This is a genomic window from Filifactor villosus, assembly GCF_042652965.1.
Classification (GTDB): domain Bacteria; phylum Bacillota; class Clostridia; order Peptostreptococcales; family Filifactoraceae; genus Filifactor; species Filifactor villosus.
Window position 1 is genome coordinate 1 of the sequence record NZ_JBHSHL010000002.1, and the last position, 57,671, is coordinate 57,671.

At 44.4% G+C, this 57,671-nt stretch carries 51 protein-coding genes (1 of these 51 running past the window's edge); 25 read left to right on the forward strand and 26 right to left on the reverse strand.

Features of this window, described 5'->3' with window-relative positions:
* Positions 1-586 precede the first annotated feature (586 nt).
* On the reverse strand, positions 587-1,084 hold the full coding sequence (locus ACFO4R_RS00030; protein ID WP_379786891.1) for a ferritin-like domain-containing protein: 498 nt from the start codon (positions 1,082-1,084) through the stop codon (positions 587-589).
* 554 nt (positions 1,085-1,638) lie between these two features.
* On the opposite strand from ACFO4R_RS00030, the gene ACFO4R_RS00035 reads away from it, so the two are divergent.
* From ACFO4R_RS00035 to ACFO4R_RS00045, 3 genes are all read left to right on the forward strand, one after another.
* On the forward strand, positions 1,639-3,369 hold the full coding sequence (locus tag ACFO4R_RS00035) for an ABC transporter ATP-binding protein (protein ID WP_379786892.1): 1,731 nt from the start codon (positions 1,639-1,641) through the stop codon (positions 3,367-3,369).
* The gene (locus ACFO4R_RS00040; protein ID WP_379786893.1) at positions 3,369-5,150 is read left to right on the forward strand and encodes an ABC transporter ATP-binding protein; all 1,782 of its coding nucleotides are present in this window, start codon (positions 3,369-3,371) and stop codon (positions 5,148-5,150) included. Before ACFO4R_RS00035 ends, ACFO4R_RS00040 begins: the two co-directional genes overlap by 1 nt.
* Positions 5,151-5,967: 817 nt before the next feature.
* Positions 5,968-6,939, forward strand: a complete 972-nt coding sequence (locus tag ACFO4R_RS00045; protein WP_379786894.1) for a VanW family protein — start codon at positions 5,968-5,970, stop codon at positions 6,937-6,939.
* Positions 6,940-7,828: 889 nt separating this feature from the next.
* Here the strand turns inward: ACFO4R_RS00045 and ACFO4R_RS00050 are convergent.
* The 13 genes from ACFO4R_RS00050 to ACFO4R_RS00110 form a co-directional block, all read right to left on the reverse strand.
* Positions 7,829-8,539: a GTP pyrophosphokinase gene (locus ACFO4R_RS00050; RefSeq protein ID WP_379786895.1), complete on the reverse strand. Its 711-nt coding sequence runs from the start codon at positions 8,537-8,539 to the stop codon at positions 7,829-7,831.
* A 954-nt stretch (positions 8,540-9,493) separates the two neighbouring features.
* Positions 9,494-9,946: a hypothetical protein gene (locus tag ACFO4R_RS00055; RefSeq protein WP_379786896.1), complete on the reverse strand. Its 453-nt coding sequence runs from the start codon at positions 9,944-9,946 to the stop codon at positions 9,494-9,496.
* Positions 9,930-11,459 carry a Na+/H+ antiporter NhaC gene (nhaC, locus tag ACFO4R_RS00060; protein ID WP_379786898.1) on the reverse strand — a complete coding sequence of 510 codons (1,530 nt, stop codon included), beginning with the start codon at positions 11,457-11,459 and terminating at the stop codon, positions 9,930-9,932. The genes ACFO4R_RS00055 and nhaC overlap by 17 nt, the downstream gene beginning before the upstream one ends.
* Before the next feature lie 367 nt (positions 11,460-11,826).
* On the reverse strand, positions 11,827-12,984 hold the full coding sequence (locus ACFO4R_RS00065; protein ID WP_379786899.1) for a saccharopine dehydrogenase family protein: 1,158 nt from the start codon (positions 12,982-12,984) through the stop codon (positions 11,827-11,829).
* A 238-nt stretch (positions 12,985-13,222) separates the two neighbouring features.
* Positions 13,223-14,659: a sigma-54 interaction domain-containing protein gene (locus tag ACFO4R_RS00070; protein ID WP_379786900.1), complete on the reverse strand. Its 1,437-nt coding sequence runs from the start codon at positions 14,657-14,659 to the stop codon at positions 13,223-13,225.
* A 576-nt stretch (positions 14,660-15,235) separates the two neighbouring features.
* Entirely contained in the window at positions 15,236-15,826 is a 591-nt protein-coding gene (locus ACFO4R_RS00075; protein ID WP_379786901.1) for a LysO family transporter, read from the reverse strand.
* An 8-nt stretch (positions 15,827-15,834) separates the two neighbouring features.
* Entirely contained in the window at positions 15,835-16,128 is a 294-nt protein-coding gene (locus tag ACFO4R_RS00080) for a LysO family transporter (protein ID WP_379786902.1), read from the reverse strand.
* Between the two features lie 411 nt (positions 16,129-16,539).
* Positions 16,540-18,162: a chaperonin GroEL gene (gene groL / locus ACFO4R_RS00085; protein WP_379786903.1), complete on the reverse strand. Its 1,623-nt coding sequence runs from the start codon at positions 18,160-18,162 to the stop codon at positions 16,540-16,542.
* A gap of 15 nt (positions 18,163-18,177) precedes the next feature.
* Entirely contained in the window at positions 18,178-18,462 is a 285-nt protein-coding gene (locus ACFO4R_RS00090; protein WP_379786904.1) for a co-chaperone GroES, read from the reverse strand.
* 478 nt (positions 18,463-18,940) lie between these two features.
* Positions 18,941-20,050 carry an ATP-NAD kinase family protein gene (locus ACFO4R_RS00095; RefSeq protein WP_379786905.1) on the reverse strand — a complete coding sequence of 370 codons (1,110 nt, stop codon included), beginning with the start codon at positions 20,048-20,050 and terminating at the stop codon, positions 18,941-18,943.
* A 257-nt stretch (positions 20,051-20,307) separates the two neighbouring features.
* Entirely contained in the window at positions 20,308-21,870 is a 1,563-nt protein-coding gene (gcvPB, locus tag ACFO4R_RS00100) for an aminomethyl-transferring glycine dehydrogenase subunit GcvPB (protein WP_379786906.1), read from the reverse strand.
* 24 nt (positions 21,871-21,894) lie between these two features.
* Positions 21,895-23,286 carry an aminomethyl-transferring glycine dehydrogenase subunit GcvPA gene (gcvPA, locus tag ACFO4R_RS00105; protein ID WP_379786907.1) on the reverse strand — a complete coding sequence of 464 codons (1,392 nt, stop codon included), beginning with the start codon at positions 23,284-23,286 and terminating at the stop codon, positions 21,895-21,897.
* 31 nt (positions 23,287-23,317) lie between these two features.
* On the reverse strand, positions 23,318-24,115 hold the full coding sequence (locus tag ACFO4R_RS00110) for an SDR family NAD(P)-dependent oxidoreductase (RefSeq protein WP_379786908.1): 798 nt from the start codon (positions 24,113-24,115) through the stop codon (positions 23,318-23,320).
* A 549-nt stretch (positions 24,116-24,664) separates the two neighbouring features.
* On the opposite strand from ACFO4R_RS00110, the gene ACFO4R_RS00115 reads away from it, so the two are divergent.
* Together ACFO4R_RS00115 and ACFO4R_RS00120 are read left to right on the forward strand one after the other, a co-directional pair.
* Entirely contained in the window at positions 24,665-26,374 is a 1,710-nt protein-coding gene (locus ACFO4R_RS00115; protein ID WP_379786909.1) for a sigma-54 interaction domain-containing protein, read from the forward strand.
* 483 nt (positions 26,375-26,857) lie between these two features.
* Positions 26,858-28,441, forward strand: a complete 1,584-nt coding sequence (locus ACFO4R_RS00120) for a Na+/H+ antiporter NhaC family protein (protein ID WP_379786910.1) — start codon at positions 26,858-26,860, stop codon at positions 28,439-28,441.
* 110 nt (positions 28,442-28,551) lie between these two features.
* Here the strand turns inward: ACFO4R_RS00120 and ACFO4R_RS00125 are convergent, their stop codons facing one another.
* A complete protein-coding gene (locus tag ACFO4R_RS00125) occupies positions 28,552-29,439 on the reverse strand; it encodes a helix-turn-helix transcriptional regulator (RefSeq protein WP_379786911.1) in 888 nt (295 codons plus the stop codon).
* A gap of 15 nt (positions 29,440-29,454) precedes the next feature.
* Complete coding sequence (locus ACFO4R_RS00130; RefSeq protein ID WP_379786912.1) at positions 29,455-29,820, reverse strand: ArsR/SmtB family transcription factor; 366 nt, start codon at positions 29,818-29,820, stop codon at positions 29,455-29,457.
* A 315-nt stretch (positions 29,821-30,135) separates the two neighbouring features.
* Between ACFO4R_RS00130 and ACFO4R_RS00135 the strand changes: the two genes are divergently transcribed.
* Positions 30,136-30,354, forward strand: a complete 219-nt coding sequence (locus ACFO4R_RS00135) for a cation transporter (protein WP_379786913.1) — start codon at positions 30,136-30,138, stop codon at positions 30,352-30,354.
* Positions 30,355-30,719: 365 nt separating this feature from the next.
* On the forward strand, positions 30,720-32,603 hold the full coding sequence (locus ACFO4R_RS00140; protein ID WP_379786914.1) for a heavy metal translocating P-type ATPase: 1,884 nt from the start codon (positions 30,720-30,722) through the stop codon (positions 32,601-32,603).
* A gap of 522 nt (positions 32,604-33,125) precedes the next feature.
* Here the strand turns inward: ACFO4R_RS00140 and sufU are convergent.
* From sufU to sufC, 5 genes are all read right to left on the reverse strand, one after another.
* Entirely contained in the window at positions 33,126-33,578 is a 453-nt protein-coding gene (sufU, locus tag ACFO4R_RS00145) for a Fe-S cluster assembly sulfur transfer protein SufU (protein WP_379786915.1), read from the reverse strand.
* Positions 33,568-34,803 carry an aminotransferase class V-fold PLP-dependent enzyme gene (locus ACFO4R_RS00150; protein ID WP_379786916.1) on the reverse strand — a complete coding sequence of 412 codons (1,236 nt, stop codon included), beginning with the start codon at positions 34,801-34,803 and terminating at the stop codon, positions 33,568-33,570. The genes sufU and ACFO4R_RS00150 overlap by 11 nt, the downstream gene beginning before the upstream one ends.
* 659 nt (positions 34,804-35,462) lie before the next feature.
* Entirely contained in the window at positions 35,463-36,449 is a 987-nt protein-coding gene (locus ACFO4R_RS00155; RefSeq protein ID WP_379786917.1) for a SufD family Fe-S cluster assembly protein, read from the reverse strand.
* Positions 36,450-36,465: 16 nt separating this feature from the next.
* Positions 36,466-37,893: a Fe-S cluster assembly protein SufB gene (sufB, locus tag ACFO4R_RS00160; RefSeq protein ID WP_379786918.1), complete on the reverse strand. Its 1,428-nt coding sequence runs from the start codon at positions 37,891-37,893 to the stop codon at positions 36,466-36,468.
* Between the two features lie 3 nt (positions 37,894-37,896).
* Positions 37,897-38,643, reverse strand: coding sequence for a Fe-S cluster assembly ATPase SufC (gene sufC / locus ACFO4R_RS00165; protein WP_379786919.1), 747 nt, complete (start codon positions 38,641-38,643; stop codon positions 37,897-37,899).
* Between the two features lie 853 nt (positions 38,644-39,496).
* Here sufC and ACFO4R_RS00170 point away from each other — a divergent pair.
* The 17 genes from ACFO4R_RS00170 (at position 39,497) to ACFO4R_RS00250 (ending at position 50,894) form a co-directional block, all read left to right on the forward strand.
* Positions 39,497-40,501: an ABC transporter ATP-binding protein gene (locus ACFO4R_RS00170; protein WP_379786920.1), complete on the forward strand. Its 1,005-nt coding sequence runs from the start codon at positions 39,497-39,499 to the stop codon at positions 40,499-40,501.
* A 1-nt stretch (position 40,502) separates the two neighbouring features.
* A complete protein-coding gene (locus ACFO4R_RS00175) occupies positions 40,503-41,312 on the forward strand; it encodes an ABC transporter permease (protein WP_379786921.1) in 810 nt (269 codons plus the stop codon).
* A gap of 3 nt (positions 41,313-41,315) precedes the next feature.
* Positions 41,316-42,107 (forward strand): ABC transporter permease, encoded by a 792-nt coding sequence (locus ACFO4R_RS00180; protein WP_379786922.1) that lies wholly within the window; start codon positions 41,316-41,318, stop codon positions 42,105-42,107.
* Between the two features lie 233 nt (positions 42,108-42,340).
* A complete protein-coding gene (locus ACFO4R_RS00185; RefSeq protein WP_379786923.1) occupies positions 42,341-42,514 on the forward strand; it encodes a hypothetical protein in 174 nt (57 codons plus the stop codon).
* Positions 42,481-43,449 (forward strand): hypothetical protein, encoded by a 969-nt coding sequence (locus ACFO4R_RS00190; protein ID WP_379786924.1) that lies wholly within the window; start codon positions 42,481-42,483, stop codon positions 43,447-43,449. Before ACFO4R_RS00185 ends, ACFO4R_RS00190 begins: the two co-directional genes overlap by 34 nt.
* 209 nt (positions 43,450-43,658) lie before the next feature.
* Positions 43,659-44,234 (forward strand): DNA-3-methyladenine glycosylase I, encoded by a 576-nt coding sequence (locus ACFO4R_RS00195; RefSeq protein ID WP_379786925.1) that lies wholly within the window; start codon positions 43,659-43,661, stop codon positions 44,232-44,234.
* Positions 44,235-44,253: 19 nt separating this feature from the next.
* Positions 44,254-44,685, forward strand: a complete 432-nt coding sequence (locus ACFO4R_RS00200; RefSeq protein WP_379786986.1) for a DUF6194 family protein — start codon at positions 44,254-44,256, stop codon at positions 44,683-44,685.
* Between the two features lie 47 nt (positions 44,686-44,732).
* The gene (locus ACFO4R_RS00205; protein WP_379786926.1) at positions 44,733-45,119 is read left to right on the forward strand and encodes a nuclear transport factor 2 family protein; all 387 of its coding nucleotides are present in this window, start codon (positions 44,733-44,735) and stop codon (positions 45,117-45,119) included.
* A gap of 22 nt (positions 45,120-45,141) precedes the next feature.
* Positions 45,142-45,648, forward strand: a complete 507-nt coding sequence (locus ACFO4R_RS00210) for a GNAT family N-acetyltransferase (protein ID WP_379786927.1) — start codon at positions 45,142-45,144, stop codon at positions 45,646-45,648.
* A 67-nt stretch (positions 45,649-45,715) separates the two neighbouring features.
* Positions 45,716-46,183 carry a GNAT family N-acetyltransferase gene (locus tag ACFO4R_RS00215; protein ID WP_379786928.1) on the forward strand — a complete coding sequence of 156 codons (468 nt, stop codon included), beginning with the start codon at positions 45,716-45,718 and terminating at the stop codon, positions 46,181-46,183.
* A 26-nt stretch (positions 46,184-46,209) separates the two neighbouring features.
* Complete coding sequence (locus ACFO4R_RS00220; protein WP_379786929.1) at positions 46,210-46,662, forward strand: GNAT family N-acetyltransferase; 453 nt, start codon at positions 46,210-46,212, stop codon at positions 46,660-46,662.
* 239 nt (positions 46,663-46,901) lie between these two features.
* Positions 46,902-47,258 carry a PcfB family protein gene (locus ACFO4R_RS00225; RefSeq protein WP_379786988.1) on the forward strand — a complete coding sequence of 119 codons (357 nt, stop codon included), beginning with the start codon at positions 46,902-46,904 and terminating at the stop codon, positions 47,256-47,258.
* A 42-nt stretch (positions 47,259-47,300) separates the two neighbouring features.
* The gene (locus tag ACFO4R_RS00230; protein WP_379786930.1) at positions 47,301-47,690 is read left to right on the forward strand and encodes a hypothetical protein; all 390 of its coding nucleotides are present in this window, start codon (positions 47,301-47,303) and stop codon (positions 47,688-47,690) included.
* Positions 47,691-48,270: 580 nt separating this feature from the next.
* Positions 48,271-48,912, forward strand: coding sequence for a DUF998 domain-containing protein (locus ACFO4R_RS00235; RefSeq protein WP_276959844.1), 642 nt, complete (start codon positions 48,271-48,273; stop codon positions 48,910-48,912).
* A 55-nt stretch (positions 48,913-48,967) separates the two neighbouring features.
* Positions 48,968-49,570: an alpha/beta hydrolase gene (locus ACFO4R_RS00240; RefSeq protein WP_379786931.1), complete on the forward strand. Its 603-nt coding sequence runs from the start codon at positions 48,968-48,970 to the stop codon at positions 49,568-49,570.
* Positions 49,571-49,690: 120 nt separating this feature from the next.
* Positions 49,691-49,876 (forward strand): transposon-encoded TnpW family protein, encoded by a 186-nt coding sequence (locus ACFO4R_RS00245; RefSeq protein WP_379786932.1) that lies wholly within the window; start codon positions 49,691-49,693, stop codon positions 49,874-49,876.
* 679 nt (positions 49,877-50,555) lie between these two features.
* Positions 50,556-50,894, forward strand: coding sequence for a hypothetical protein (locus tag ACFO4R_RS00250; protein WP_379786933.1), 339 nt, complete (start codon positions 50,556-50,558; stop codon positions 50,892-50,894).
* Between the two features lie 832 nt (positions 50,895-51,726).
* Here the strand turns inward: ACFO4R_RS00250 and ACFO4R_RS00255 are convergent.
* Positions 51,727-52,971, reverse strand: coding sequence for an L-cysteine desulfidase family protein (locus ACFO4R_RS00255; RefSeq protein ID WP_379786934.1), 1,245 nt, complete (start codon positions 52,969-52,971; stop codon positions 51,727-51,729).
* 189 nt (positions 52,972-53,160) lie between these two features.
* Entirely contained in the window at positions 53,161-54,009 is an 849-nt protein-coding gene (gene ypfJ, locus ACFO4R_RS00260; RefSeq protein WP_379786935.1) for a KPN_02809 family neutral zinc metallopeptidase, read from the reverse strand.
* Between the two features lie 230 nt (positions 54,010-54,239).
* Between ypfJ and ACFO4R_RS00265 the strand changes: the two genes are divergently transcribed.
* Positions 54,240-54,524, forward strand: coding sequence for a hypothetical protein (locus tag ACFO4R_RS00265; RefSeq protein ID WP_379786936.1), 285 nt, complete (start codon positions 54,240-54,242; stop codon positions 54,522-54,524).
* A gap of 133 nt (positions 54,525-54,657) precedes the next feature.
* Here ACFO4R_RS00265 and ACFO4R_RS00270 read toward each other — a convergent pair whose 3' ends face one another.
* The 3 genes from ACFO4R_RS00270 to ACFO4R_RS00280 all read right to left on the reverse strand — a co-directional run.
* On the reverse strand, positions 54,658-54,957 hold the full coding sequence (locus ACFO4R_RS00270) for a hypothetical protein (RefSeq protein ID WP_379786937.1): 300 nt from the start codon (positions 54,955-54,957) through the stop codon (positions 54,658-54,660).
* Positions 54,958-55,310: 353 nt separating this feature from the next.
* Positions 55,311-56,741 (reverse strand): AMP-binding protein, encoded by a 1,431-nt coding sequence (locus ACFO4R_RS00275; RefSeq protein WP_379786938.1) that lies wholly within the window; start codon positions 56,739-56,741, stop codon positions 55,311-55,313.
* 355 nt (positions 56,742-57,096) lie between these two features.
* On the reverse strand, positions 57,097-57,671 hold the 3' end of the coding sequence (locus ACFO4R_RS00280) for an AMP-binding protein (protein WP_379786939.1). The gene runs 1,033 nt beyond the window's last position; 575 of the gene's 1,608 nt are visible here — the last part of the coding sequence; its start codon lies beyond the right edge, outside the window — the gene reads right to left on this strand; it ends in the stop codon at positions 57,097-57,099.

Here is a 57,671-nt window from a genome sequence, read left to right on the forward strand (position 1 = left end):
CTCCTCTGTTTTATACGAGTATCTCATATTTTTTACGTTTTGTAAAGTATTGCGTAGACACGCTCTAGGAGGACTTGGATTTACTTTGAAAAATCAGGTGCTGCAGTTAAATTATAGAAGTAAAAAACGGATCAGAACTTTCAAAAAATATATCTCCAACACTTGTTTGAGAATGATGTAATTTCATAGGTGATCAAAACATTGTCCTCAATTGACAGTCTGGCGGAACAGTTTGAGAATGATGTAATTTCATAGGTGATCAAAACTATATTACTCCCGATATCAGCTTGTATATGGTTTTAGAATGATGTGATTTCATAGATGATCAAGATGACAACCGTTTAAACAGAAAGACTCTATATATTCAACGAACTTCACACATAAAAAAGGACCCTGCGTTAAAGCTTCGAGTCCTTTTTTCTTGATCTGTTTTATACTATTATCTATTAGAATTGACAGGTTCGATGCTTTGAAAGCATAAGATTTTCAGCAATTGTATATTCTGTATACCCGGCATTTCAAACGGAGAATAGTACCATATATCATTTTTATGTCTTTCCTTTGCTTTGCTATCCATCCACCCTTTTTAGAATGGGGAGAAGCTGTTGTCGAACCAAATGTTCATCTGTGCGTTTTTGACTTGCTCGGCAAACGAGTCTCTGTGTTTAATCTCCCAATTGGACAGAGCCTTTAACAATTTTTTCGCTTTTTCGTCTTCCGTCTTCTCGGCCGCCGCCTTGTAGTATTTTGCAAAATCGTCCTCCATGCTGTAGGCCATTCTCAAAATAGGAAGGTCCGCCATATCATACTCGAGGGATACGCCTTCCAGAGCCTTACTTCCGGTTTTGATAATGCTGTTACCCTCTTCCGCCTCCAAGTCAATCTCCGCAAGATCTCCTGTCTGCTCCAAGGATTCCACCTGTTTTTTAAGCATTTCGTAATGTCCGATCTCCATCTCGGACAACTCTTCAAACAAGGCCTTGATCGTAGGATTGCTTACCTTGTCGCGATACAGAGAGTAAAACTCCTGTGCTCTTTTTTCCATATTCATCGCATACTTCAAAATTTCAATATTCGTGTTCATTACGTCCCCCTTTTTTGCAACTGCACATCCAAATAAAACGTTACTGTATTTATTATACCATATTCTGTCTTTCAAATACAGAAGAAGACTTTCTAAAATTTTAAGCAGATGCCTCATACTTCGAAAAATCAGCATAAAACCGATTTTACACGAAGGATGAAACTTTTGAAAATATTGATATGACAGGTCTTCGTGTTTTATGAAACCGCAGAAAAATCATAAACCTGCCTTTGTTCGGTATCTTCATAAGATAATCAATGTCGTTTCTTTTTTTGAGGGTTTTATAATATTTGGGGTATATAAATTTAGATATCCTTTTGGATAAGATTAGATAAGAAATCAAAGTTCTTCCCCTGAAACACACTCGATCCATGGAAGTGTACGTACTTCAAAAAACGACACATACTTGGTTTTGATCGACGAAAAACTTTTGGAATCATTGCTGTGAACGATTTTTGTGTGTTTTGAATTCACAGTGAGATCAGGAGTGCAGTGTTGTCCTGATCCCAAAACCGTAATAATATGGTTCGTTCATATACCACAAGGAGATTTTTATGAGAGAGATGTTAAAAGAGTTTTTGAGCTTCAAACGTTATATCGCCCTGGTATTTCTATCGGCAGTCGGTTCCGTGCTTTCGACCCTGGCACTCCCGATGTACCTGTCACGCATCATCAACACGGCTATTCCGAACGGAGATATGGGTTCGGTCCTCTCTATCGGCGCTCTTATGCTGGCCTTTGTTCCCGCAGGGATCTTATGCTCCGTTCTGATGGGATACTTCGCGGCCAAGGTCTCCGTAGGAATAGGAAGAAACCTCAGAAACAGGGTCTTCAAAAAGGTTCAGGAGTTTTCAGAAATGGAGTTCGATAAGATTTCGACCTCTTCTCTGATTACACGCACGACCAATGATGTGATGCAGGTACAGACCTTCCTCAACATCCTGCTGCGCATTTCCTTGATGGCGCCCTTTATGGCAGTAGGAGGGATCGTGATGTCTCTTGCAAAGAGTGTGAAGTTGTCGATGGTCCTTCTGGTTTCCATGCCCCTTCTTCTCGCCTTTGTCTTTGTTATGGGAAGCAGGATCATGCCCCTTTCCACATCAATGCAGGAGTATCTCGATGAGATCAATCTCGTGATCCGCGAGAAACTCACAGGTATCCGCGTAGCCAGAACCTTCGGCACCGAGGTCTACGAAGAAGAACGCTTCAAGAAGGTCAACGAAACCTTTATGCATAAATCCGTCCGCCTTCACACCCTAATGTCGGTACTCATGCCCGGGCTCAACCTGATCCTGTACGGAACGACCTTGGTCCTGCTTGCATTTGGGGGATTGCAGATCCTCGGCGGAACCTCTCTTCCCGTGGGAGATATCATCGCCATCGTCCAATATGTGATGCAGATCATGATGTCGGTACTGATGATGTCCATGGTGTTTTTGGTCTATCCGAGGGCGGCAGTCTCTTCCAAAAGGATCAATGAGGTTCTCACCATCAACCCGTTCATCTCCAACGTCCAAAATCCTGTCACACAGACAAGTTTAAAGGGCCATGTCTCGTTTCGCAACGTCAGTTTTACCTTCCCCGATGCAAAGTCCCCCGTGCTCAAAGACATCTCCTTTGATTCACGTCCGGGAGAGGTTACGGCTATCATCGGTTCGACGGGTTCGGGCAAGTCTACCCTTATCAACCTCATCCCCCGCTTCTATGACGTTCAGTGCGGAGAAGTCCTCGTTGACGGGATCAACGTCAAAGAGATGGATCTTTACACACTCAGAAACAAGATCGGCCTTGTTCCTCAAAAAACCTTTTTGTTCAAGGGGAGCATCGCCCAAAACGTCACCTGCGGAAACAAGACCTGCACGAAAGAAGACATCGAACAGGCTCTTCGAGTCGCTCAGGCCTATGACTTTGTTATGGACAAAGAAGAAGGATTGGAGACCCTGATCACCCAAGGGGCGACAAACATCTCCGGAGGGCAAAAACAGCGACTTTCCATCGCTCGAGCCTTGACAAAAAAACCCTCCATCTATATTTTCGATGACAGTTTTTCCGCCCTGGACTTCAAGACTGATGCTGCCCTGCGTAAGGCCTTACTGAAAGAGGCTCGAAATGCAAGTGTAATCCTCGTAGCTCAGAGAGTCAGTACCATCAAGGATGCCGATCAGATCCTCGTCCTGGAGAACGGGCACTGCGTGGGAAGAGGCAGGCACGAAGATCTGATCAAGCATTGCAAAGTCTATCAAGAGATCGTATACTCGCAGTTGAGCAAAGAGGAGGTGCAATAATGCAGAAACCATCCATACGCTTTACACCGGTTTTCGGACGTCTGTTTCAGTTTATGAGACCTTACCGGAACCCTCTCCTTCTTTCGATTGTCTTGGCAGTCCTTGCAGCTTTCTTCAGCAGTCTGGGTCCCTTTATCCTAGGACGTGCCACGGATGCCCTGCTCGATCTAAAGGTTGCGGGAGAAGTATCCAAGGACGCAGTCTCCCACTTTGTTACAATGCTGTGTCTCTTTGGGGGAGTCTACCTCCTCTACGCCTCACTGAAATTCCTGAGCTCGAAGATCCTAGTCCGAGTCTCCCAAAAGACGATCTTTGATCTACGCTCCCAAGTGGATGCCAAGTTGAAAAAGCTTCCTCTAAACTACTTTGACACTAATACCTATGGGGATGTTTTGAGCAGGATCACCAATGATGTCGATATCGTTTCCAATAGCCTTCAACAGAGTTTGGAACAGTTTATCACGTCCATCGTCACTGTGATCTGTATCCTAACTATGATGTTGTGGATCAATCCGATCCTGACCCTGATCGGTGTGCTTACCATCCCTCTTTCAATGGTCGTATCTATGACGATTGTAAAATCCTCCCGGAAACACTTCTCCGAGCAGCAGGAGAAACTCGGTACTTTGAACGGTTATGTCGAAGAAATTTATACAGGCCACAGCATCGTAAGTGCCTTTAACGCGCAACAGGAGGTCATCTCTGCCTTCGAGAAACAAAATGACGACCTGTACCGAAGCGCTTGGAAGGCACAGTTTCTATCCAGTACTCTGATGCCGATCACTCAGGGGATGAGTAACCTCGGTTATGTAGCTGTTGTCGTCGTAAGCGGTTGGCTGGTCATCAACGGTAGGATGAGCATAGGGATGATCCAATCCTTCATCCAATATCTGAGACAGTTTTCTCAACCGATCATCCAGACGGTTCAGATCGCAAACATTCTTCAATCCGCTGCAGCTGCAGCATCTCGAGTTTTTGACTTCTTGGATGAAGAAGAGGAACTGCCCGATCACTATCCGGCAAGATTTCCCGACAAAAAAAATGCCTTTATTGAGTTTGAGCATGTACGTTTCGGCTATTCAAGCGAAAACACTCTTATGCACGATGTCAACCTCAAGGTAGATGTCGGTCGCAAGGTCGCCATTGTAGGTCCTACCGGTGCAGGCAAGACCACTCTGGTCAATCTTCTTCTGCGCTTCTACGATGTGGAGGAGGGATCGATCAAGATCGGAGGAATCGATATCTGGGAAATGAAACGCACCGACCTTCGTTCTATCTTCGGAATGGTCCTCCAAGACACTTGGCTGTTTACAGGGAGCATTATGGACAACCTTCGTTACGGTCGCCTCGATGCCACGGATGAGGAAGTCTTTGCAGCTGCAAAGACGGCACGTGCCGACTCCTTTATCAATACCCTCCCCGGAGGATATGACTTCCAACTGCAGGAGAACGGAGCAAACCTCGCCCAAGGTGAACGTCAGCTTTTGACCATAGCACGTGCCATCCTCTCCGACAGCCCCGTTATGATCTTGGATGAGGCGACCAGCTCTGTCGATACGAGGACGGAGGTGCTGATCCAACACGCAATGGCCAGCCTGATGAGGGGAAGGACAAGCTTCATCATCGCTCATCGTCTTTCCACTATTAAGGATGCGGACATCATCGTCTATATGGAGGATGGAGATATCAAAGAGACGGGAAGCCACGACGAGTTGATACGAAAAAGAGGTCTATATGCCAACCTCTATAACAGCCAGTTCGATAGCGAAAATCAGGCCTAGCGAACTCACACCCTGAAACTCGGATTGATTACAATCGTATCGTTAAGTTAGGAAGATACCGCATAATTCGAAAAAGTGGTGAAAAACCAGTTTTTCTTAAACAAATCCATTTCCAAAAGCCTGTATTTGGAATAGTTTCTACCCTTCGAGGAACAAAGGGCAAATTGTTTTGTATCTTTGTGCGGTATTTCCTTAATATCCTACAATTCAAAAGATCTGTATACAATCAATCTTCCAACAACCTCAGTAAAAGAAGCCTGAAAAAGGAGTCAAAATCAAACGGAAAGTAAACGGACAATTCACGAACATGCATAGAGCCAAAGACTATGCGAGGATTCGAAGTTACATTGAAACCTGTCGAAGAAACGGGATCAATGAGATGCAGGCTCTTAATACTACTATTCTTTTGAATCGTGGATATAAACAATCTGTGACCCATAGAAGACAACATAGTTTTTCGTCATCGAAAAATAGATATATCCATACTTCTATTGAAAAATAGTATAAAAGGTTGCTGGAGAATCGCATGTATACACTAAGAGAAATCATGGAACACGACACCTAACCTGTCCCGTTTCTTTTCACGCTTATGTTTAGATAGCCAAAGGGCTATCTTTTTTTGAGACTGTCAATAGTAACCTTTGTGACAATCTCAATACAAATATCGCCCTATGTTTCTATTTTTTTGAAATCGTGCTATAATAGAATAGAGAAGATATCGACACTTTCTCCCATGGCAGTCTTATCACCCTGTGTTTGAACATCGGAACTCTGTTCCATTTATTAATAGTAGTTTATGTAATAGGAGGTATTTTTATTGAAACGCTTTAGATTCACCGCACTTATCTTATCAACTCTACTGTTTGTATCCTCGACAGGTTTGAGCGCATTTGCGACAAATAAGCCAAGCGAAAACAAATCTTCCAACCAACCGGCGACATCCCAAGATTCTTCCAAAGACAACCTTCCTTCTCCGGAATCATTTGGAAACGATCCGGAAGCCATCGGGAAGGAAGTATCGGATTCCGCAGTCGTCGACCAGGTTACGGGCGAGCTTAAGGAAGGCGATACCACAACACCTGATTCTTCAAACAATGCAGAACTGGACACTGCAGCGGAGTTGACCATCATCGAAAGTTTAGATCAGGAATTCTACAACCCTACACCCAAACCCGAAGCAGCCCCGAAAAAAAATGGACCCATCCAGCTGGGACGTGGAATATCCAACTATTCGGATTCCTCGTCCAACCGAAAATACAACATCAAGAAGGCCGCAGGGGTTTTGAACGGCAAAGTCATCAAGCCCGGAGAAGTCTTTGACTTTAACCGTGTCATCGGTCCCGCAGGTAAGTCATCCGGTTACAAAAACGCCAAAGTCATCTTGGACGGAGACTTTGTGGACGGTTATGGCGGAGGCATCTGTCAGGTATCTTCAACCTTGTTCAATGCAGCTCTTCAAAGCGGAATTGATGTTCCGGACAGAAAAAATCACTCTTTAAAGATCTCATATCTGCCGGCAGGATATGACGCCGCTGTAAGTTACGGACATCTGAATCTCAAACTTAAAAACACATATAAAGTCCCTGTTAAAATCAAAGCAACGGCCAACAACAGTACGATCACGATTGACCTGGTTGCTCTGCAAGACACCCCGAAGCGTGTTGTTTCGCTTACTCGTACCAAAAACGGAAAAAACTCCTATCTGTTGAGTAGAACCATCAAGGAAAACAATAAGATTATCAAGAAAGACTCCTTCCGTTCCATCTATCGTGAACGTTTGCAACAGTAGTTGTTTTAACCTAACAAAAGACTCTCCTGAATATTCAAGGAGAGTCTTTTTCAGTATTTCTTTCTCTACTGTCTTTTTTGATTTTTCAACAATATATATGGATGAATCTTCATATTATACTATTCTTCGTTTGGGTTATGGATATAAACAATTTGTGGCTCATAGAAGATAAAACCATTTTTCGCGGGTTGAAAAACAGATATATCCATACTTCTATTGAAAAATAGTATTATACCGTTATTTGTTCAAATTGACAGATTGAACGCTTGGAAAAAGCGAGTCATTCAAATTATTTTTCAACAATTCCATATTCTGTATCCCTGTTATTTCAAACAAGACAAGGTATTAAAGGAGATACCGCACAATTCCCAAAAATAGATCAAAACCTCTTTCATACAAAAAACAAACTTGTTGAAAGTGCTCCCGTCACAAAATTTTTGCGCTGTATAAAACAACGGCAAAATCAAGATGCGGCTTTTTGCGGTGTTGTCTTAGGGCGATACCGCATAATTCGAAAAATCGGCATAAACCCCATCTTATAAGAAGGATGAAATTCTTAAAAATATTGATATGACAGCGTTTTTGTTTTATAACATCGAAGGGAAATCGGAAGTTTGCCTTTGTGTGATGTTTCTTAATAACGAAAGAAAAACCACATAATTCAAAACCTTAGAGCAGAGTCCGTTTCGCAGGAAAAACAATGTTTATGAAAACACTCGTCTCATGCTATTCTCCGAAGTATGATTATATCAACACCAGAACGTGCAAAGATTCGTTGTGTTGACCATAGAATAAAGCCTATTATTATCAACGGTTCAAATGGATAATAGCATCACAAGTCCTTGCACATTTGCCGAAAAGACAAAAATGCATCATTTCATTTTTACTATCAGTCCCGTGCCCCTTCTTCTACAACTTCTTCCTTGTCCTGCTCCGTGATCTGATAGAGGATGTTCTGCATACGCTCATCTGTGTTTGCAATAATGTTCGCACATTCTCGCAGCTGTTCCTTGATCTCCTCCGAATTTTTGATCTCTTTCTTGTACCTCAGATGATGTTCCAAACTCGCCCAAAAATCCATCGCGATCGTCCTTATCTGAAGCTCCGCACGCACACACTCCTTATGGCACGAAAAATAAATCGGAACCTCTACAATCATATGGTAGCTTCGATATCCGTTTGGTTTCGGATTTTTGATATAATCCTTTATCTCCAAAACCGTAACATCGTCCTGACTTCTCATCATCTCTGCCAAATCATAGATATCGTCGATAAAAGAACAGATGATGCGTACTCCCGCAACATCGTTGAGGTTCTTCTCCATCGATTCCACGGATACGGGCCAGTTTCTCCTTCGCAGCTTTTCGATCGTGCTCAAAGGATCTTTTACCCTGGTTTTTATCATCTTAATGGGGTTTCTGTCACTATGTAAAGACATCTCATCATTGAGAATCTCGAGTTTCGCCTTGATCTCCTTGATGACACACTGATACTTCAGGATCGATTCCTTGTACTCACGAGCCTGTTTGTAGAACTCTCCGATATCCTTGGGCATCGGCAGCGTATTAAACACCGTACTGTTTAACTCATAATCATACATATATACCTTCGCCTCCCCTATCTCATCTTTCTATTATTATACCCCTTTTTCAAAAATTGGGAAACGTTTGCTTGACAAAAATACCGAATTAATTGAAAAAATAAGCCCGAAAATAAAGGTGAATTGTCAGAAAAAATAAATCCGTATTCTCAAGAGTAAGTAATACTATTTTTCAATAGAAGTGTGGATATATCTATTTTTCAATGACGAAAAACTATGTTGTCTTCTATAGCTCACAGATTGTTTATATCCACTATTCAAAAGAATAGTAGTATAAAACTCTCCGATAGAAGTGTACTTATGTCCGATCCTACAAGTATAAAAATCCATTTTGTCCCCCTAGAATGAAAACCTATCACTATCAATAATCCGAATAGATAACAGTACAAGGCTTGTATTCAGTAGAAAAAGAGAACCATCCGGCACCGGTCAAAAAACGTGATGGGAGCGGTGTTATATGAAAAATAAAGTATTTTTAAACTTTGATATTGCAAGGAAAACACCGCACAATTCAAAAAAACCAGTATAAAATCACTGTATAGGAATACTGAGTTTCTCAGAATAAATGATCCGACAAACGTTCATTGTTTGTGAACTCAAAGGGACATTGTGATCTTGGCTTTGTGCGGTATTATCCAAACTCTCTCTTCTCTGCAGAACAACAGTAAAAACACGATATCCCTGTATTTTTTAAGTTTTAGTATCAAGCAGATAATCACAGAAAAAGCACTCTCCCCAAACCTCTCGGAAAGCGCTTATTTCTTGAACACCTTATACTATTATTCTTTTGAATTGTGGATATAAACGATATCTGAACAATAGAAGATAGAACAATTTTTCGTAGTCAAAAAATAGATATATTCATACTTCTATTGGAGAATAGTATTAAATAGACGATCCACATTCAAGACCCGGAGTTTTCATAACCAAACATCGTTGCGCTGCTATCTCACATCAGCTATTTTCAAATTTTCCGACTCGGATCTTTGGGTTTCTGTGTAGAGCGAGTCCTACGATTCCTTCTTTCTCTTTCAGTCTGTAGCGAAAGATCCGAGCAAATTCTCCCCTTCCGACATAGAGGGTAAGTCCTTCCAAAGAACTTGCTTCCCAAAGGATGGAGGTGATCTCTTCCCACTCCCATACATCTCTGTAAGAGGAAAATCCCATATCATATTCCACAATAACCCCTTCTTCGTTGATGATGTGCGTCTTTTTCAAGAAGGTAGCCATGATGAGCAGGACTCCGAGGACCATCCCTATGATATAGATCTCTCGAATAGAATACCAACATATGAAAACTCCGGCAATAATACCTCCTATCTTTACCGGAAAAGATTTTTCCCCCGTCTTTGTAACAAAGTTTCTCTTACCACCTTGGATGTATCCGCTCTTATTTCTCTTCTTCATCTTTTTCACCTCTTATTTTTTCAAGGGCCGCCAGACTGATCTCAAGGGAATAGTCCGGAGCAAAGGCAGGAGCTCTCTTTTTCAACCTCTTGAAGAACAATCCCGTCTGTGTACCGTCCGCATAGAAGATCAGTCGTCCGAAGTAAGCTGCCACCAAGGCGACAACAGGGGTGACGAGCGGAATGAAAGCAAAGGGAAAGTATTGAACGGGAGAAACTCCCAGCATTGCAGTATGATGTGCCCCACAGGAGGTCCAGGGTATCATTGGAGACCAGAGGGTCCCCATATCTTCCAATGTTCTAGAGAGAAGATTACGAGCCAAACCGTGCTTGTCATACAGATCCTTGTACATCGATGCCGGAATGATCAAGGCGAGGTACTGATCACACATGGACAGGTTGCAAAACAAGGAAGTCACCATTGTTATCAGAATCAAAGAGAATACCCCTTTGATTTTGTGCACGAGCTTTCCCAACAAGGATTCCACGATCCCAATCTTTTCCATCAATCCTCCGAACCCTATCGCCACGATCGCGAGGTTTATCGTCCACATCATCGCATTCATTCCTCCGCGGTTTAAAAGAGCGTCCGCCAACTCGTTTTCCGTGCTTGCAGAGTAGCCGTAGTGTGCCGAGATGATACAATCTATCACTCCGGATTTTTGAAAGATCAAGGCAAAGATAAATCCTGTTATGGAAGAGATGAATATCCCCGGTATCGCAGGTATCCGAAAGAATGCCACCAAGATAATGACCAATGCCGGTATCAGAAGGATGGGAGAAAGCTCAAAATGTTCATTCAAAGTTTGCTGGAGCTCCAATGCGATCTGATCATCATAGTTCTTTGAGGTCATAAAGAAGCTGATCCCTCCGTAAATAAATAGAGCAATGAAGAAACTCGGCACCGTGGTCGTAAGCATCGCGTTGATATGATCAAATAAATTCGTTTCCGAAACTCCCGCCGCCAAGTTGGTAGAATCCGACAGAGGCGACAACTTATCTCCCATCGCTGCTCCCGATATACACATTCCTGCCGTGATCGCCGGATTTATCCCCAACCCGGCTCCCATGGACATAAAGGCAACCCCCAGGGTCGCCGTAGTAGTCCATGCCGAACCGCAGGCGAGTCCAATGGTAACACACAAGATCAGTCCCACAGGAAGAAAGATCTTGGGAGAGAGAAAGTTGAGCCCATAATAGACGATGGCCGGTATCGTTCCCGATAGGATCCAAGACGCTGTCAAACAACCCACCAGCATCAATATCAACATTGCCTCCATGGTTCTGTTGATAGTGTTTAGCATCCCTGCCAACATCGCATTGTAGCTGTATCCGCACAGCCTTCCCACCATCATTCCTACTGCAGCTGCAATGACGATGGGGATATGGGGATCTATCCCCCAATGAAAGATATAGTTAGGTATCAATATAACCAGCAGGACCACAATGGGCAGCAATGCCTCAAACTTGCTCGGTATTCTGCTCTTTTTGATCGAATACATGTTTTCTGCCATGGTTTCGCTCCTCCCTTCGACACCGTTCACAACGGACGTAATCCTTCCTTTGTGTAAAAGGAGCCCGCCTTATCTCCATATAAATCCGTATCGGAAATAAAAACCGGCTCCCCCTATTATCTATAAAACTATCACACAGAACACATCCTTCACGGCGGACCATCGTGCTATATAACTTTTATCTCAGCGTTTACCGGATCCCTCAAGCATCCGTATCACCGATTTCTTTCCCGTATAAAAACGAAGTTATGACAATTTGATGAGGTATACCTCCCTCTTATCCTCTCCTTTACGGTTTTCACCTTGTTGCCAACGGGATACTCGCTTCCCGAAGAACCGGGATTTTGTTCATAATGCGACACCTCGTCTATACTTCGTATACCACCACTCCCCGTTTCGCGAGTTCGGAGACCATTTTTTGGAATCGTTCCCCGACGAAGATATTTTCGGGTTCCACGACACCTCTCATCCCCCCATCATCTTTGGCAATGATCATGGCCGCAATCGAAGCGGGGTAGGCTGTAGTAATCTCCATCGATGTGATCCCTTCTTCCTCATCACTGTAAGCGAGAAGCTCATATGCTTTTTGGACGTATTTTCCGCCCTTCTTTCCTTTGCCGTTTACCTTAAGATAAGTAAAATCTCTGACTCCCGGTATCTTTTTCATCAGGGTATTGAGTACTTCTTCGGAGAAATCTCTCGGCACAACCTTCTGTCCGCGAACCTCGATAACTTCCTTAGAAAAGAAACCCATCTCATCCAGTTCCTGCATAAACTGATAGTGTCCCGGATATCTGAGAGTGTATTCGGAGGCTCTCTTTACTCCCTTCTCAAGCAGGGTCTTATTCAAACTGTAGAGTCCATCGGTCTTGAGAGCATCTACACTCCCGTATCCCGGAATCAGATAAGATTCGAGGTTGTCCAAAGCATCCTCTACCTCCAACTTCCCGTCACGGATTACCGTAGGCGGAGTCAAATAAAGATCCAGCAATGCTTCGACGTTGAACAAGATCATATAGTCCAGGGGAGCGACCCCTAATTTTGTAGGAAGTCCTCCGCAGTAAATCGAGGTTTCTTCCAACTGATCAAACTCATAAGCAAGTTGACCCGAGCAGATGTTTCCGAAACCGGGTACGATACCGAGTCCGGGAACCACAAGGCAATCCGCCTTCTTCAAATCTTCGTCGAAATCATAGTGTTTCTCCCACATCCAGTAATCGGTGAAAACTGCCTTCTTACCCTTCGTCTTCGATAGAGCTCCATATACCTTCTCCGTGATATCCCATGTGTGGGGAAGAGAGTTTACGATCACGTCGGCCTTGTTCATCAGCTCGACGGTAGACCCCGAATCCGTGATATCAAACTCCTCCACGGAAAGTCTGTCCTCTTTGATCAAGCTCTTTGCCAACTTCAGATTTTCGCTGTCTATATCCGCGATCACAACCGTGGCATCTTGCTCAAACTTGATGATATCATAGGCGACAACTCTACCTTGCAATCCGCTTCCCAAAACTAAATACTTCATAAGTTACCTCCTTTTCCTACTTGAACTTCTACCTGTTTTCACCCCTTATAAATGCAGGTACCGTGCCAAAATGAAAAAAAGAGAAAGATTTTTTTCATCCTCCTCTCAAGTCTTGTAAGCATAGGACTCTTCTTCTATAGAGTCTTCATCTTTCTACACTTCTCTCCTTCTTTCTTAAAAAAAAAATGCCCTTATCAGGGCATCGTAGTCGATCAGTGCTCTGATTCGGGCGTTTTTCTTATCTCGGGCGTTCCAATCTTAACTTCTTTATCTTGTTATGTAAGGTCTGCCTCTTTATATTCAAGTCCCTAGCCGTTTGGGCAACATTCCAGTTGTTTTTTTCCAAGGCCTGCTTGATCAAGGTCCTCTCGTGATCATCTATCACATCGAAATACCTCGACTTTGAGGAAGAAGCCCCGGACATCTCTTGCCTTTTTTGTTCCTGAAGATAGTAGGGCAGGTTTTCCGGCAGGATTTCCTGATCGTCCTTGGAGTTGATGAAGATGTACTCCATCACATTGCTGAGTTCACGGACATTTCCCGGCCACGAGTAAGTCTCAAGAAACTCCCTTACCTGCACAGAAAACTCTCCCGGAGAAATACCGAACTTCTCAGAGAACCTTTCCCTATAGTATTCGATAAGCCGTACAATATCACAGATTCTCTCCCTCAAAGGCGGGATTCGGATACTCATGGTACTTAGTCGATAATAGAGGTCTTCCCTTAATCGCCCTTCTTCTATCAGCTTTTTCGGATCCTCATTCATGGTCACGATCACTTGAACATCGATATACTTCTCTGTAAGACCGCCGACCCTCTTTACCCTTTTTTCCTGAAGGACCCTCAAAAGTTTTGCCTGCAAAGCCGTCGGCAACGAGTTCAACTCATCTAGAAGAAGGGTCCCCTTATCCGCCTGCTCAAAAAGCCCCGGCATATTGGTCGCTCCAGTAAAGCTCCCCCTTTCCGTCCCGAACAGAATCGACTCCATCAGGTTTTCGGGAATGGCCGCACAGTTTTGAGCAATAAATGGACAGGAAGCTCTTCTGCCGAAGTTATGGATGCTCTGAGCTAAGATCTCCTTGCCCGTACCGGTTTCCCCGTAGATCAACGCGTTTAAGCCGAAACTTGCCATTTTCTTCGATCTTTCGATCAAAACCAAGGTTGCTTCATCTTCCGTAATAAAATCTTCGAAGGAATAATATGCACTCTCCTTCTGTTTGGATAATCTGCTGTTTAAGGTGACTTCGTTCTTCACTATGCTTTGAACGGACTCATATCTCTTCTTCAATCTCTCGATATCCTGTACGACCTCAACAACTCCCTTGACTTCCCCTTTCACAAGGATCGGTATGTCGGTAACAATTGACGTTATCTTCTTTCCCTTGAAATTGATATAGGTCTGAAGGTTGTTATAGATCCCGTTTCCCGTACGGATACACTTGAAGATGGTGCTGTTACTCATGTTGAAGGAAGGGAAGATGTCGAAGATATGTTTGCCCAACATTTCATGGCTTTGCAACCCTTCTATCTCACCCATGACCTGATTGTAGTAGATGAAACGACCCTCAGTGCTGATAACGGCTATCCCCTGCTCCGTGTTGTTCACGATGATATCGAGAAGTTCGGCAGCGTAGGTCCTCAAAAACGAATGCTCTCTAAACTCCTTCTCCACCATGATCGACCTCCTTCATTTGTTCCGTCTCCGACCCCTGTTTCTCTTATTATCCGATCGAAAGATCGTCATATCGATCCTGCAACTACAAAAACTCGTTTCACTCCTGCCTACCCTGTTCCAATGAGAGGGGCGTTATATCCACGCTCACAAGCACAAAAATTTGTTTTATTACTATTATCCTCCGAGTTGTGAATATAAACGTTCTGGAACCCATAGAAGATAAAACAATTTTTCGTGGTCACAGAATAGGAAAACACAGCACAAAGATCTTTCAAAGAGCGGTATCAAAACACACCGAAACGGATATGCGATCTGCCTTTTATGCAAAAAGCGAAGAGGACTCTCCTCTCCGCCTGCTTTCCACCTTCCGCCTTTGCGGGTAACGGGGCACCCTCTTTCTGTCTCTAGGTGATATCAACTACCGATATCGAGTTGTCTGCTCGGAAATCAAACAGAGAGCTTTTTCTGTCTCTAAATTATATCAAGTGCAAGTCCTTGTTGTCAAACCTGTCTTTTGCTCTTCCTCAGGTCCCGACTGCCGCCTTCGAGCCGAAAAAGATCGGGGACGGATCTGCGTTAAAGGCCGATAAAGATCGGAATAATGACTGGCACCGACAGAGACAGAACCAAGCCTGTAACAAAAGAGACGATCGCCGTCTGTGCATCCGTCGCTCCCGCCACAATGGGCAGGGTGGTATCCATCGCGGTAGCTCCCGCAGGTGCGACCGCCTCGGTATAGCCGATGTACTTGGCCACGAGAGGGATGGAGATGATGGCGAGCACCTCCCTTGTAACATTTGCAAGAAAGGACAGGGCGCTGAGCTCTGCCGAATACGGTGCAATGATGATCGGAGAAAGGGTATACCAACCGAAACCCGCTCCGAGCAGAGAGGCATCCTTCGCAGAATATCCGAACAACTTGCCGAATACGATGGAACCCGCTATGGTTCCCGTTGCTACGAGAAGGGGGGTCGTGACCGCCTTAAGTCCGATCTCCTTCATCTGCCTTCCCACATCCTTATTTTTGCCGATATCGATACCGACGAAGAAAAGCAGGAGACACAGCCCCAAGTCCAAGGCAGAACCCAAAAACGCGGGCTCTCCCTCCAGAAAGAAGGCTCCCGCCGCAAGTCCCAATATCACTGCGATCATAATTTTTATCGTCATGCTACTTCCTACCTTTCCGACTTTCCAAGCTGAAACAAACGATTGAACACAAAGACAAACAAAATACTGAAACTGATCGTAAACACCGATACCGCAACCGACTTCAATCCAAGGCTCGGAAAAGACCTCATAACCTCTTTGTTTGCTCCTACGCTACACCCCATAACAAAGAGCAGGAATAAGAGGCAGACGAGTTGAATCTTTTCCATCTCCTCAAAGATTTTCTTATGTATTTTCCCGCTCCGCGCAAACAGGACCCCCACTGCCATAATACCGATATACATCAAAATTTTAAATCCCATCCTTTTCTCCTTCCTTGATCCCTGATTCTAACACAAGTACATCTCCGCACCTTATACAATAACCCGTTTGAAAGTCCCGTATTCATTTAAACGTATTCATCCTTTACACAGCCTGCTCCAAGGGGATTTTGAGCAAGAATACTGTCGGGGAGACTTTTATACAAAATCGACTTTACAGTATTGTTCCTTAAATATGGATACCGTTCAACTCATTCGACCGCTTGAAACACCTTCCGTCTCATACGGTCCGTCGGTATTTTTAGCAAGGAACGATACCACACTCTTTTTTGAATTATGCGGTATCTCCCAAACATAAAAAGAGACGGAACAGGGTCTCCCTCTTCCATCTCTCTTATCTTACTCGTTTTTTATACAGGTTTCAAGTTTTTTCCGCCTTGTTCACAAAAAAACTTACATCATCGGCATTCCGCCACCCATCGGAGGCATAGCCGGTGTTTCTTCCTTGATATCGACTACCGCCGCTTCCGTTGTCAAGAAGGTGGCAGCTACGGATGCCGCATTTTGCAATGCGCTTCTGGACACCTTGGTTGGATCGATGATACCCGCTTCAATCATGTTCACATACTTCTCGTTCAACGCATCGAAACCGTAGTCCGCTCCGCCGTTTTTCACCTGCTCGATGATGACGGCTCCTTCCAGTCCCGCGTTAATCGCAATCTGCTTTAAGGGTTCTTGAAGAGCTTTGACGATGATCTGAATTCCCGTTTTGATCTCGGAATTCTCTTCATTCAAAAGTTTTTCTACAGAAGAGATGGTGTCCACAAGGGCAACTCCTCCTCCGGATACGATGCCTTCTTCCACTGCCGCTCTGGTCGCGTTAAGGGCATCTTCCATACGCAGTTTTCTCTCCTTCAACTCGGTTTCGGTAGCCGCTCCCACTTGAATAACAGCAACTCCTCCTGCAAGTTTCGCAAGACGCTCTTCCAGTTTTTCTCTGTCGAAGTCCGAAGAAGTGTCTTCGATCTGATGACGGATGAGAGCTACTCTATCTTCGATATCCTTCTTATCTCCCGCACCGTTTACGATGACGGTGTTTTCCTTCGTTACTTTTACACTTCCCGCACGGCCGAGCATCGTGATGTCCGCATCCTTAAGCTCCAAACCTACCTCTTCGGAGATAACGGTTCCGCCTGTCAGGATGGCGATGTCCTGCAACATAGCCTTTCTTCTGTCCCCGAATCCCGGAGCCTTGATAGCCACAACGTCGAAGGTTCCTCTGAGTTTGTTCACAACAAGGGTAGCCAAGGCTTCTCCCTCAATGTCTTCCGCAATGATGAGGAGTTTCTTGCCCTGCTGTACAATCTGCTCCAATACGGGCAGGATGTCTTGGATGTTGTTGATCTTCTTGTCGGTGATCAGGATCAACGGCTCGGAAAGGTTTGCCTCCATTTTTTCCATATCGGTAGCCATATAGGGAGAAACATAGCCTCGATCAAACTGCATTCCCTCTACGACTTCCAAGGTCGTTCCCATGGTCTTGGACTCTTCCACGGTGATGACTCCGTCTTTTCCTACTTTTTCCATGGCATCGGCGATCATCTTTCCTACTTCTTCATCTCCTGCGGAGATTGCCGCTACCTGTGCGATGGACTCTTTGTTCTCGATCGGTCTGGAGTTTGCCTGAAGAGCTTTTACCGCTTCGTCCACTGCAAGTTGGATTCCTTTTCTGATAAAGATGGGGTTCGCCCCCGCAGCGACGTTTTTCAGCCCTTCACGGATGATGGCCTGAGCAAGCACCGTTGCAGTTGTCGTTCCGTCTCCCGCGATGTCGTTCGTCTTGGTTGCAACCTCTTTGACCAGTTGAGCTCCCATATTTTCATACGCATCTTCGAGTTCGATTTCCTTCGCTATGGTAACACCGTCATTGGTGATTAGCGGACTTCCGAACTTTTTGTCCAAGATGACGTTTCGTCCCTTGGGTCCAAGGGTTACTTTTACGGTATCAGCGAGTATATTCACTCCTCTTTCCAAGGATTTTCTTGCGTCTTCTCCAAATTTCAATTCTTTTGCCATTTTATCCTCCTTCTATTACTCAACAATAGCCAAAATATCACTTTGTCTTAAGATGATGTATTCTTCTCCATCCACCTTGACTTCAGTTCCCGCGTATTTTGAGAACAGTACCTTGTTGCCTTTTACAACTTCCATCTTAACTTCTTTGCCATCCACGACTCCTCCGGGTCCCACTTCAACGACTTCCGCGATCTGAGGTTGCTCCTTCGCCGAACCTGTAAGGATGATCCCGCTCTTTGTCTTTTCTTCCGCTTCAAGCATTTGGATTACAACTCTGTCAGCCAATGGTCTGATCTTCATAGATAATATCCTCCTTTAACACTAAGTTATACTGTGATAAGCCCTCCAACCTCCCCTGTGCCGATCGGGTCTCATCGGAAGCCCGTTCGTCTCCGAGTAGCTGAGATCTCGTTATTTAACGCTTTTGGTCATCTTTTTCCAAAATATTAGCACTCATTCTTGTTGAGTGCTAACTCTATTCCTATCATACCGAAAAATCTATAGGATTGCAAGTATTTTTTTGTATATTTTTTCTCCCTCTCAATTTGAAAAATTCGTTCCCGCAGGTTCTATGGACGCACCCTCAAAGTCAGACTTGCGTTCTTCCTTCGGTTTTATGAAATAAGAAGATTTGTCGTATCAACGTTTTCAGGGATTTCATCCTTCGTACAGAATGGATTTTATACGGATTGTTCCAATGATGTGATATCCCCCTGTACTATTTCCCGCTTTTCAACCGAAGAACATTCGACCTTGTCCTATAGACAAGCAGCCTTTCTCAGTCTGTGCTTACTTTACAGGCCGTATATTCACGGTAGCCGACGACCGCCTTGTAGTATCCGCTCAGTTCCCTGTTCAGTTCCTCATCATCCGTATCGATCCTCAGGGGAGCACCTTGGAGTTCGGCAAGTTTCATCTTGGTCGCTACGATAACGATGTTCTCCCTTCCTACCTCCCGAAGCACCTCAGGGGTAAGCTGCTGATTGCCCCGCCCGAACAAAAATCCTTGTCCTCCCGTAACCGTGACGATGAGCTTGGTTCTTCTTCCCTTGATCCTCTCTATGATCTTTTCTCCGTAGACATCGTTTTCAACCAATTTTCGATTATAGATAAGGTCCACTCCGATCAAGGTGTTTTGAAGATCCAGATAGTGCATGATCCCCGCCGTCGTCGTTCCCGCCCCTATGAGATAGTAGGTATCCTCCTCCATATCTTCGATGATCTGGTGGGCGATGGCATCCGCATTGGCAAGCTCCGATAAGGGCGAGGGAGCCTTGCGGTTCTGGGTATAACGTTTTTCCACAGGGAGTTTGAGGTATCCGTAGAGTTTGGTATATATCCTGCCCCTTCGATATTCTTCCTCATCGATATCCAGAACCTCCTCGTCCTTTGTTGATCTGATCTCCCCCTTGAGAAACAGGAGAGCCAACCTTCCCGCCATCTTCGGAGAGATCGCATAGACGGGCGAGTGGATCTTAACTCCCGAAGGAATGCCCAGCACGGTTACATCGGTACCTAGTGCCTGATAGATGTTTCTCGCCGTTCCGTCCCCTCCCGCAAAGAGGATGAGATCGACCCCTTCTTCCTTCAGTACCCGCGCAAGCTCCAAGGTGTCCTCCTGCGTCGTATCGTCTCCTTCATCTCTCAGGATCACGGTCCGAAACCCCAGCTCCTGTGCTGCGCTGCCTCCCATGTCTCCTCCTGCGGTGTATACAAGGAGTTCCTCTCTGATAGGTTCCAGTTCTTCCAGAGCCTTCTTCGTCCTTTCGTTCGACTTGGGAAGAGCTCCTCTTCTTCGAGCCTCTTCCAGGCAACCGTCTGTTCCCTTCAGACCCACACTTCCACCCATCCCGGCGATGGGATTGATGATTAAGCCCAATTTTTTCAAAACGCTACCTCCTTCTGTACAGCCTGCTTTTTGATAACATCCAATCGAAGGTATCCCTCATCATTCACAAAGGCGTGTACACTTCTTCTTTGAAAAAGATCAAGGCCGCTCGAATAAAACAGCCTTGATCTTCTATTTAGTACTACTTTCTGTTTGAAATGTCGGTTATATCATTATCGAAAAACACCTTGGAGAATGATATGTTTGAAAGCATCCGACCTGCTGATCCAAACGGATGATAGTATAACAAACCTAACTTATTTGTATTTTCTGAGATATACCTTCCAAGTGGTCGCCCATTGCTCAGGATCATCCACTCCCGACTCATCGACCTGATGGGTCACACTGCGATGAGGTGCGGTTTTTATAATCTCGGGATTTTCCCTCGCTTCCTTAAAGATATGCTTCAAGGTAGCAACATATTCATCCAGGTCCTTCTTCGACGGTGTCTCCGTAGGCTCCAAGGTGGCAGGCTCCGGTAGGTAGAAGGGGTGGTGAGAGGTCCAGTAGTGCATACCGAAGTCCATCATCCTTCTTTGAATATCCAAGGTGCCGATTCCCGTTTCCTTCGTAAGGTTCTCCACCGAGTATCTTGTCTGCTCGATCCTCTGATTGTTTCCATCCTCATAGTACGCCGTAACCTCAGGCAGTTCCATCAACTTCTTGAACAGATAGTTGTTGTTGAGTACAGCTGTCTTCGCCACCTGATACAGTCCTTCTCCACCCAAACTTCTGATCCAGCAGTAGGACTTGAGGATGACGGGTGCCACTCCCATCCACTCTCGGACCTTGCCCACGCCGTTGGGATTGGAGCAGATTTCATAGTTGAGGAAGTATTTTTCTCCGTCGTAGTCCACTACAGGTGCCGGCAGGTACTGTACCAACTCCGCCTTCACTCCCGTAGCTCCGCAGGCGGGGCCTCCGCAACCGTGAGGAGTGGAGAAGGTCTTATGCAGGTTGAAGAAACACATGTCGAAACCCGCATCCCTCGCTCTGGTAACCCCGAGAAGTCCGTTCGCATTTGCCTGGTCGTAACCGCAAAGCCCTCCTACGGAGTGGATGTAGTCGACAAACTCCTTGACTCTTCCGTTGTATACTCCCGTATCTTCGGGGTTTGCAACGATGTAACCCGCCGTCTTTTCGGATGCGACCGCCTTCAACTGTTCCAGGTCGGGCAGTCCCGTGATCGGATCGGGCTGGAGATAAACGATCTTGAAGCCCTTGGTCGCCGGTGCCGCCGCATCCGACGGGTGGGAATACAAGGTCGTGATGATCTCATCCCTGTCTTCTCCCCTGTCCTTGAAGTACGAGTGCATCACCGATGCCATCGCCAGAGCTCCCTGGGATCCTCCCCCCGGTTGGAAGGTGAAGCGATCCATTCCGGAGATCTCGCACATATATCTGTCCGTTTCGTAGAAAATCTGAAGCATTCCCTGAACGGTCTCCTCCGGTTGTGCCGGATGATAGTTGCGGATCAAGCCTGCCAACTGGTCGTTGACCTTAGGGCTGTACTTGACCGTACAAGTCCCCTGGCCGATCTCAATGTTGACATCCGCTCCCAAGGTCTGCTGTGCAAGGCGCGCATAGTGTCGAAGCACCCTGCTCTGAGACATTTCGGGAAGGTTTAGTTTCGTGTTTCTCTTCATCCCCTCAGGCAGGAGGGCGAAGGGGTCTCCCACCTCGGCTACCACTTCTTCGTTTGCACCGGCTACCAGGATCCCTCTTTCGCCTTCCGTGCTCAGTTCATATATGATGGGTTCATCCCATTTTGCTTGATGAAACTTGGTTCTGACTTGTTCACTTCTATCTATTCTTTTCACGGTATCACTCCTTTGCGAACTAAACTATTGAACGATCTTTGCAAGAGCAGCTGCCAAACGATCGATATCTTCTTTTGTATGGATCTCGGTTACACAAAACAGAGCCCTCTCCTTAAACTGTGGGAACATTTCGCCGAGATCTCTTCCTCCAAAAATTCCTTCTTCCAACAATTTTCGGTTGATTTCCTCCACCTTTTTGCCCGTCTTGGAGAAGTCTACGACAAACTCTTTGAAGAAGGCCCCTTGAAGCTTGTTAGCAACCACTCCGGGCACTTCATTCAGTTTCTTGACCGCATACTGTGCATTGTGCATGATGGTCTGTCCGACTTCAAACATTCCCTGCGGTCCCATCGTTGCAAGATAGACCCCCGCCGTGATCCCCCACAGCGCCGTCTGGGTTCCTACGTATTCTTTTCCGTGCTCTCTGTGATGTCCGAAGGAAGTTCTGTCATAAGCGACATCGGCAAAACCGTACTCTCCTTTCTCGCTCGTCGGAACAATACCGAAGAGTCTCGAAGGAAACTCCATTACAAACTTTTCCTCATCGCGTGTCGCCATAAAGCCGGACTGTCCGCCTCCATAGTTCATATGGATTCCTAAGGGTTGCAGATCTCCGCAGACGATATCCGCCCCGTAGCTTGGAGGTGTTGCAAGCACACCAAGAGAAATAGGATCGATCCCCACCAGACTCAAACCGCCGACCTCGTGGACCATGTCCGAGATCTTCTGTCCGTTGGGCTCTATCACGCCGAGGTAGTTCGGATTTTCAAAATAGACCCCCGCCGTCTTGTCGCTGAGTTTCGACTTCAGATCATCCAAGTCGATCTCGCCTCTTTCGTTGCACTTTACACTCACGAAGTCGATGCAGCAACCCGCATAGTTTTTCATGACCAAGCGTTTCTCAGGGTTTAGAATCTCGGGAATGATCACTTCCGGACGATCCGTGATCCTCTGTGCCATCCTTACCGTCGTAGCTGCCGCCTGAGACCAGTCCATCGTGGGAACGTTCACAACGTCCATATCCACGAGCTCCGCCACCATACTCGCATACTCAAACAGCGACTGGAAGCGTCCTTCATCGTTGTAGGGTTCTCCTCCATAAGCGGTCATAAACTCTCCCTTACCGTTGATCTCATCGCAGATCGCAGGTACATAGTGTTGCCAGCAACCTCCTCCCAAGAAGTTCAAGTTGTCTTTGCAGTCCACGTCCTTCTTGAGCAGACCCTCGACATGTCTTCTAAGCTCATACTCCGAGCCGAAGGCCTTGGGCAGGTTCATCGTCTCCTTTAACTTCAATATTTCGGGAACATTTTTGTGCAGCTCTTCCAAAGAGCTCATCCCTATTTCCTTGAGCATTTCTTCTTGGATCTCCGGAACCGAATTCGGTATATACGGATGGCTTTCAAATCCTCTCATCTTAACATTTCCTCCTTTAAACTCCTTTTATTTATGCAATTCCGCCGCCATCTACAACAAGGGCGGCACCTGTTACCCAACTTGACAGATCACTCGCCAAAAACAGCACGGCATTGGCGATGTCTTCCGGCATACCGATCCTCGCCAGAGGTCTGCCGACTCCGCAATCTTTGAGATAGTCTTCCATATCGGCATTGTCTTCCTTGACGACTCCCGTCTGTCTTCCCTCATCTCGGAGCATTGCCGTATCGGTATCTCCGGGATTTACGCTGTTGACGCGGATATTGTCTTTTCCGTGGTCGATCGCCATCGCCCTGGTGACATTGACGATGCCTCCTTTGACCGCACAGTAAGCGACCGCCTGATCTCCTCCCTTAAGTCCCCAACCGGAACCCGTGTTGATAATACTTCCTCCGCCATTTTTCTTCATCACGGGGATGATGTACTTGGAGCAGAGGAAGAGCCCCTTGAGACCCACGTCGAGAACAAAGTCCCACTCCTTCTCGCTGAGTTCAGGCATCGTCTTTCGGACCGTGACCCCCGCATTGTTGTGGAGGATATCGATATGTCCATACTTATCGACGATGGCATCCACCGTCTGCTTGACCTGTTCCTCATCGGTCACATCGCACTTGTAGAACGAGGCCTCGCGTCCCGCAGCCCTGATCTCGGCGGCAGCCTCTTCTCCCTTGTCGCTCACATCGAGGATGACCACACTTGCCCCATAGGCCGATAAGAGCTGAGCGACCCCAAGTCCGATCCCCGAGCTTGCTCCCGTGATCACGGCTACCTTTTCACTGAGATTCAACACATCTTTTTTCTGTAACATAGTTTCTTCCTCCTATTCTTATGTAAACTCTGAATTTTACCCTTATACCGCAGATGAAGAACAAGCCCCCAACTATGGACAGGCTGTCTTCGACAAACATCGCCTGATTCGTTTGACAAGTCGACCGAAAGACAATGTCTTTTATCTGCTTTAATAATAAGCAATATTCATACCAATTTTATGAAGAGCACTTTCATAATGATATTTTCCGGAACACGACAGACCCTATACCTTCTTATCTTGATACCCTCAAAATTCGTTATTCCTATCAAAAAACCTGATTTTTTCGTTCTTTCCGCTGTCCTCCTTTACAAAAACAACAAATCTACAACCCGCTTTTCTTCTCTTTCAGACAAAATCCCTCGACCTTCTTCTTCCCGGGAAGTCGTTGATAGTCTCCTTTGAGTTTGTCATTTGTCAAATCATTGACACCTTATATCAAAAACTTGTCACACCCTCTCCGACTGTGATATACTTAGTTCATACAAGGCAAACGATTTCGGTATCCTTCTTTGAAAAACGTTTATTTGAATTGATAGGAGAATTACTATGTATAACTTGGAAGATGTTCGCCCCCTTATCGAGCGCTTGGTTCTGGCAATCTCCAACTCCCTAAAGCTGGAAATTGCCATCTTCAACAGTGAAAGTCAACTCTTCTTCTGCACTCCTACCTACTTGAAGAAGAAGGGCCGTGCGGTACACGCACCCTTTATCGAAGATGTCCTCAACAACGGAAGCATTCTGGTCAACACTCCGGGAGAAATGTCCTCCTGTATCGGTTGTAGGTTCAAGGACCACTGCCCTTCGACCGTTGAGATCCTCTGTTGTATTCGTGCAGGCACTTCGGTGGTCGGCGTTGCGGATTTTACGTCCTTTACAAAGGAAGGCCAGAGGCGGATCAACGAAAACACCCCCCTCTACCTCAATACGATCACGGAACTCTCCGCCATGATAGGAGAATTTCTCCTCAATAAAAGCGGAAACCACGACTATATCGACATACACAACCTCCTTCAGGAAAGCCTCGAGCTGTCGGGAAACGCCGTAATCCTCGCAGATTCTCACGGAGCTATTATCCGCTGCAACCAGCTTGCCAACCGTATTCTCAGTCTCTGCGGAACCATTCCCTCTTCTCTGTGGCAGTTGTTTCCCGAATCGGTGGTCAAGAGCATATTGAAGGGCAATACCTTTTTTGAAAAAAACGTTTCATTTTCGACCTTCAAAGCGAAGATCTCTACAAAACCCGTGTTCAGTAACAATCGGCTTTCAGGCATCCTGATCCGTTTCTCGGATGAGATCTATGAACAGGCCGGGCCTTCAAGCACCATCCACCCCATCATTGGAGAGAGCAGCGACATCGAAACCGTCCAAAAACTTATCTCCAAGCTCGCCAACAGCCCTACACCCATCCTGATCACGGGAGAGACAGGAACCGGCAAAGAGCTTGTGGCAAGGTCGATCCACGAGCAGAGCAAGAGAAAAAAGTACCCCTTCGTCGCCATCAACTGTTCGGGTATCCCCGAAAACCTCTTTGAAAGTGAACTCTTCGGCTACGAAGAAGGTTCTTTCACCGGAGCAAAAAAGGGCGGAAAGCCCGGAAAGTTCGAGATGGCACAGGGAGGGACCCTCTTCCTCGATGAGCTTGGAGAAATGCCTCTGTCCATGCAACCCAAACTTCTTAGAGTTCTTCAAGAGTACGAACTGGAAAGGGTCGGATCGACCAAAAAGATCCAGCTCGATATCCGCATCATCGCCGCCACCAACCAAAACCTGCGTGAGATGATCCAAAAAGGAAGTTTTCGCGAGGACCTCTTCTATCGGATCGGTGTCATCCAAATGGAGCTTCCTCCCTTGAGAAAGAGAAGGGAGGACATTCTGCCGATCAGTTTGAACTATATCGAGGCCTTGAAAGAAAAACTCGACACCCCCCTGAAATACATCGGAAAGGACGTGGAGGACTTCTTCCTCGCCTACGATTGGCCGGGCAACGTGCGAGAACTTCAAAACGTGGTCGAATATGCCGCCAACCTCTGCTATGACGAAACTATGACCTTGAAAGATCTTCCGGAGTACGTCGTCAACAAGGTCGGAAACGCACGCTCCCGCAACTACGAAGATGAAAAAAGCGAGAAGGAGCAGATCGATGAACTCCTGGATCGCTACGGCTATACCCTCGAAGGCAAGAAACAGGTCGCCAAGCTCCTGGGCATCAGCCTGCGTACCCTGTACCGCAAGCTCAGCAAGTCCAAACCTTCCTAAGTTGGTGGCATATTGACGATCCCTTCTCCAAACATGCACAGAACGGTTATTACAGCCGTTCTGTTTTTTTATTTTTAAATATTTTGACAACTGTTCCTTGACAATTGTCAAAATATCTGTCAATTTATCCTCCTTTTATGTTGCCTGTCAACCTTATACGATATTTTCTCTAAGATTTCGCAAACGAAAGCGTCGTTGTGCATATCTCTTCTTCCACCTCAGGTTTCTCTTCCGAGAACTTTTCGTATTTTGGCATACAACTTGCTCTTATATGAGGCAGGACCCGCGGAAGTCCTACAGTGTAGCTATAACTACGCAGACTGCCTCTCAAACAGAAGGCTCTTTCATCCGTCACAGGGATGGAAAACTCTCGTTTTTGTTCTATAAGGACTTCCCTAACACTCAAGGCGGTGTAATGCAGTTAAAAAATCAAATTTTTATGCCCGCCCTGCACCGCCGTCATACACCAAGGAGGTTATATCTATGGAAACTACATATGGTATTCTGGCACTTATTCCGCCGATTGTGGCGATCGGACTGTGTTTTGCAACAAAACAGGTCCTTATCTCCCTCTTTGCCGGGCTGTTCGCAGGTTCTCTGATCGTCAGCGGATACAACCCGATTCTGGGGGTCATGAAGGCCTTAGATGAGATCGTGGTCAATATGGCGGACAACGTTACACTTTTGGTGTTCACCCTGTTCATGGGTGTCGGTATCGCCTTTATCTGGAGGCTTGGAGGAAGTTTCGCCCTCGCCGATGCCGCAAAGAAACGCTTCAAAAAAAGACGCTCCGTCTGCCTCGGAACTTGGGGGCTCGGGATGGCGACCTCCATCAACGACTGCCTCGTTGCTGCAGTTGACGGAAACGTTTTTCGAGACATCTGTAAAGACTATCGAATTTCTTCCGAGAAGTTCTCTTATGTCTTGGATGCAACCGCGGCACCTTCCGCAGCAATCTTCCTCTCCGATTGGATCGCCTATCAGATAGGAATGATCGGACAGGGGCTGGATATCGCGGGAATCAAAGAAGTACAACCCGTTGCCGCCTACATCAAAAGTATTCCCTTTAATATGTATTCGATTCTTACCTTGATTTTTGTCGGTATTCTCATGTATACGGGAAAAGACTACGGACCCATGCTCAAGGCGGAGGTCCGCTGTATGAAGACGGGGGAATTCACCAGACCCGGTGCAAGCCCCATGCTCGACGTAGGAAACGAATTGGGAGAACCCAAGACGACAAAGCCGATGATCCGATCCTTCGTTCTGCCGATTGCTCTGGCCTTTATTACCATCATCGCCGGCATCCTCTATACCGGAAGAGAATTTGCTTCCGAAGGGATCATGACCGTTCTCGAAAACTGTGACGCTCAAGCTGCTCTCCTCTGGGGCTCCTTCGTGATGGCCTCGACGGGAGTAATCCTTGCACTTACTACAAAAATTATGAGTTTTGAGGAAACCATGTCGACCGTTGTAGACGGTTTTAAACTGATGTCTTTAACGGGAGCCATCCTTGTAATGGCTTGGTCTCTCAGCTCCGTGACCAAGGAAATGGGTCTGGCGCAGTTCGTCGTTCAAGCCGTGGGAGATAACATCCCTGTCGGGATCCTACCTCTGATCGTATTTGCTCTGTCAATCATCATTGCTTTCGCAACGGGAACCTCCTGGGGAACCATGGCGATTATGACCCCCTTGGTCATTCCGCTCGCTTATACGATTACCGGAGATCTTAATTTTACAGTAGGAATGAGCGGTGCCGTCCTTTCAGGTGCCATCTTCGGAGACCACTCTTCACCGGTATCCGATACAACGGTTATGGCATCGATCTTCTCCGGGGCAGATCATATCGACCATGTAAGCACCCAGCTTCCCTATGCGGGCACCGTGGCTGCCGTAATCGCGGTCTTGTATCTTGTTTTCGGTTTTACGGGAATAAGTCCTTTGATACTGCTTCCCATAGGCGTAGTGCTTTTAATCCTTGCACAACATATTCTGCACCGATACTTCCTCAAGAAGTACAACATCCCGAGTGACTATGCGCTTTCGATGACTCAGGATCATCGCTAGAACGGCGGGACATCGGCAATGTCGCTGCTCCAGCCTTAGTATTGCCCATCTATCACACTCTTCAAAAGAGGCCGTTGCTACAATTATCCTCATCTCGCAACGACCTCTTTTTATTTGTCGATATTCTTCTTCCGATACTCCTTGGGAAGGATGTGAAAATGCTCTTTAAAGGCGGCGGTAAACTTGCTCTGACTCTCATAGCCGACCCTGCGAGCGATTTCGGCTATGCTCAGCGATGTCGTCTTCATCAAATCTCCGGCCTCCTGCATCCGGTGTTCCTTGATGTGAGCTGCAATCGAGGTTCCGTACACAGCCTTAAACACCGTCTTCAAGGTAGTGGCGTTCAGGAGGTACTTTCTGGACAACTCCTCTATCGTAAACCTCCGGCTCATATTGGACACCAACCAATCATGGATCTCACGTACCGCCTCAACCTGCTCTGCATGGTACTCCGTAAGAGGACTGATCCCCTCCTTCTCCTGCTGAAAAATGAACAACAACAGTTCTACCGTCTTCAAGCGATAGTAGGTACATCGAAGAGCTTCGTCCTGATCATAAAAACCCTCAAAGATCTTCTGCGTAGTCTGATTCCCAATAAAGGAGGCAACTCCCTCGTTTTTGCAAAACTTTTCATAAAGTCCCCTTGCAGTAACGGGAGTTCCCTCAAGCAGTTGGGGAGGTTCCTTCTCAAAGGCGGCCAAGTCAATAAAGACGGTCAGCCCCCGATAGAACTCGTTGGGTATGATGATCTTGGCACTCGCACAGGACTTCATCGTATGAAGTGAAAAATCTCCCTGACCCAGATAAATGCTGTTTCCATTCTGCATCTTCCAACCGATACGCCCTTCCTTACAATAATTGATCTCGATCGCATTGTCCACCGCCCGATGATGCGACTCGATCTTATCGCTTTGAAGGCGGAGAAACGCAAGCTCTACCCCGGGATAAAGAACGATTCTCCTCCCGTCTTCGAAGGCCATCTCCTTCGTTCCCTTCATCCAACCCTCTCCTTTCTACTTCCAACACCCGATACTCATCAGTCTGTCGAGCGTCTCGTGCAACAACCTGCTCCTATCCGTATCCGAGATCCGGTAATATACTTCCTTGCCCCTCCTGTTGCTTATGATCAGATCTCTTTGCTTCAAAGCCCGAAGATGGTGCGACACCGCAGGGCTGGACATTTCCAACATTGCCGACAGGTTAATCACACATTCCTCACAATGGCATAGGATCCAAAAAAGACGAAGCCTTGTCACATCTCCAAGCTGTTTGAATATCTCCGAGGTCGCTCTGAACGTTTCGACCTCCTGCAACTCCTCCCTCAGGCGAAGGAGTTCCTTTTCATCTCCATGATGATGGGGCAACCTCTCTTTTTTCATAATTTCCTCCGATTTAGTCCGTTCGGAAACCTTTTTGCCCCTTTCGGGAGGGACAACTCTCCAAACGTTGACTTTCTGTTTGGCTGCTATTATACTATACTTACAACAACTAAACAAGCGTTTAATCGTCTGTGCCTGAATGCAGATCCCAAAACAAGATACAGGATCGTCCGGCAAAACTGACGGATACACAAACTAAGTACCTGTCGAACTCCGTCCGGACATAGGATTATCGAACACAACACCGGTAGTATGAGATCTCTATTGTAGGTACAAGACGGTTTCCATACAGAGATCAAGAAAGGAGAGCTTGAGATGAAAAAGACCTATAATATCGAAGTGGACTGTGCAAACTGTGCAAACCTGATGGAGGAAGCGACTCGTAAGACCAACGGGGTCAAATCCGCAACCATAAGCTTTATGACCCAAAAGATGAGAGTTGAATTTGAAGACGGCGAAGATGAAGAGGCCGTGATGAAAAATGTTCTGAAGGCCTGCAAAAAGATCGAACCCGACTGCGAGATCGAACTCTAAAATCCGAGAAAACCCTCCAAGCCCCGGCGTACAGGAGGGTCTTTGATAGTATATCTCGGCTCAAAAGCCGCTGTTGTTTCTATTTCAACGGACCGATTGTTAGTTGTGTCCTACTATCCGTTTGAACCGTTGATATTGATGATTTTGACTTTCTCAGACCGGAAATACTTTATTTTGATGAATAAGACCGATATAGTCGTACTTCTATCGAAGAACAAGATGAGCTCTATCGCCGCTTAAGTGTTTTTCGGTAACGATACATCCTCTTTCCCCGGCATATTGAGCGAAGAAACGTACAAATCGGTGTTATCCACAGTTCAAATGGCTAATTGTATTACATCATCATACAGAAAAGAGGAGTGATCATGAATAAAAAACAGAAGAAGATGCTTGTACGCATTATCTTTACCCTACTTGTACTTGCAGTTCTCCATCTTATCACCCTGTCCGCAGGCATCAAACTGTCACTGTACCTGATAACCTATCTGATCATCGGCTACGATGTTCTCAAAAAAGCCCTTCACGGTATCCTCAACCGCCAAGTCTTCAGCGAAAACTTCCTGATGGCGATAGCGACAATAGGGGCCTTCGCCCTCGCGATCTACACGGGAAGCGGAGACTACAACGAAGCCATAGCGGTTATGCTCTTCTACCAGATTGGGGAGCTCTTCCAAAGCTACGCGGTCGGCAAAAGTCGCAAGAACATCAACGAACTTATGGACATCCGCCCCGACTATGCAAACATCGAGGAGGACGGAGAACTCGTACAGGTCGATCCGGAAGAAGTCGCCGTCGGTTCCGTCATTGTCGTTCAGCCCGGGGAGAAGGTCCCGATCGACGGTATTGTACTATCAGGCACTTCGACCTTAAATACGAGTTCCCTGACCGGTGAAAGCCTGCCCCGTGACATCGGAGAAGGCGATGAGATCATCAGCGGCTGTATCAATATGACGGGAGTAATCAAGGTCAGAACAACGAAGGAGTTCGCAGATTCAACCGTTTCCAAAATCTTGGAGCTTGTGGAACATTCAAGTTCGCGAAAATCGAAGTCCGAGACCTTTATCGCGAAGTTCGCCAAGGTCTACACCCCCGCCGTCTGTTACGGAGCCTTGGCGTTGGCACTGTTTCCGCCCCTTGTCCGTTCCTTTGTGATGAACGCGGACGCGGATTGGAATATTTGGATCTACCGTGCCCTTACCTTCCTCGTTATCAGCTGTCCCTGTGCCCTTGTCATCAGTGTTCCCCTCAGCTTCTTCGCCGGCATAGGAGGAGCGAGCAAGGAGGGCATCCTCGTCAAGGGTTCAAACTATCTCGAGACTCTTTCGCAGACCAAAACCGTAGTCTTCGACAAGACCGGGACCCTGACTCAGGGAATCTTCGAGGTCAGTGACGTGCATCACAACGAACTCGACAAGCCCAAACTTCTGGAGCTGGCATCGTTGGCGGAGTACGCCTCCTCTCACCCCATCAGCAAGAGCCTGAAAAAGGCCTACGGCAAAGCCTTGGATCGAAGCAGGGTCAGTGAAGTGGAAGAACTCGGAGGTCAAGGAATCATCGCAAAGGTGGACACGATGTCCATCGCCGTGGGAAACCGTAAACTGATGCAGAAGGTTGGAGCCGATTTCATCGATTGCAGGAGTCCCGGCACCATCATCCATGTCGCCATCGAAGGCGACTATGCCGGCCACATTGTCGTTTCCGATGTCGAAAAACCCTCTTCCCGACAAGCCATTTCGCAGCTCAAGCAGGCAGGGGTCAAAAAAACCGTAATGCTGACGGGCGATATCCGCAAGGTCGCGGACAAGGTCGCCTCCGATTTAGGGATTGATGAAGTCCGAAGTGAACTCCTCCCCGCCGACAAGGTCCACGAGGTCGAGAAGCTCCTCATGGACAATCCTTCCGGCAAACTCGCCTTTGTAGGCGACGGGATCAACGATGCTCCCGTGCTTACCCGGGCCGATATCGGTATCGCCATGGGTGCCATGGGCTCGGATGCCGCAATCGAAGCTGCGGATGTCGTACTGATGGACGATGATCCTTTGAAGATTGCAAAGGCCATCAAGATCTCCCGCAAGTGTATCGGCATCGTCTACCAAAACATCGTCTTTGCTCTTGTTGTCAAGTTTGCCTGCCTTGCACTGGGAGCCTTCGGAATCGCCAATATGTGGTTTGCCATCTTTGCGGATGTGGGAGTCATGGTCCTTGCCATCCTGAACGCCATTCGCGCCTTGAGGGTGCACAGCCTTTGATATCAGAGACGACTGCCCGTCCTCTCGTATCTAAAGGCAATACCGCACAAGTATGAAATCTTGATTTTCCTATTGATTTGTAAGAAACGAAACCTTGTAGAATCAAAATCTTCGAGAAATTCAGTGCTTATATAAAAATAATTTTACGATGATTTTTTGAATTATGCGGCATCTCCCTAATACTATGGAAACACCGTACAAGGGCAAACTTCTGATTTTCATTTCGGTTTATAAAATACGAAGGTCTGTCAAATCAACATTTTTAGAGCTTCATCCTTATGTATAGAGTTGACTTTATGCTGACTTTTCAAATTGTGCGGTCTTTTTCTATCATTCCTTTGAATTGCGGATAGAAACAATCTGTGATCCATAGAAGATACAACGGTTTTTCGCGGTCGAAAAATAGATATAACCACACTTCTACCGGAGAATAGTATAAGGGCAGACAAGCTGCAGATAACAAAACACTCCTCCTAAACCATATAGGGGAGTGTTTTGTTGTCGCACTGCTACCAATTTGTTCTACTCGACTTTTTTGCCTTCCTCCATCTTCTCAATGATAATGCGGAGGGTATGCCAGGCCAGGACTGCACACTTGACCCTCGCCGGCATATTCGAGATGTTTTGCAAGGCGATCGCATCCCCGAGCATCTCTTCCAACTCGTCATCCGGCTCAATATCCTTCCTGATCAGGGCTAAAAATCTGTCGACGAGCTCTCCTGCCTCTCGAAGGCTCCTTCCCTTGATCAAATCGATCATCATGGAAGCGGAGGCCTGAGAGATGGCACAACCTTCCCCGACAAAACTCGCATCTCGGATCAGGTCTCCTTCCACTTCCAATTGTAGGACGATTTCATCCCCACAGCTCGGATTGTGGCCCGCCTCCTTGTGAGTACAGTGTGCAAGCTCCCTTCGGTTCTGCGTATTTCGACTTTCTTCCAAGATCAACTGCGTATAGATGTCCTTAAGTTCCATAACCCATGACCCTCCTTACCTCCTTGAGTTTCTCCACAAAGAGATCGACTTCCTCCAAGGTGTTGTACAGGGCAAAACTCGCCCTGCAAGTCGCATTGAGCCCCAGATATTTGTGCAGGGGCATGGTACAGTGATGCCCCGTGCGGATGGCGATGCCGTAGGTATCCAGGATGCTCGAAACATCGTGAGAGTGCACATCCCTGACATTGAAGGCGACAAGGGGAGAACAATCCTCGGAAGCACTGCGATAGATGTCCACAAAACCCAACTCCTTCAGTCTTCGGCAGGCATAGTTCGCCAACTCCTTCTCATGTCGGCAAATCTCCTCCAAGCCGACCTCCTCGACATAGTCGATCGCCCTGTGAAGAGCCGCGGCCCCTCCGACGTTCTGGGTCCCCGCCTCAAATCGGGCGGGAACGGGTGCAAAGGTCGCCTCCTGTTCATATACATACTCGATCATATCCCCTCCGTACTGGTAGGGCGACATCTTCTCCAAGACCTCCCTCTTCGCATACAGAACACCGATCCCCATCGGTGCATAGATCTTATGTCCCGAAAACACCGCAAAGTCACAGCCAAGCTCCTGAACATCAAGTCTTTGGTGGGGGATCAACTGCGCCGCATCGATGACGGTGACCGCTCCCACCTTCTTTGCCTCACGCACAAGTTCTGCAAGATCGGGCCTCGTCGCTATCACATTGGACGCACCCGTGATCGATAAGAGCTTCGTCTTCGGACCAAGTTTCCTTCGAAAATCCTCCATGTCCAAATTCAAGCCTTCATCGAGGTAGACATAGTTCAGGACTGCTCCGGTCTTTTGTGCAACAAACTGCCAAGTTACCAAATTGCTGTGATGTTCCATCACCGAAATCAGGATCTCATCGCCCGCCTTCAGATGTCGCAACGCATAGGAGGTAGCGATCAGGTTCAAGCCCTCCGTAGCATTTCTCACAAAGATAATCTCCTCGCAGGACGCCGAATTCAAGAACCTCCCCACCCTATCTCTGGCAGCTTCGTACAACTGTGTTGCTCGTATTCCGAGATAGTGCGCTCCCCTGTGAGGGTTGGCATTTTCGTAGGAATAGTAGTTCTTCAGCGCTTCGATCACAGGCTTCGGCTTCTGCGTGGTCGCAGCGTTATCCAAGTACAGGATCTTCCTACCGACTCCTCCTTCGTCAAGGTAGGCAAAATCCCGGCGAAATCTCTCCACCTCAAATCGTTCCATCCGCAAAACCTCCCTTTATACTATGAAAACCTCGCACAAAGGCGAATTTCCGATCTTCCTGCAATACTATTCTCCGTTTGAAATGCCGGGTATGCAGAATATGCAATTGCTGAAAACAATCCGGATAATCCTATGCTTTCAAAGCATTCAACCTGTCAATTCTAATAGATCTTAGTATAAGCTCACAGGATACACAAATCGGATCAATCCCTTCAACAATTTCATCCTTCATACAACATTGGTTTTATACTGTTACGGATATACTTTGTAAAGGAAAACACTTGATTTTTCTTTGTGCTTATAAAATACCGAAGTTTATCAAATCAACATCTCCAACGATTTCATTCTTCGTAATAAAATTGATTTTGTGCCGGTCTTTCGAATAATTCTATATTGCCCTCTTATACTATGGAAACACCGCACAAAGGCAGGTTCCTGATTTTCCTCCGGTTTTACAAAACACGAATACCTGTAATATCAATACTTTTAAGAGTTTTGCCCTTCGTATAAAATCGGTTTTATGCTGATTTTTCTAATTATGCGGTATATACCTATTCTCCGATAGAAGTATGGATATATTTATTCTGCAACCACGAAAACCCGCTTCATCTTCTATGAGTTACACAACGTTTCTATCCATAGCTCAAAGGAAAATAGTATTACATCGCTCCTTCAATCCGCTCCCAAACCTTCTTCTTCAATTCCTCGTCGAAGATCAGATCCAAGGTCGGGGTCAACTTGGACTCCACAACGATCTTCTTCGCCTGCGACAGGTTCAATCCCCTGCTCATAATATAGAAGAGAAGGTCTTCGTCGATCTTGCCCGCGCTCGCGGCATGCACCCCTTCCACGTCGTCCTCCTGACAGAGCAGGATGGGTACGGCGATGTTTCTGACACCGTCGTTAAGCAGGGTCGCATACTCTTCCTCGCTTCCCTTCGACTCGGAAGAGCCCTTCTTAAAGTCGATCGTTCCCTTGAAAGTCTTCTTCGCCTCATCCTTCAAGGCCCCGTTTACACGGATCCGACTCCCGGTCTTTTTTGCGATGTGGTCGATATTGTAGAACAGATCAAGCTCACGGCTCCCGTCGACAAAGTAGATACTGTCGATCTCGACCTCGGCGGCCTCGCCTAAAAGATCGACTTCGCACCCGAAGAAGGACTTCTGCGATCCGATCTCCGCCTGTATCAGATGAAACCTCGCATCCTTGTGTACATCCGCCTTCAACGATACCAAGGCTGAATGACGATCGTCGTTTCGCGACAGGTAGCAGACCTTGACCTCGGAACCTTCTTCAGCTACGACCCTTATGGAAGTTCTGCGAAAACTCTCTTCCTCAGAAAAATCGTTCTCACAGTCCAGAATAAGAAAGATTCTGCTGTTCTTGCGTGCAAGGATGAGATCATGATCGATCAAGACCCTCTTTTCCCTGCCTGAAATACGGCTGATCTTCCTGCCCTGAAGAAGCTCTCCCTCAAACGCTTCCACGACTTCCCGATCCGTGGATCCGTCCCCTTCAAGATCCTCTTCTCCCAAACTTCGGTCCGTTATAGAGAGGAAGTCTCTTACGAAGTCCGGTAATTCGAACTCCGCATGGTTTACCTTCGCCTGCCTCCACGTCAACAACGGCAGTGTATTGAATTTCATCCTCAAGACCTCCTCTCTAACCGATGGTTCCTTCCAATTCCAAATTGATCAAATTATTCATCTCTACTGCATACTCCAAGGGAAGTTCCTTAGCGATGGGCTCCGCAAAACCTCTCACGATCATCGACTTCGCCTCCTGCTCGCTGATCCCCCTCGACATCAGATAGAAGATGACCTCATCATCGATCCTTCCTATCTTCGCCTCATGCCCCAGATCGACATCCTGCGTTGCGATATCTATGACGGGGATCGTATCCGACCTGGAGATATCGTCGAGCATCAATGACTCACAGCTCACACTCGACTTGGAACCCTTCGCCGCCTCCGTAATCTTCACAAGACCTCGATAGATCGCGACTCCTCCGTCCTTCGATATCGACTTGGTGTTGACCGTCGAAGAAGTGTTCTCCGCCGCATGGATGACCTTCGTCCCCGTATCGAGAAACTGACCCCTGCCCGCAAAGGTAATCCCTGTAAACTCGCTCCTTGCACCTCTGCCCTTCAGAATACTCATGGGATACAACATCGAGACCCGAGATCCGAAGGAACCTGAGACCCACTCGATAGCTCCGTCCTCCTCCACGATGGCACGTTTGGTATTGAGGTTGTACATATTCCGCGACCAGTTCTCGATTGTGGAGTAACGCAGGGTTGCACCCTTGCCCACAAACAGCTCCACCGCACCGGCATGGATGTTGACAACGTTGTATCCGGGAGCCGAACAGCCCTCGATAAAGTGACAGTAGGCTCCGTCCTCCACGATGATCAGGGTGTGTTCAAACTGCCCCGCTCCCGGTGCATTCAACCGGAAGTATGACTGGAGGGGCACATCGACCCGAACCCCCGCCGGAACATAGACGAAGGACCCTCCGGACCAGACCGCGCCGTGCAGGGCGGCATACTTGTGGTCCGTATTGGGGATGCAGGTCATAAAATACTTCCTTACCACATCCTCATACTCCCTGACCGCCGTCTCAAAATCCGTGTAGATCACGCCCTTCTCCAAGAGCTCCTTTTGAATATTGTGGTAGACAACCTCCGAATCGTACTGGGCTCCTACTCCGGACAGGTTTCTCCTTTGCTCCGCCTCCGGAATCCCCAAGAGGGCAAAGGTATTGCGGATATCAACAGGAACCTGATCCCAATCCTCAACCAAGCCTGCATCCGGACGGATATAAGTCGTAATCTTATCGATATTTACCTCCGAAAGGTCGGGTCCCCAGATCGGGTTCTCCAACTCGTAGAACTTCTCGAGCGAATCCAGACGAAAACGATGCATCCAGTCCGGTTCATCCTTCTCCTTTGAAATCTGATCGACAATCTCCTTCGTCAGTCCCTTCTCCGTCTTGAGCTTGTAGGTAAACGCGTTCTTAACATCGTAGATACCGCGGCTGACATCGTCGACCCGTGTTTTTTTGCGTTCTCTCCCTTCCTGTCCCGACATCGATTACACCTCCTCCTTCATCCACAGATAACCCCTCTTTTCGATCTCATCCATCAATGACGCATCGGAGGTCTTAACCAGACGTCCGTCAATCAGCACATGGACGAAGTCCGGCTTGATCCTTCCGACGATCTCCTTATGGTGAGTGATGATGAGAAGAGCATTGTCAGAGGTTCTGTAGCGATCGATCCCGTCCGCTACGATCCGCACCGCATCGACATCAAGACCGGAGTCCGTCTCATCGAGGATCGCCAGCTTGGGATTGAGCATCCTCATCTGAAGGATTTCATTTTTCTTCTTCTCTCCTCCCGAAAATCCGTAGTTCAGATAGCGGTCGACATACTCGCTCTTCATATCGAGCTCTTCCATCGTTTCTCCAAGCTCTCTCGCAAACTTCACGACGGAAATCTTCTTCCCCTCTATCGCCGACTTTGCCGCACGAATAAAATTGGCAACACTGATTCCCGAAACCTCTACCGGAGATTGAAACGACATAAATATCCCTCTTTTCGCCCTTTCATCCGCCGGCAGATCCGTGATATCCTCCCCTTCAAAAAGGATCTCTCCTTCCGTGATCGAATACTTGGGATTGCTCATGATTACATTGGCAAGGGTCGACTTGCCCGAGCCGTTGGGACCCATAACCACATGGACTTCCCCCCTGTTTATCGTCAGATCGATATCCCTCAAGATCTTCTTATCTCCCGCATTCACAGAGAGCTGTCTTACTTCCAGCAGTGTTGTATCCATCTTCCTACCTCCTCGTCTCTTACGAAGAAACCTGTTGAACAAGATAAGAGAAGAAAGCCTGTTCGGATATGCCTCCCCTCTTTAATTCCTACCATTTTAGTATGAATTATATTATACCAAAACCTGTCCCTTTTTTCAACAAGGCGGGCTCTTCGCCAAAGTCCCAAGAAGTGAAACCCATCTTTGTAAGTCTTGCAAACACTCGCGATTCTCCCTACAAGCACTCAAAAAAAAGAAGATAAATTTTATCACTTGAACTTCTTTGTCAGCGTTTGATCAGCAAAATGTTTAAGGAACTACCGCACAGAGGTATATCTCGATGTTGTTGTATGGATCACAAAAGTCTTGTGAAATGAATGCTTTCAGAGATTCCATTCTTCCTATAAAACCATTTTGTACTGATAATACAAATTATGCCGGATCTCCTTAATATTGATAATTGTCAGCACTTTCTTTCCCCCTTCTAAGTTTCCTGTTTTCTTAAAGGGGTAACGGGCTTTGGTGATGGCGGAAATTATTTTTTGTATTTTTCATTTTATTTTTTGTAGTTTTATATTTCTATAAACACAATATAATGATATACTAATTTTTAAAGTTAACATTTGTGATAATAAAGATATGATTAAGGCAATACCGAACAAAGGAAAAATTTTGATTTTCTTATGGATTTGTAAAAATAGAATTGTGTCAAATCAATGCTTTTAAGAAATTCAGCATCCCTTTAAAAGTGATGTTACAATGATTGTTTGAATTATGCGGCGTTTCCTTAATTTTAATCAAGTTCTTGGCAAGCCAAGTAACAAAAATAAAATAGATAGACCTGTTTACAAGGAGTACATCAAAGGAGAAGATAATGAAAACTATAGTTGAAACTAATGATGTTGTGATCGATATAGAGATGGTGTCGAAGGTCTATAAGGTGAAGGAAAAATCTAACGGGAAAATACTCAAGAGAATATTCAGCCCGAGCACCTACAAAAATGTAGTGGCCATAGATGAGGCATCGTTCCAAATATCGAGGGGTGAATTTATCGGTTTAGTCGGTAACAACGGTGCGGGAAAATCAACACTGGTAAAGATGATGACAGGTATTTTATACAACACCTCAGGTCAGATCAAAGTTTTGGGGAACGACCCTTATAAGAAGAGATTGGAAAACAACAAAAGAATGAGCGTGGTATTCGGTCAAAGAACGCAATTAAGGTGGGATCTGTCCCCATTAGACTCTTTTCACTTATTAAAGGTTATCTATGATATTGAAGATCGGGCATATGATGAAAACCTTAAAAAGTTTATAGAATTATTCGAGATGGAACCATTTATAAAACAACCGGTTAGAACCTTGAGTTTAGGACAAAAGATGAAATGTGAGATCACTGCTGCATTTCTTCATGATCCGGAAATCGTACTTCTGGACGAACCGACCATAGGTTTGGATATTTTCAGCAAAGATGCCATTATCGGCTTTCTCAATGAGATGAAGGCGAGCAGAAACGTCACAATATTACTGACCACGCACGATATGAACGAGATCAGTCAGGTTTGTGACCGCGTAATATTCTTAGACAAAGGAAGGGTAATCGTCGATGAAGACATAAACAGGCTGATGGAAATAAATATCTCTAAAAGCGATGTATCCGTCCTGACCCATAACAGGGCTCCTGTTAACATCCAATGCGACTTTGAACTTAACGCAGTCTACAGCGACTATAAGATAGAGATCAAACAAGTGGAAAACGAAAGGATATTTGATGTCATCGCCGCATTGATGGAGCATAATCAGATCAAGGATATTACAATCGAGAAAGAAAGCTTTACGGATATCGTAAAGAAGATCTACGGGGTGAAAAACAGTTGATATGCGAACAATAAAGAACTATTCAATATATGCCTATTTAAGTGCCAAGACTTCATTTAATGAATTGTATACCTACAAAGCGGCTTCTCTTTTAAACTTTACAACTCAAATGATACTGATCCTTGCGCAGTTTTATTTGTGGAGATCCGTCTACGAAAACACTACAAGTATAAACAACTATACCTTTACCGATATGATCACCTATTTAGTCATCAGTTATTCTGTCGGGAGGTCCTATCCCTTCAATGTAAGCAGTCAATTCGGTCGAATGGTCAAGGACGGTGAGATCATTCATAGCCTATTAAAGCCCATTGCGTTTGAATACCGGTTGCTTACGGATTCTTTCGGCGAGTTGTTATATAAACTGTTGTTTATTTCCACACCCATCCTGATGACGGGGTACTTGTTTCTGGGAATCGAATTATCGTTGGCACCCGGAGAATTGCTCACATTTTTCTTGTTTTGGGGCAGTTCTTATGCCTTCATTTTTGTGTTGGAGCTATTTGTCGGGGTTTTCAGTTTTTATACGCACAGCCTTTGGGGGATCAATAATTTCAAAACATCTGTTATCAATCTCCTGTCAGGAAAGCTGTTGCCTTTAAACTTCTACCCTTTCGTATGTAGAAAAATTATGTATTACCTTCCATTTTCAACCATATATTTTATTCCGATCAATATTTTGTTGAAAAAAGAAGTAAGTAATATTTCCCTTTTTCTGCTTATCCTATGGTGTTCCACGATAACCCTATTTGTCTTGTATAAGGTCTTATCATCCATTATGATTAAGAAAATTATGATCCAAGGGGGCTAGGAAATGGAAGAATTAAAACGAACATGGAAGCTGTTTATCACCTTCTATAAAATCAATATTAAATCCATTGCGGTTTACGATAAAGACTTCTATTTCGGGATCCTATCCATGATGATGGAATATGCTGCCGGTATAGTGGTACTTCTATTTGTATTTAATCTGGCAGAAGATATTAACGGCTGGAGTCTCGACGAAGTTTTATTTTTATACGGATTCAACCTGATCGGCTTCTCTCTTTGGTCATGTTTTTTCATCAACACAATCAGTTTGCCCTACTATATAAGAGACGGTTCTTTTGATCGCTTTCTGTTGAGACCCGTCTCGCCGATTTTTCAAATTATGATGGATGGCTTTGATGAAGATTCTTGGGGTGAGTTGATCACGGGCCTTTTAGTTTTCTTGTATGCATGGTTTAATCTTGGTATCGAATGGTATCTCTTGATCTTTACGCCCATATTTTTTATTTCCGCCTGTCTCATCTATGCGGGAATATCCATTATGCTTTCCACACTTTCTTTCTTTACAATCGGGAAGTCCGATTTTGCTAATTTGACCATGGAGTTTAAGGAGTTTGCCAAATATCCGTTAAGTATATATAACAAGGCTCTCCAAGTTATATTTACAACGATTATCCCCATCGGGTTTGCAGCATTTTACCCAAGTTTGATTTTTATTAAGGACTCTAATCTAAGTTACTTGATCGTACTCGTCCCCTTCGTTTCATACGCTTATTTCAAGTTTTCCAAGTTTGTCTGGTATAGGGGAATGAAGAGATACGGGAGTACGGGATCCTAAAAAACAAAGGAGTTTGATCTTGTATAATACTATTTTTCAATAGAAGTGTGGTTATATCCACTTTATGACTACGAACATCCTTGTTATCTTCTGTTGAGTACAGGGTTCTGATATCCACAACTCAAATGAATCATATGTATAAGGAGTTATAGAATTAAGAAGAACACTTCATCACTATTTGAGTGAAAGATGTTTTGCTTAATTCTTTTTTTATTGTTTGAAAGGAGTGATTTATGATAAAAGGCTTGGAAAACCTAAATGACAGACAAAAAGAAATCCTATTCAAAACCAATGAACTCCATAAAAATGCAGTCGGTAATGAGTACAAAGATGGGATCAGCATTGTAGAGGTATGGTTGGAAAAAGGAGTTCTTTGTGCAAAGAAGAAATCCCGACCATTCATTTAGGAGCAAGTGCGAGTGCAATGGAGCGAAAAGGAATACAAACCGACAAGGGCAACTACAACCGAGAAATCAAACGACATAATCATCTGGTCAAGATGATGAAAGAGCAACTTCATAATATCACTGATTGGATTAAAGACTATCTCAAAGACCTTACCGACCAATTCAAGATATTTAGTCGGGAGAGCAAGAAAGAGATGGAAAGCGAGCCGAAGCTCTTTAATCTCAGAGAGTACATCGAGGTTTACAAGATGATACAGGACGAAAAGCAAAAACTTCTCAAAGGCTATGCCAAGCAGAATAAAGCGAGGTATGACTTTAAGAAATTTGCGGACGCTCATTTCTATCTCAGTACCAATCAGCTAAACACTCTTGCCGACCTCTCCGAGCATATCAAGGAACTAAAAAGCAAAAGCTACCAGTTAAACGGACAGGCAAAAGAGAACTATGCCAAAATGGAAAGCCTTGATAAAAAACTTCTCTACTACGACCTGCTCCAAAAGAATAAGAGTATCTATCAGACTTATCAATACAAAGTCTTTTTCAAAGAAAAGTATCGCAACGACCATCTTGATGAAATCGAGCAATATGAAAATGCCAAGAAACAACTGATAAGGCTTATCGGAGAACATAAAAAAGCAGAGCCTAAGAAGTGGAAAGCCGAGAAAAAAGAACTCAGCAAAGAACTTGCCCTCATCAATGCAGAAAAAGAAAACATTGCAAAGGCTTATCAATCCGTCAACCATATCAAATATGCGACCAAAATCGTCAATGAGGAACTGGGTATTGATTTAAGTGTTGTGATTGATGAGATGATACGAGAGGGAGAAAAGCCAAGCACCATCGCACAGATAAAGGCATTCCAAGAACAAATCAAAAGAGAGGACGAGATGAGAGAGGAAAAGAAGATTTACAGAAATCACAGAGAGGGCGAGTGATGAGATAGTAATTTATAATATTCTCCAATCATCAAATTATTTTTTCTTCCCTAATTCAATGACTTAAACTATTCTTACAAAGATTAATCAAATGACAAATAGTTCCATTAATGTTATAATTATGTTGGTTGAATTAATAAGTTTATAAGTAGAGTGTTGTTGGAGCAGTTCTTTTGTTCTAAAATACCAATTAAAATAAGGATTAACTGATGGATAAGAAAATTAAAAGATGTGGTTGGGCGAACTATAATCAGCTTGAAAAGGAATACCACGATGAAAAATGGGGAATCCCCGTATTTGAAGATAAGGAATTATTTAAGATGCTTTGTTTGGAAGGAATGCAAGCCGGTCTTAGCTGGGTTACCGTGTTAAAGAAAATGCAAGCGTTTTGTGAAGCTTATGATGATTTTGATCCTGAAATTGTTGTAAACTATGATGAAAAAAAGGAAGAAGAGCTTCTTCAAAACGAAGGAATCATACGCAATCGTTTGAAAGTGAAGTCTGTTGCAATTAATGCAAAATCCTACTTTAAGGTATGTGAGGAGTTCGGCTCATTCAGCAATTATCTATGGGGCTTTGTCAATCATAAGCCGATTATCAATTCTTGGAAGAAGCTGGAAGAAGTCCCTGCAAAAACCGAGCTTTCGGACAAAATAAGCAAAGATTTGAAAAAAAGAGGCTTTAAGTTTGTCGGCTCTACCATCGTATATGCGTTTATGCAAGCAGTAGGAATGGTTAATGATCACCTTTTAGATTGTGATTTTAGAAGAGTGGAGGTGAAATAAGATATTACCGGGAGATATTATCAAGTATTGTAGAGAGAACTTAGATGGTATTGTAATAGTTGATAGCTGGGGAGAGCAAGGAGTGTTTTATAACCCAAGTGGAAAACTTAAAAGAGGAATTTATATTATGACCGTCAAAGAAAAAGATGGTGAGAATGACAGTAGTTCCGATCTGAATAGAGAAAACACATACAGAGTCAATGTCGGTGTTAGAAAGAATACTTTTATCGATCTTTTTGGGAATGTTCCCGAAAGACCGGCGAAAGGGTGTACCGTTGAAGTGGATTATGATTTTACACAGAAAGATAAAATTATGCCACATCCGGTATATGCATGGATGTCTTGGATTTGTTGTTTGAATCCAAGTGAGGACACATTTGAGAAGATGAAGCCGTTTATAACTGAAGCGTACGAGTATGCTAAGGAAAAATATGCGAAGAAGAAAGTGTAACCCAAATTTTCCTAATGAGATAATGAAGATACAAATAAAATAAAATTGTGAAAGTTGAGAGTGAAGCAATGCTCAAAGAGTTTTGGAAAGCCATTGTTGGGCAGAACCCCAATGAGATACGAAAGTATTTTAAAGAAACGGCAATCATCAGATGGCATAATACCAATGAAAAATTTACTTTGGAAGAATATATAAGAGCCAACTGTGAATATCCGGGAAAATGGGATTGTGAAGTTGAAAGAATAGAAGAAATAGGAAATTTAATCATTACAGTAACGAGAGTATTCAGTACGGATGGCTCTGTTTCCGTCCATGCAACTTCTTTTCTTAGAATGGAAGATGGTAAAATTGCTTCAATGGACGAATATTGGGGTGATGATGGAGAAACTCCGAAGTGGCGATTGGATATGGAGATAGGGAAAAAAATTAGATGATTTGGAGGTTGTAGGAGGAGAAATGAAGTTTCGACTATCAACTTTAAGTGATTTACCTCAGCTAAAAAGAGTTTACAGGGACATTGTCCAAGATATGAATGCTAAAGATATAAGGATTTGGGATGACATTTATCCTTGTGAGTTTTTAGAGGAAGATATTAGAAAAAATCAACTCTATGTTTTAACTGACAAGGATGAGATTGTTTCTGCATTTGCTTTAACTAAGACAAATTTTGGGGAATCATCAGTAGAATGGACGAATGAAAGCAGCAAAGTGTACTACTTAGACCGATTAGGAGTAAATAAGGAATATTCAAACAAAGGCATAGGTAGTTATATGCTTGACAAAGCAAAAAATGTTAGTAAAAGTTTGGGGGCGGAATATTTAAGGCTTTTTGTAGTAGATGTTAATGAACCCGCAATTCGCTTATATCTTAAAAATGGATTTGAAAAAGTCGATGGTATCTACGAAGAAAAGTTTGATGACGGATTCATTTTGCGTGAGTTTGGATATGAGATAAAGCTATAAAATTCTTATAATTTAAATTTTATTGGGTAGTGCATGATAACGAATTTGATATTGGTTGGAGGAAAAAATGATACAAATTGAAGAAATAGATTTGCGGAATTTAAGTGATTTCTGGGTTTCACATATTGAATACCTAATCGAAGATGGAATAATTTGTGATGAGGAAGATATTTCTTATTTTTCGGGTAATGAATATCGTGGTATTTTGGAAGAGCACATGATACGAGATAAAGATAAGCAACATATGATTTATTTTTGTAGGGATGAGAAAAGAATAGGGGCTGCATCTTATTGCACATATCAAAGTGAAGATGGGAAATGCTTTATACTTGACTTTTGGGTATTTCCGGAATTTCGAGGAAGTGGGACAGGTCATCAGTGTTTTGAGGCATTTGAAAAATACACAAGATTAGATGGTGCTGAATATTATGAGCTAAATTCACAAAAAGAAAATTCTATTCGATTTTGGAAATCTCTCGGATTTGTTGAAAATGGGAAAGATGAGTATGATATGTTGTTACTGATAAAGAAGTAAATTAGATCCTGTTGGAGGAAGTAACAATGATTTTTAGAGATATTGATAAATCAAACTATTGGGACTGCATGATGTTGAAAATTGATGATAGTCAAGAAGGGTTTGTCTCCGATAACAAACAGTCATTAGTTGAAGCTACTTATGAAGACGGACTTTATACTTTGGGTATTTATTACGAGGACACAATGGTAGGTTTTATCTTGTATGACTATGATGAAGCTTTTCCTGGATGGTCTATGAGCCGTTTTATGATAGGAAAGCAATTTCAAGGGAAAGGCTATGGGAAACAGGCAATAGTAGCATTTTTTGATTATTTTAAGAAAAAACACAATGCAGATAAATTGTATATAAGTGTTTCTTTAGAAAATTTAGTTGCATATAAAATGTTTACTTCCCTCGGGTTCAAAGAGATAAAAGAAATAGAATACACATTTTGTGAGAAGCATTTTAGAGAAATGCAGATGATGAAGGAGTTATAACAGAGGTACAATTCCAAGTTTGATGAATAGATTTTTTATGTAAAATTACCACAATAGCGATTAGAGATTGTTCTAATCGTTTTTTTATTGCCAAAAATGAAAGGAGCAAATCAATGATAAACGAAGATATTTCAAAAGAAGTAATGCAAGAGATCAAGAGCCTTGCCACCTATATGATGAACATTGCCAAAGAGCAAGCCGGGAATACCCATCAGTTATCATAGTTTCTAAGAGAGAAAATAAAGTCCGCTTATCAGAACGCAGACAATCCCCTCTTTAACAAGAACAACGGTGAGATGAGACTCAAAGACCTTTACAAGCAAGGACAATTAGAACAGGTAAATATCCGTAAAGGTGAGATAAAGAACATACGAAAAGAGCTAAACCGATATGGAGTGAAGTTTTCCGTTATGAAAGATAAGGCGAATGGAGATTTTGTAGTGTTCTTTCAAGCCAAAGACACCAAAATGATCGACCTTGCTTTTAGGCAGGTGTTCCTAAAGCCAAAGGTAATCTCAAAATCAAGCATTACAAACAACAAGCACAAAGCCATCAAAGGCAGAAACAACAGGAAGTCGGCAAAGATACGAGGGTAAAACTTCCGAGCAAGGATAAGCATTTGGAAAGGTAGATGCAAGATGGCAGAAAGACGAATGTTTGCAAGATCCGTTGTGTGGTGTAATCTTTTTTTAGAAATGCCTTTATCCTCACAGGCACTGTATATGCACCTGAATATGAGTGCCGATGATGACGGATTTGTAGGCAATCCCAAAACAATCTTGAGAATGATAGGAGCAAGTGAAGATGATTTTAAGATATTAGTTTCCAAAGGTTTTGTGATTGTGTTTGAGAGCGGAATTATTGTGATTACCCATTGGAAACGAAACAACTATATTCAGAAAGACAGGTACAAGGGGACAATCTATAAAGACGAAAAAAGCTATCTAAACATCAGTAACAACAATCTTTACGAGAAAATGGAGCGTATCTGTATCCAAAATGTATCCGATTTGGATACACTTCGATAGGATAGGTAAGGATAGGTTAGATAAGGGTAGTATAGATAAGGGGAGAGGAGAGGAAAGTTCCCCACCCCAAAATTCCAAAACCTACGGAGAATTTCAAAATGTCAATCTAAGCGATGAAGAATATCAAAGACTGAGGGAAAAGTTAAAAAGCCACGCACATACTATGATTGAAAAGCTATCGAGGTATATGCAAAGCAGTGGAAAAACCTATCAAGACCATTATGCAACCTTGCTTCACTGGTATGAGAAAGATGAGGAAGAATTGCGAAAGAAAACAAATGATAGAAGCAAAGCTCCGACGATTGAAGAATATATGATAGGAGATCATCTTTAAGATATGCTTAAAAGACGGTGCAAGCACTCTATTTTGTTTCTAAATGCAAAATAGGTACAAAAGATAAGCCGAGAGAAAAAAAGAGCCTTAAAACGCTTGCCACCGTTTTGTAGTGAGTTAAATAAAAATATGGTTACAAGAATGAATATTCAGCTTGATGGAATGGAAAAATATGAGAAAAGTGATATAATAGGATGGATGAGAAATTGACAAATTAGAATTTGCCCACCCGAAAGGATACCTAAAATGATTGGTTTAATTGATAGCTTTATCTTCAATATTCTTTTACTGATAACCATACTTGGTGAGTTTGTCCTCCCTTGGATTTTGAAACATTTTTATATAGGGTACAACAGCAAAACAATGGTTATGAGTGTTTTAGGAAGTCCCGAAAGCCCTGTAAGATGGATTTACAATGCTTGGCTTGTGTGGTTAGGTGCTTTTTTGCTGCTTGCTTCAGTTGTAATTTTTAAGAACAATATCACCGTTTCAAGTGTGTTGGCAGTATTAACATTTATCTCGATTTCCGCTTTTGCAGTAGGAGCAGGAATACTGTCGGGAATATTTAGCGTAAATGAGTCAAAAGAAAAGGTTACAATAGCCTCTAAAATTCATGGTGCAGGCTCTGCTATTGGGTTTATGACTTTATTATTTTTCCCTTTGCTACAGTGCATTTTAGCTTTTAAGAGTAATGATATTATACAAGGCACAGTTTGCGCAATTTCATTTGTGTTGGCAATGTTATTCTTTGTGTTTTTTATCATGGGAGACAAAGACAATTTTAAAGACACAGCATTTTCATATGAAGGTCTATGGGAAAGGTTGAGTCTGTTTTTTATGTATGTTCCCTTTCTGTATATAGCAATAGATAATCTTTTTATAGTTTAGTAAATTCCAATATGTCGAACAGTTAGGAAAATTGGAATTTGTAGAGGAAATTTGAATGAAAAATGCCGTTATATATGTTCATGGTAAGGGTGGTAATGCAGAAGAAGCTAATCATTATAAACAATTTTTTGACGATAACTTTGAAATCATTGGATTTGATTATAAATCGTTAAATCCGTGGGATGCTAAAATCGAGTTTATAAATTATTTCGGCTCCATTGTTTCTAAATATCATAAATTTTATTTAATAGCTAATAGCATAGGGGCATATTTTTCGCTAATATCTTTTTCAGATATGCCTATTGAAAAAGCGATGCTGATTTCGCCTATTGTTGATATGGAAAGAATAATTTTGGATATGATGAAATGTGAGAATGTAACAGAAGATGAACTCAAGTTAAAAAAAGAAATTGAAACTTCTTTTGGTGAATCTCTATCTTGGGAATATTTGAGTTATGTTAGAAAGAATACGATACATTGGGATATACCAACAAATATTCTTTTTGCTGATAACGACAATATGACGTCAGTAGATACCATGACAAATTTTGCAAATAAAATAAATTCAAACCTAACAACAATGAGAGATGGGGAACATTGGTTTCATACAGATGAACAAATGGATTTTTTAGATAAATGGTTTAAGGAGAACTTTTAACAACTCCCAGTTTGTCGAAGTAAAAAAAATCAAATAGGATATTACCAAGAGGAAGTAAAAGCAAATTGCCGATACTTCCTTTTTTGTTGTCAAAAATCCAAAAAACGGAAAGGAGAATTTATGGAAGAACTGAAAAATAAGGATAAAAACGGCATTAGCACAAAGAGAAAGATTGGAAAGACCACCTATGAGGTTGTTGTCCATTTCAATGAAAATGCGACAGAAACAATGCAAGATAAGTTGGCAAGAATCATGCTGAGGGAGCTTAGGAGAAAATCGGACGAAAAAAAAGATGATTTTGATTAAAAAGTCCTTGACAAGTAGCAACAGGCGATACCGCATAATTCGGAAAATCAGCCCAAAATCAATTTTGAACGAAGGATGAAATTCTTGAAAATATCGATATAACAAACCTTTGTGTTTTATCAAATCGAAGAAAAATCGGCAATTTGCCTTTGTGCGGTGTTTCCTAAACCAAACTCCCTTAATGTTCTTTATCTATATGTTCCACCGGTCTTTTATACTACTATTCTTTTGAATAGTGGATATAAACAATCTGTGACCCATAGAAGACAACATAGTTTTTCGTCATCGAAAAACAGATATATCCACACTTCTATTGAAAAATAGTATTATACTAGTATTCATTTGAGCTATGGATATCCGAAACCTGTACTCATCAGAAGATAACACGTATGTTCGTAATCATAAAGTAGATATAACCATACTTCTATTGAAAAATAGTATTATACCCTTACTCATTTAAATGAGGATTTGTATTTCACAGTAGATGCAACGAATATTCATAGTCGTAAATCGATATGATCCCTCTTCTGTCGGGAATCGTATTCATTGGGTTTCAGCATGAACAGAGATATCGGATCCATATCATAAAAAAGTCTCTTCTTCTATAATCCTACCCTTTTCGGGGTAGGTAAGTAGATGGGAACCATACCAACATCATATGGAAGAAAGGAGTAAGGTTGTGAAAAAGATCTTATATTATGCTATGACGGGGGAAAAGATGTGTTTTCAGCATGTTCTGATGAATGCCCTCGACTTGAAGGCGGAGGGCTATGAAGTAAAGATCATCTTCGAGGGCGCTTCGGTCAAGTTGGTACCCGTCTTCGAGGAGGAAAAGAACCCTCTATACCTGAAGGCAAAGGAAGAAGGCCTGATCGCGGGAGTCTGTCTTGCCTGTTCCAAGGTTTTGGGTGTCTATGAGACGATCGCGGGAGGGAACATCGACTTCCTGAACGATATGAACGGCCATGCCGGAATGAAGCCCTATCTTAATCAAGGCTACGAGGTCATCAGCATCTAGCCCCGTAATCCTATTTTCCTTTGAATTTTGGATATAAACGGTCTGTGACCCATAGAAGATAAACCAATTTTTTGTGGTCGAAAAACAGATATATCCATGCTTCTATCGGAGAATCCTATAACAGCCGGAAACTCGGGGTGTCTGCGAATAGCAAACTGCGTTATTCATAGACACCCTCTTTCGTTTCGATGAGATTTTATCAATTTAATATAAACAGGGTATAAACATTTTATTTTAAATTAATAAATTTTGGAATAAATATCATATTACTGTTTGTTCAATATAATTAACATCAATGATTTTGACTTCTTCAGACCTGAAATACTTTATTTTGCTGATCGAGAGGGATACAACCATACTTCTTATCGAAGAATAGTATTAAACCGTTCAGAACTTTTCGGTAGTATACTCCTGTTTCATAACAATAATCTTCTAAGGGAATCACTGAATTATAATGCTATTATTTTTTTGAGTTGTAGATACAAACGGTCTGTGAGCAGTAGAAGATAAAACAATTTTTCGTAGTCAAAAAAATATATATCCATACTTCTATTGGAGAATAGTATAAGAGAGCACAACAGACTTAGGAAAACACCGCATAATTCAAAAAATCAGCCTAAAAATCAGCCTTTTAAGAAGAATGGTCTATTGAAAATACTGATGCGACAAACTTTCATGCTTTATCAAATCAAGAGAAAATAAGAAGTCTGCCTGTGTGTAGTGTTTCCATAAAAATATCACTATGCCGGAGCAGCGGTACCCTTGACGAAATTGCAACAAAAAGAACGATGGCAAGTCCTGTTCCTGCCATCGTCCTCCAAAATCTCCTATGTTATTCCCTCTTGTCGATCATCTCTCCCAAAATAACTTCGTCCGTTCGTTTCATTCCATATTTTGCAATATGTCCTACGGTTTCGATGGTCTCATCGACACTGTCCTTGACGATCCCGTCTCCCGAGCAGAAGCTGTTATCGCTTCGTGCCTGACGGTAGGCAAGGAAGGCATTTCCCACGGAAGAGGCGATCTTCATCGCACACGAGGGTTTGGCACCGTCACATAGAATACCGGAATTCCCGGCAAGGGAGTTGATCAGAGTCTCCTCAATGACCTTTCTCGGCTCGTCGTTGAGGAAGGCAATCCCCGCGACGCTTGCAGATGCGGCGCTTACCACTCCGCAGTAAGCGGATAACCTTCCAATGCCTTTCTTTTGATAGAGGCCGACGAGATTTGCAAAAATCAAACTGCGGTAGAGTTTGTCCGCACTCTTCTTAAAATGTTCGGCATAGATCACGATGGGCACCGAGATGGTAATGCCCTGGTTTCCGCTTCCCGAGTTGATAACGACAGGCATCTCACAGCCGCTCATCCGCGCATCCGAACCTGCCGCAGCATAGGCTCGTGCCTTCTCCTCCACGCTGTCGGACACCTCCAGGATGAGCTTGCCGATGTTGGAACCGTAGCTGTTGGCAATCCCTTCTTCCGCAATGGCACGGTTGTACTCGATCTGCGTGTCGAGAAGGGGCTTGATGTCCTCATAGTCACAGGTACAGGCAAAGTCATAGATCTTGGCAAAGGAGAACTCTTCCAAGGTCAGTTCCTTGAACTCCTCTTCTTTTTGGAGAAGGACTTTACCGTTTTTTTCCATGTAGATGATGTTGGTGTGCTTGCCCTGGACCACGACAACACTGTTCCTGTCATCTTTAAAGGCCTCGATACGAATATAGAGGTTTTCGACATCGGGTACGAGAACGATGTTGCAGTAACCTGACTGTATCATCTTCTCCGCTTCTATGATGTCCTCCTTCCGTGTTTCGATCAACACCTCCAGTTCCCTGTCGGGGTTTCCTGCCAAGATTCCCAAAACACAACTGATTTCTATTCCCTTCCTGCCTCCCGCACCGGGAACGATAACGCTCTTTGCGTTTTTTATCATATTTCCGCTACACAGGATGTTGATCCTGTCCGGAATCTCTCCGAGGACCTCCTTCGCCTTTGCCGCCGCATATGCAAGTGCAATCGGCTCGGTACAACCGAAGGCGGGCATCATTTCCGACTTTAGCAACTCTTTGTAATCCATAATCTCTCCTTCTCCCACGCCGTCTTCTCACACCAAACGAGAATTCCGGCGGCATCTTGTATCTCTCCTGTACGTCTGTCTGTATGTATCCCAAAACGCTTCTCTTTCAATAATATCAAAAAACGTTTTTTTTGTAAATATAACCGCCCCTAGACAAAAAACCGAAGGATCTTCGCCTTCGGTCTTCATCTATTTTTCGAGGTTGAAGGTATCCCACTCACTGAGATCCCCCGCCTCATAGCCTTTCTTAAACCATTTCATCCTCTGCTCGGAGGTTCCGTGGGTGAAGCTGTCGGGCACAACGTAGCCCTGAGCCTGCTTTTGGATCCTGTCGTCACCTACAGCCTGTGCGGCTTCCATCGCTTCCAGAATATCGCCTTCTTCCAGATAACCCATCTTTTCGCTGTGCTTTGCATAGACGCCCGCCAGATAATCCGCCTGGAGTTCGAAGAGGACGGAGTACCTGTTGTACTCGGTCTTGCTCAACTTTTGTCTCAGTTCATTCATCTGAGAAGTCACCCCGAGCAGAGTCTGGACGTGGTGTCCGACCTCATGTGCGATAACATAGGCCATGGCAAAGTCGCCCTTGGCTCCGAGTTTCTTCTCCAGATCGTCATAAAAACTCAGATCCAGATAGATCTTGTTGTCCGCCGGACAGTAGAAGGGGCCGACTGCCGAATTTGCAGTGCCGCAGGCCGAACGGGTATACCCGCTGTAAAGCACCATCTGAGGTTCCCGATACGTCCTTCCTATCGCCTTAAACTGCTCATGCCAAATATCCTCGGTGTCGGCAAGCACGACCTTTGCCATACCGGCACGTTCTTCGTCCTTCGGTGTCTGCACATATTCGGTGCTCTGACCCTGATCCGCCACAAGACCGAGGTTCTTCATCGCCAACTCCGGTCCTCCAAACAAAAGGCTCAAGACCAGCACAATCAAAACACCGGCTCCACCGAGTTTTCTTCCTCCGCCGCCGCTGCGACCGACTCCTCTTCGGTCATCGACATTGGAACTCTGCCTTCTTCCCTGCCACCTCATAGTTCTCCTCCTTACAGTTTCTCTCTTGTCTTCGTCGATATCCCGCCGTTTTTGCAGAACCAAAAGAGAAGAACTCCTCTTCATCTCTCTTGCTACCGTTATATCATCAAACGATCCTCCGTGTGCTACCGCCCAAGGCTTGAAACTCTTTCACGGGCGACCGTGGAAGCCTATCTCCGACAGCAGTACAATTATCGACACTTTTTTATTTAATACCCTTAGCGAACATCATGCAAACAATAGGAGTTCCCCAAAAGACGGGAGAAAACACAGGCAGAAACCGCTATGAATATAACAAACATTCCGGTCAAGATCCCGCCATCCTCTGTAATGCCATCCTACGTTTGAAATATCGGGTATACAGACTTATCCTTGCTGAAAACAACTTGGATACGGATATGCCTCAAAGCATCCAACCGGGTATTTTAATTAGGGATGCAGTGACAAAGACACAAAAGAATCTTCCCTTTGTTTCACAGGATATAGAAAGCCTTTCAAATACACACTTTTGGTAATTGCTTTGTTTCAGAAAAACTGATTTTTTTCCTACTTATTCGAATTATGCGGTGTTTGTATAACAGCGGAACACAGTCTTCATCCGCTCGATATTTGAGCGGACTGCAAACAACATTCCCCATCGAAGCTCCCTTAATAGAGAGTGCCCTTCCCCATCAGGATTACGATAGGCATAAAGATCAGTCCCACTGCAAGCACTGCATTTTCAAGCCTTGCTCCATAGACGGTGTGTTCTGCTCCATCCCTGTTCAAATACCTTGCAAGCAAATAATTGACACAGGTGATCCCTATGTGAAACAGGACCAAGGCGAGATACTGCTGTTTTTCGCTGTGAAACAAATAGGGAGAAAGCTTACTCAAAAGGACCAGACCACCGAAATAATCCATCATAACGATCAAAAATCCATAGCCCTCAAAATTTATCATCATCATTTTGCGTTTTTTCCTTCCTCTTTATCCTATTCTCCGATAGAAGTGTGATTATATCCCTTTTGTAAACACGAAAATCCGTTTTATCTTCTATAGAGTATGGATCGCTAATACCTATCACTCAAATGAATCACAGTATTATGCTATGGCGATACCGCACAGTTCGAAAAATGAGCATAAAACCGATTTTACACGAAGGATAAAATTCTTGAAAACATTGATAGGAAAGCACTTCATATTTTATAAAACCGGAGGAAAATCGGAAGTTTGCCTTTGTGCGGTGTTTCCCCTATTATCCATAGGTCTTCTGTATCCTGCAAAACATCGGAAAAGGTATTGGATCTCTGAAAACGAATTTATTTCAACTTGGTATTCAAGTTGTTTTTCAAAATATCACAGCCTTCTATCCTACAGTATTTGGGCAGGAGGGCATTGATCTTTTCCATCAGTTCTTGTGCATCGACAAGAATATCGCTGAACAGCGTACAGTGCAGGCATCCGTTTTTGTCAAAGACTTTGACGGCCTCGACCCGGAGGTTTTCCTCAATGATGGCCTCGATCTCCTCGGGGTAGATATTGCGCGCATTCGCCCGAATGATCACCCTCTTCTTTCGTCCCGTAAGATAGAGCTTGTCGCCCCTCAGGCAGCCGAGGTCGCCCGTGCGGAAGTAGCCGTCCTTATCGAAGGAGGAGAGATAGAGTTCTTCCCTGTTGTAGTAGCCGATGAAGATGTTGTCGCCCCTGACCGTAATCTCTCCCACTCCGTTTTCGTCGGGGGAGTCTATCCTCACCTCGATGTTCTCAAACACCGTACCGACGGATTCAAAGTCGTCGGAGTTCGAGTATTCAAGGCTGACGAGGGAGGTCGTCTCCGAGAGACCGTAGGCTTCTAAGAGGTTGAGTTTTTCTTTCTTAAAAGCCTTTCGGATCTCGCTCTGAAGGTAGGCCCCTCCCGAGAACAGATATTTTATCCGTCCTCCGAGCAGTTTCGATACCTCCACCCCGTTCGCCTTCGCGTAGGCGTAGATCTTTTCGAAGAGGATGGGGACGGCGCAGAAGACCGTCGGTCTGACCACCGCCACCTCCTGCATGATAAGGTTTTTGTCACTGCACAGGTAGATCCTCATCCCCGTGGATACGGAGTAGAGAAAGTTGCAGATCCCGCCGTAGGTATGGTTGAGGGGCAGGAAGAGATAGCAAATGTCGCTGTCGTTCATCGGGGCACGACGCAGAAGGTTTTCCATATTGGCGAACATATTCTTCTGTGAAAGCATGACCGCCTTGGGACTTCCCGTCGTTCCGGAAGAAAAGACGATCTTGGAGCAGAAGGTCTCATCGACCTTCCAATCCTCCAACTCTGCGACAGGCTCGGAGGCTTCCATCTCTTCGATCGAAATGTAATCGACACAGGGACGGCTTTTTTTAAGCTCACCCACCACAACGCTCTTAGAGGCTTCGTAGAGGATGGCATCGAGATCGACCTCGTCTATGATGTTCTTAAGATCTCCCGTCTTCCACTGAGAGGAGAGGCAGACCCCCGTGCCCACATAGCCCGTAATTGCAATATCCGCCACCATATAGTCGTAGGAGTCGTCGAGGTAGAGGGCGATCTTCTTCCCCTTGAGTCCTCTCGCCTGAAGAAAGGAGGCTACCCTCCTTACCGCGATATAAAACTCCCCGTAGGTATGAGGACGAAACTCTCCGTCCTTCTTCTCAAAAATATAGTCATGATCTGCAAACCTCTCCTTGTTTTTCTGCAAGATCTCATCGATATAATTAAACTTCATAACTTCCTCCATGGCTTACTTCAATACTAAAACTAAATCCATCCGCATAACTCGAAAAATCAGCATACCATCCGTTTATTATAGTATAGATACTTTTTTGAGTATATTCATAAAGCAAGCGGATAAGGGCATACGGCTATCCATCCTCCGTACTTTGTATTCATACTATTCTCCAATAGAAGTGTGGATATATCTGTTTTTTCAAATCACGAAAAGTCGGTTTATCTTCTATGGCTCACATATCGTTTATGTCCACAACGCAAAAGAATAATAGTATTAAAGGTCGAAGACGTATTCGGCCCAAGTTCTTGAAAATTCAAAGATAAACGGAGTCGGGAACTGCGACTATTCCCTTCTACCTTGCTTTGTCCAATCTCCTCCTTAACTTCTTATAGTCGATCTTGGTATGATGCTTCACATCGCAGGGAATCTTCACATTGAGGTAGATCTCGACTTCAACAGGTAGTCCTCGTTGTCGAAGGCAGGCCCTCACTTCCTCCTCGGTCAAAGATCCTCCTTGAAGAAAAAGGCGGTTTCGTCCCTCGTGGTGGAAGAAGGCACATTTCTCGACCCCTTCCAAGGCAAGTACAAGCTCCTGTTCCAAGGGATTGCTGTAGAGCCTTCGTCCTGCGTCCTCGACATAGACATCCTTTCTCCCGAGGTAGTAGAGCCTTCCATCTCTATACTCTCCGACATCCCCCGTCTTATGCCAAAACTCGCCGTCCTCATCGATCATACTGTTGCCCCTGTCATGCGAAAGATAGTCCTTAAGGATAGCCTTGGAATTGACTGCGATCTCGCCGTCCTCACCGATCCTGATCCTCACTCCCTTAACCGCCTGACCGAGAAGGGCGGGTCCTCCCTCTTTCAGACGGGCGAGGTAGGAGCTCAGATCGGTCTTTGCAATCAAATTGCACTCCGTCGCCCCGT

What these genes read in the sequence shown, in the direction of transcription:
- ACFO4R_RS00150 (WP_379786916.1), bottom strand. Translation starts at nt 34,803, where the DNA reads ATGGAACGATTTGAGGTGGAGAGATTTCGCCGGGATTTTGCCTACCTT.
- ACFO4R_RS00240 (WP_379786931.1), top strand. Translation starts at nt 48,968, where the DNA reads ATGAAAAATGCCGTTATATATGTTCATGGTAAGGGTGGTAATGCAGAA.
- ACFO4R_RS00195 (WP_379786925.1), top strand. Translation starts at nt 43,659, where the DNA reads ATGGATAAGAAAATTAAAAGATGTGGTTGGGCGAACTATAATCAGCTT.
- ACFO4R_RS00245 (WP_379786932.1), top strand. Translation starts at nt 49,691, where the DNA reads ATGGAAGAACTGAAAAATAAGGATAAAAACGGCATTAGCACAAAGAGA.
- gcvPA (WP_379786907.1), bottom strand. Translation starts at nt 23,286, where the DNA reads ATGAGAGGATTTGAAAGCCATCCGTATATACCGAATTCGGTTCCGGAG.
- sufB (WP_379786918.1), bottom strand. Translation starts at nt 37,893, where the DNA reads ATGTCGGGACAGGAAGGGAGAGAACGCAAAAAAACACGGGTCGACGAT.
- sufC (WP_379786919.1), bottom strand. Translation starts at nt 38,643, where the DNA reads ATGGATACAACACTGCTGGAAGTAAGACAGCTCTCTGTGAATGCGGGA.
- ACFO4R_RS00030 (WP_379786891.1), bottom strand. Translation starts at nt 1,084, where the DNA reads ATGAACACGAATATTGAAATTTTGAAGTATGCGATGAATATGGAAAAA.
- ACFO4R_RS00180 (WP_379786922.1), top strand. Translation starts at nt 41,316, where the DNA reads ATGGAAGAATTAAAACGAACATGGAAGCTGTTTATCACCTTCTATAAA.
- ACFO4R_RS00170 (WP_379786920.1), top strand. Translation starts at nt 39,497, where the DNA reads ATGAAAACTATAGTTGAAACTAATGATGTTGTGATCGATATAGAGATG.
- groL (WP_379786903.1), bottom strand. Translation starts at nt 18,162, where the DNA reads ATGGCAAAAGAATTGAAATTTGGAGAAGACGCAAGAAAATCCTTGGAA.
- ACFO4R_RS00050 (WP_379786895.1), bottom strand. Translation starts at nt 8,539, where the DNA reads ATGTATGATTATGAGTTAAACAGTACGGTGTTTAATACGCTGCCGATG.
- ACFO4R_RS00220 (WP_379786929.1), top strand. Translation starts at nt 46,210, where the DNA reads ATGATTTTTAGAGATATTGATAAATCAAACTATTGGGACTGCATGATG.
- ACFO4R_RS00155 (WP_379786917.1), bottom strand. Translation starts at nt 36,449, where the DNA reads ATGAAATTCAATACACTGCCGTTGTTGACGTGGAGGCAGGCGAAGGTA.
- ACFO4R_RS00210 (WP_379786927.1), top strand. Translation starts at nt 45,142, where the DNA reads ATGAAGTTTCGACTATCAACTTTAAGTGATTTACCTCAGCTAAAAAGA.
- ACFO4R_RS00125 (WP_379786911.1), bottom strand. Translation starts at nt 29,439, where the DNA reads ATGAAGGGAACGAAGGAGATGGCCTTCGAAGACGGGAGGAGAATCGTT.
- ACFO4R_RS00075 (WP_379786901.1), bottom strand. Translation starts at nt 15,826, where the DNA reads ATGACGATAAAAATTATGATCGCAGTGATATTGGGACTTGCGGCGGGA.
- nhaC (WP_379786898.1), bottom strand. Translation starts at nt 11,459, where the DNA reads ATGGCAGAAAACATGTATTCGATCAAAAAGAGCAGAATACCGAGCAAG.
- ACFO4R_RS00065 (WP_379786899.1), bottom strand. Translation starts at nt 12,984, where the DNA reads ATGAAGTATTTAGTTTTGGGAAGCGGATTGCAAGGTAGAGTTGTCGCC.
- ACFO4R_RS00255 (WP_379786934.1), bottom strand. Translation starts at nt 52,971, where the DNA reads ATGGATTACAAAGAGTTGCTAAAGTCGGAAATGATGCCCGCCTTCGGT.
- ACFO4R_RS00265 (WP_379786936.1), top strand. Translation starts at nt 54,240, where the DNA reads ATGCAAACAATAGGAGTTCCCCAAAAGACGGGAGAAAACACAGGCAGA.
- sufU (WP_379786915.1), bottom strand. Translation starts at nt 33,578, where the DNA reads ATGGAACTTAAGGACATCTATACGCAGTTGATCTTGGAAGAAAGTCGA.
- ACFO4R_RS00120 (WP_379786910.1), top strand. Translation starts at nt 26,858, where the DNA reads ATGGAAACTACATATGGTATTCTGGCACTTATTCCGCCGATTGTGGCG.
- ACFO4R_RS00270 (WP_379786937.1), bottom strand. Translation starts at nt 54,957, where the DNA reads ATGATGATGATAAATTTTGAGGGCTATGGATTTTTGATCGTTATGATG.
- ACFO4R_RS00235 (WP_276959844.1), top strand. Translation starts at nt 48,271, where the DNA reads ATGATTGGTTTAATTGATAGCTTTATCTTCAATATTCTTTTACTGATA.
- ACFO4R_RS00175 (WP_379786921.1), top strand. Translation starts at nt 40,503, where the DNA reads ATGCGAACAATAAAGAACTATTCAATATATGCCTATTTAAGTGCCAAG.
- ACFO4R_RS00185 (WP_379786923.1), top strand. Translation starts at nt 42,341, where the DNA reads ATGATAAAAGGCTTGGAAAACCTAAATGACAGACAAAAAGAAATCCTA.
- ACFO4R_RS00135 (WP_379786913.1), top strand. Translation starts at nt 30,136, where the DNA reads ATGAAAAAGACCTATAATATCGAAGTGGACTGTGCAAACTGTGCAAAC.
- ACFO4R_RS00215 (WP_379786928.1), top strand. Translation starts at nt 45,716, where the DNA reads ATGATACAAATTGAAGAAATAGATTTGCGGAATTTAAGTGATTTCTGG.
- ACFO4R_RS00090 (WP_379786904.1), bottom strand. Translation starts at nt 18,462, where the DNA reads ATGAAGATCAGACCATTGGCTGACAGAGTTGTAATCCAAATGCTTGAA.
- ypfJ (WP_379786935.1), bottom strand. Translation starts at nt 54,009, where the DNA reads ATGAGGTGGCAGGGAAGAAGGCAGAGTTCCAATGTCGATGACCGAAGA.
- ACFO4R_RS00130 (WP_379786912.1), bottom strand. Translation starts at nt 29,820, where the DNA reads ATGAAAAAAGAGAGGTTGCCCCATCATCATGGAGATGAAAAGGAACTC.
- ACFO4R_RS00035 (WP_379786892.1), top strand. Translation starts at nt 1,639, where the DNA reads ATGAGAGAGATGTTAAAAGAGTTTTTGAGCTTCAAACGTTATATCGCC.
- ACFO4R_RS00230 (WP_379786930.1), top strand. Translation starts at nt 47,301, where the DNA reads ATGGCAGAAAGACGAATGTTTGCAAGATCCGTTGTGTGGTGTAATCTT.
- ACFO4R_RS00275 (WP_379786938.1), bottom strand. Translation starts at nt 56,741, where the DNA reads ATGAAGTTTAATTATATCGATGAGATCTTGCAGAAAAACAAGGAGAGG.
- ACFO4R_RS00140 (WP_379786914.1), top strand. Translation starts at nt 30,720, where the DNA reads ATGAATAAAAAACAGAAGAAGATGCTTGTACGCATTATCTTTACCCTA.
- ACFO4R_RS00040 (WP_379786893.1), top strand. Translation starts at nt 3,369, where the DNA reads ATGCAGAAACCATCCATACGCTTTACACCGGTTTTCGGACGTCTGTTT.
- ACFO4R_RS00055 (WP_379786896.1), bottom strand. Translation starts at nt 9,946, where the DNA reads ATGAAGAAGAGAAATAAGAGCGGATACATCCAAGGTGGTAAGAGAAAC.
- ACFO4R_RS00110 (WP_379786908.1), bottom strand. Translation starts at nt 24,115, where the DNA reads ATGTTACAGAAAAAAGATGTGTTGAATCTCAGTGAAAAGGTAGCCGTG.
- ACFO4R_RS00070 (WP_379786900.1), bottom strand. Translation starts at nt 14,659, where the DNA reads ATGGTGGAGAAGGAGTTTAGAGAGCATTCGTTTTTGAGGACCTACGCT.
- ACFO4R_RS00080 (WP_379786902.1), bottom strand. Translation starts at nt 16,128, where the DNA reads ATGGGATTTAAAATTTTGATGTATATCGGTATTATGGCAGTGGGGGTC.
- ACFO4R_RS00115 (WP_379786909.1), top strand. Translation starts at nt 24,665, where the DNA reads ATGTATAACTTGGAAGATGTTCGCCCCCTTATCGAGCGCTTGGTTCTG.